55 protein-coding genes, 3 tRNA genes and 1 pseudogene (1 of these 59 running past the window's edge) are annotated in these 55421 nt (G+C 58.1%); 30 read left to right on the top strand and 29 right to left on the bottom strand.

Features of this window, described 5'->3' with window-relative positions; translation table 11 throughout:
* The 4 genes from ACR0J4_RS00295 to grxD all read left to right on the top strand — a co-directional run.
* Nucleotides 1-653, top strand: partial view of a mechanosensitive ion channel family protein gene (locus tag ACR0J4_RS00295; protein ID WP_170641459.1) — the 3' end only. The gene continues 1609 nt to the left of window position 1, outside the view; 653 of the gene's 2262 nt are visible here — the last part of the coding sequence; the start codon falls outside the window, past its left edge; its stop codon occupies nucleotides 651-653.
* Nucleotides 654-842: 189 nt separating this feature from the next.
* Nucleotides 843-3002 carry a phosphoribosylformylglycinamidine synthase subunit PurL gene (gene purL / locus ACR0J4_RS00290; protein ID WP_170641457.1) on the top strand — a complete coding sequence of 720 codons (2160 nt, stop codon included), beginning with the start codon at nucleotides 843-845 and terminating at the stop codon, nucleotides 3000-3002.
* 138 nt (nucleotides 3003-3140) lie between these two features.
* Nucleotides 3141-3377, top strand: a complete 237-nt coding sequence (locus ACR0J4_RS00285; protein ID WP_170373612.1) for a BolA/IbaG family iron-sulfur metabolism protein — start codon at nucleotides 3141-3143, stop codon at nucleotides 3375-3377.
* 249 nt (nucleotides 3378-3626) lie between these two features.
* Nucleotides 3627-3989, top strand: coding sequence for a Grx4 family monothiol glutaredoxin (gene grxD, locus ACR0J4_RS00280; RefSeq protein ID WP_170548961.1), 363 nt, complete (start codon nucleotides 3627-3629; stop codon nucleotides 3987-3989).
* Nucleotides 3990-3996: 7 nt separating this feature from the next.
* Here grxD and ACR0J4_RS00275 read toward each other — a convergent pair whose 3' ends face one another.
* From ACR0J4_RS00275 to ACR0J4_RS00265, 3 genes are read right to left on the bottom strand one after another with little or no spacing between them, the layout of a single operon-like run.
* On the bottom strand, nucleotides 3997-4344 hold the full coding sequence (locus ACR0J4_RS00275; protein ID WP_170548964.1) for an MliC family protein: 348 nt from the start codon (nucleotides 4342-4344) through the stop codon (nucleotides 3997-3999).
* Nucleotides 4341-4733 (bottom strand): cell division protein ZapA, encoded by a 393-nt coding sequence (locus ACR0J4_RS00270; protein WP_170548966.1) that lies wholly within the window; start codon nucleotides 4731-4733, stop codon nucleotides 4341-4343. The genes ACR0J4_RS00275 and ACR0J4_RS00270 overlap by 4 nt, the downstream gene beginning before the upstream one ends.
* Nucleotides 4733-5584 (bottom strand): coiled-coil domain-containing protein, encoded by an 852-nt coding sequence (locus ACR0J4_RS00265; RefSeq protein ID WP_170641455.1) that lies wholly within the window; start codon nucleotides 5582-5584, stop codon nucleotides 4733-4735. Before ACR0J4_RS00265 ends, ACR0J4_RS00270 begins: the two co-directional genes overlap by 1 nt.
* 236 nt (nucleotides 5585-5820) lie before the next feature.
* Between ACR0J4_RS00265 and tkt the strand changes: the two genes are divergently transcribed.
* Nucleotides 5821-7842: a transketolase gene (gene tkt / locus ACR0J4_RS00260; RefSeq protein WP_170373607.1), complete on the top strand. Its 2022-nt coding sequence runs from the start codon at nucleotides 5821-5823 to the stop codon at nucleotides 7840-7842.
* Nucleotides 7843-7892: 50 nt separating this feature from the next.
* On the opposite strand, the gene ACR0J4_RS00255 is transcribed toward tkt, so the two are convergent.
* Together ACR0J4_RS00255 and ACR0J4_RS00250 are read right to left on the bottom strand one after the other, a co-directional pair.
* Complete coding sequence (locus tag ACR0J4_RS00255; RefSeq protein WP_170641453.1) at nucleotides 7893-8693, bottom strand: thioesterase family protein; 801 nt, start codon at nucleotides 8691-8693, stop codon at nucleotides 7893-7895.
* 77 nt (nucleotides 8694-8770) lie between these two features.
* Nucleotides 8771-9742 (bottom strand): DUF808 domain-containing protein, encoded by a 972-nt coding sequence (locus ACR0J4_RS00250; protein WP_170641451.1) that lies wholly within the window; start codon nucleotides 9740-9742, stop codon nucleotides 8771-8773.
* A 181-nt stretch (nucleotides 9743-9923) separates the two neighbouring features.
* Between ACR0J4_RS00250 and gap (ACR0J4_RS00245) the strand changes: the two genes are divergently transcribed.
* The 3 genes from gap (ACR0J4_RS00245) (at nucleotide 9924) to gap (ACR0J4_RS00235) (ending at nucleotide 12227) form a co-directional block, all read left to right on the top strand.
* Entirely contained in the window at nucleotides 9924-10925 is a 1002-nt protein-coding gene (gene gap, locus ACR0J4_RS00245; protein ID WP_170467120.1) for a type I glyceraldehyde-3-phosphate dehydrogenase, read from the top strand.
* 71 nt (nucleotides 10926-10996) lie between these two features.
* Nucleotides 10997-11140: a hypothetical protein gene (locus tag ACR0J4_RS00240; RefSeq protein WP_170458101.1), complete on the top strand. Its 144-nt coding sequence runs from the start codon at nucleotides 10997-10999 to the stop codon at nucleotides 11138-11140.
* A gap of 82 nt (nucleotides 11141-11222) precedes the next feature.
* Nucleotides 11223-12227 (top strand): type I glyceraldehyde-3-phosphate dehydrogenase, encoded by a 1005-nt coding sequence (gene gap / locus ACR0J4_RS00235; RefSeq protein ID WP_170548984.1) that lies wholly within the window; start codon nucleotides 11223-11225, stop codon nucleotides 12225-12227.
* Here the strand turns inward: gap (ACR0J4_RS00235) and coaD are convergent.
* The 3 genes from coaD to ACR0J4_RS00220 form a co-directional block, all read right to left on the bottom strand.
* Entirely contained in the window at nucleotides 12219-12710 is a 492-nt protein-coding gene (gene coaD / locus ACR0J4_RS00230; RefSeq protein ID WP_170548987.1) for a pantetheine-phosphate adenylyltransferase, read from the bottom strand. The two genes, gap (ACR0J4_RS00235) and coaD, sit on opposite strands and share 9 nt — an antisense overlap.
* 81 nt (nucleotides 12711-12791) lie before the next feature.
* Entirely contained in the window at nucleotides 12792-13229 is a 438-nt protein-coding gene (locus tag ACR0J4_RS00225) for a CBS domain-containing protein (protein WP_170548990.1), read from the bottom strand.
* 60 nt (nucleotides 13230-13289) lie between these two features.
* Nucleotides 13290-14192: a LysR family transcriptional regulator gene (locus ACR0J4_RS00220; RefSeq protein ID WP_170641449.1), complete on the bottom strand. Its 903-nt coding sequence runs from the start codon at nucleotides 14190-14192 to the stop codon at nucleotides 13290-13292.
* Nucleotides 14193-14295: 103 nt separating this feature from the next.
* On the opposite strand from ACR0J4_RS00220, the gene ACR0J4_RS00215 reads away from it, so the two are divergent.
* Both ACR0J4_RS00215 and ACR0J4_RS00210 read left to right on the top strand, forming a co-directional pair.
* Nucleotides 14296-15795, top strand: a complete 1500-nt coding sequence (locus ACR0J4_RS00215; protein WP_170641447.1) for a CoA-acylating methylmalonate-semialdehyde dehydrogenase — start codon at nucleotides 14296-14298, stop codon at nucleotides 15793-15795.
* 202 nt (nucleotides 15796-15997) lie between these two features.
* Nucleotides 15998-16582, top strand: a complete 585-nt coding sequence (locus tag ACR0J4_RS00210) for a L,D-transpeptidase (protein WP_170641445.1) — start codon at nucleotides 15998-16000, stop codon at nucleotides 16580-16582.
* Nucleotides 16583-16653: 71 nt separating this feature from the next.
* On the opposite strand, the gene ACR0J4_RS00205 is transcribed toward ACR0J4_RS00210, so the two are convergent.
* Entirely contained in the window at nucleotides 16654-17130 is a 477-nt protein-coding gene (locus ACR0J4_RS00205; RefSeq protein ID WP_170373597.1) for a fasciclin domain-containing protein, read from the bottom strand.
* 71 nt (nucleotides 17131-17201) lie between these two features.
* Complete coding sequence (locus ACR0J4_RS00200) at nucleotides 17202-18053, bottom strand: class I SAM-dependent methyltransferase (protein WP_170747364.1); 852 nt, start codon at nucleotides 18051-18053, stop codon at nucleotides 17202-17204.
* 139 nt (nucleotides 18054-18192) lie between these two features.
* Between ACR0J4_RS00200 and ACR0J4_RS00195 the strand changes: the two genes are divergently transcribed.
* The 4 genes from ACR0J4_RS00195 (at nucleotide 18193) to mmsB (ending at nucleotide 22481) form a co-directional block, all read left to right on the top strand.
* Entirely contained in the window at nucleotides 18193-19308 is a 1116-nt protein-coding gene (locus tag ACR0J4_RS00195; RefSeq protein WP_170548998.1) for a carboxylate-amine ligase, read from the top strand.
* Nucleotides 19309-19414: 106 nt separating this feature from the next.
* Entirely contained in the window at nucleotides 19415-20557 is a 1143-nt protein-coding gene (locus ACR0J4_RS00190; RefSeq protein ID WP_170641441.1) for an acyl-CoA dehydrogenase family protein, read from the top strand.
* A 7-nt stretch (nucleotides 20558-20564) separates the two neighbouring features.
* Entirely contained in the window at nucleotides 20565-21605 is a 1041-nt protein-coding gene (locus ACR0J4_RS00185) for an enoyl-CoA hydratase/isomerase family protein (protein ID WP_480668265.1), read from the top strand.
* Nucleotides 21606-21608: 3 nt separating this feature from the next.
* Entirely contained in the window at nucleotides 21609-22481 is an 873-nt protein-coding gene (mmsB, locus tag ACR0J4_RS00180; RefSeq protein WP_480668264.1) for a 3-hydroxyisobutyrate dehydrogenase, read from the top strand.
* A gap of 79 nt (nucleotides 22482-22560) precedes the next feature.
* Here the strand turns inward: mmsB and uvrA are convergent, their stop codons facing one another.
* The 3 genes from uvrA to ACR0J4_RS00165 form a co-directional block, all read right to left on the bottom strand.
* Nucleotides 22561-25419 (bottom strand): excinuclease ABC subunit UvrA, encoded by a 2859-nt coding sequence (gene uvrA, locus ACR0J4_RS00175; RefSeq protein WP_170641438.1) that lies wholly within the window; start codon nucleotides 25417-25419, stop codon nucleotides 22561-22563.
* A 175-nt stretch (nucleotides 25420-25594) separates the two neighbouring features.
* A tRNA-Asp gene (locus ACR0J4_RS00170) sits at nucleotides 25595-25671 on the bottom strand.
* A 45-nt stretch (nucleotides 25672-25716) separates the two neighbouring features.
* Nucleotides 25717-25793 (bottom strand) — tRNA-Asp (locus ACR0J4_RS00165).
* Between the two features lie 289 nt (nucleotides 25794-26082).
* Between ACR0J4_RS00165 and ACR0J4_RS00160 the strand changes: the two genes are divergently transcribed.
* The 3 genes from ACR0J4_RS00160 to ACR0J4_RS00150 all read left to right on the top strand — a co-directional run bounded on the left by ACR0J4_RS00160 (nucleotide 26083) and on the right by ACR0J4_RS00150 (nucleotide 28645).
* Nucleotides 26083-26802 carry a porin gene (locus ACR0J4_RS00160; protein ID WP_170641436.1) on the top strand — a complete coding sequence of 240 codons (720 nt, stop codon included), beginning with the start codon at nucleotides 26083-26085 and terminating at the stop codon, nucleotides 26800-26802.
* 91 nt (nucleotides 26803-26893) lie between these two features.
* Nucleotides 26894-26968, top strand: a tRNA-Val gene (locus tag ACR0J4_RS00155).
* A gap of 90 nt (nucleotides 26969-27058) precedes the next feature.
* Nucleotides 27059-28645, top strand: a complete 1587-nt coding sequence (locus tag ACR0J4_RS00150) for an APC family permease (protein WP_170641434.1) — start codon at nucleotides 27059-27061, stop codon at nucleotides 28643-28645.
* A gap of 41 nt (nucleotides 28646-28686) precedes the next feature.
* On the opposite strand, the gene lon is transcribed toward ACR0J4_RS00150, so the two are convergent.
* The 3 genes from lon to ACR0J4_RS00135 form a co-directional block, all read right to left on the bottom strand.
* On the bottom strand, nucleotides 28687-31095 hold the full coding sequence (lon, locus tag ACR0J4_RS00145; RefSeq protein ID WP_170641432.1) for an endopeptidase La: 2409 nt from the start codon (nucleotides 31093-31095) through the stop codon (nucleotides 28687-28689).
* 203 nt (nucleotides 31096-31298) lie between these two features.
* Entirely contained in the window at nucleotides 31299-32429 is a 1131-nt protein-coding gene (gene tgt, locus ACR0J4_RS00140) for a tRNA guanosine(34) transglycosylase Tgt (RefSeq protein ID WP_170641430.1), read from the bottom strand.
* Between the two features lie 63 nt (nucleotides 32430-32492).
* Complete coding sequence (locus ACR0J4_RS00135; RefSeq protein ID WP_170641428.1) at nucleotides 32493-33404, bottom strand: nucleoside hydrolase; 912 nt, start codon at nucleotides 33402-33404, stop codon at nucleotides 32493-32495.
* 175 nt (nucleotides 33405-33579) lie between these two features.
* Between ACR0J4_RS00135 and ACR0J4_RS00130 the strand changes: the two genes are divergently transcribed.
* From ACR0J4_RS00130 to ACR0J4_RS00120, 3 genes are all read left to right on the top strand, one after another.
* Nucleotides 33580-34470: an SPFH domain-containing protein gene (locus ACR0J4_RS00130; RefSeq protein WP_170641426.1), complete on the top strand. Its 891-nt coding sequence runs from the start codon at nucleotides 33580-33582 to the stop codon at nucleotides 34468-34470.
* On the top strand, nucleotides 34470-34748 hold the full coding sequence (locus tag ACR0J4_RS00125) for an NfeD family protein (RefSeq protein ID WP_170458086.1): 279 nt from the start codon (nucleotides 34470-34472) through the stop codon (nucleotides 34746-34748). Before ACR0J4_RS00130 ends, ACR0J4_RS00125 begins: the two co-directional genes overlap by 1 nt.
* Nucleotides 34749-34940: 192 nt before the next feature.
* Nucleotides 34941-35303 carry an SUF system Fe-S cluster assembly protein gene (locus ACR0J4_RS00120; RefSeq protein WP_170458085.1) on the top strand — a complete coding sequence of 121 codons (363 nt, stop codon included), beginning with the start codon at nucleotides 34941-34943 and terminating at the stop codon, nucleotides 35301-35303.
* A gap of 211 nt (nucleotides 35304-35514) precedes the next feature.
* On the opposite strand, the gene ACR0J4_RS00115 is transcribed toward ACR0J4_RS00120, so the two are convergent.
* The gene (locus ACR0J4_RS00115; RefSeq protein WP_480668263.1) at nucleotides 35515-35739 is read right to left on the bottom strand and encodes a hypothetical protein; all 225 of its coding nucleotides are present in this window, start codon (nucleotides 35737-35739) and stop codon (nucleotides 35515-35517) included.
* Between the two features lie 320 nt (nucleotides 35740-36059).
* Between ACR0J4_RS00115 and ACR0J4_RS00110 the strand changes: the two genes are divergently transcribed.
* A complete protein-coding gene (locus ACR0J4_RS00110; protein WP_170467154.1) occupies nucleotides 36060-36425 on the top strand; it encodes a HesB/IscA family protein in 366 nt (121 codons plus the stop codon).
* Here ACR0J4_RS00110 and ACR0J4_RS00105 read toward each other — a convergent pair.
* Nucleotides 36422-37333: an isopenicillin N synthase family oxygenase gene (locus ACR0J4_RS00105; RefSeq protein ID WP_170641424.1), complete on the bottom strand. Its 912-nt coding sequence runs from the start codon at nucleotides 37331-37333 to the stop codon at nucleotides 36422-36424. The genes ACR0J4_RS00110 and ACR0J4_RS00105 overlap by 4 nt on opposite strands.
* A 127-nt stretch (nucleotides 37334-37460) precedes the next feature.
* Between ACR0J4_RS00105 and tpiA the strand changes: the two genes are divergently transcribed.
* Nucleotides 37461-38210: a triose-phosphate isomerase gene (tpiA, locus tag ACR0J4_RS00100; RefSeq protein ID WP_170641976.1), complete on the top strand. Its 750-nt coding sequence runs from the start codon at nucleotides 37461-37463 to the stop codon at nucleotides 38208-38210.
* A gap of 6 nt (nucleotides 38211-38216) precedes the next feature.
* Here the strand turns inward: tpiA and ACR0J4_RS00095 are convergent, their stop codons facing one another.
* The 7 genes from ACR0J4_RS00095 to ACR0J4_RS00065 form a co-directional block, all read right to left on the bottom strand.
* Nucleotides 38217-38528, bottom strand: coding sequence for a DMT family transporter (locus ACR0J4_RS00095; RefSeq protein WP_170641422.1), 312 nt, complete (start codon nucleotides 38526-38528; stop codon nucleotides 38217-38219).
* A gap of 154 nt (nucleotides 38529-38682) precedes the next feature.
* Entirely contained in the window at nucleotides 38683-40059 is a 1377-nt protein-coding gene (locus ACR0J4_RS00090) for a TRAP transporter large permease (RefSeq protein ID WP_170549035.1), read from the bottom strand.
* Complete coding sequence (locus ACR0J4_RS00085; RefSeq protein WP_170641420.1) at nucleotides 40059-40736, bottom strand: TRAP transporter small permease; 678 nt, start codon at nucleotides 40734-40736, stop codon at nucleotides 40059-40061. Before ACR0J4_RS00085 ends, ACR0J4_RS00090 begins: the two co-directional genes overlap by 1 nt.
* A gap of 115 nt (nucleotides 40737-40851) precedes the next feature.
* Nucleotides 40852-41853, bottom strand: coding sequence for a DctP family TRAP transporter solute-binding subunit (locus tag ACR0J4_RS00080; RefSeq protein ID WP_170641417.1), 1002 nt, complete (start codon nucleotides 41851-41853; stop codon nucleotides 40852-40854).
* 355 nt (nucleotides 41854-42208) lie between these two features.
* Nucleotides 42209-43438 carry a sigma-54-dependent transcriptional regulator gene (locus ACR0J4_RS00075; protein WP_170549040.1) on the bottom strand — a complete coding sequence of 410 codons (1230 nt, stop codon included), beginning with the start codon at nucleotides 43436-43438 and terminating at the stop codon, nucleotides 42209-42211.
* Nucleotides 43435-45168: an ATP-binding protein gene (locus tag ACR0J4_RS00070; RefSeq protein WP_170641415.1), complete on the bottom strand. Its 1734-nt coding sequence runs from the start codon at nucleotides 45166-45168 to the stop codon at nucleotides 43435-43437. Before ACR0J4_RS00070 ends, ACR0J4_RS00075 begins: the two co-directional genes overlap by 4 nt.
* 267 nt (nucleotides 45169-45435) lie before the next feature.
* Entirely contained in the window at nucleotides 45436-45915 is a 480-nt protein-coding gene (locus tag ACR0J4_RS00065) for an Lrp/AsnC family transcriptional regulator (RefSeq protein WP_170373577.1), read from the bottom strand.
* Between the two features lie 141 nt (nucleotides 45916-46056).
* On the opposite strand from ACR0J4_RS00065, the gene cobA reads away from it, so the two are divergent.
* The 7 genes from cobA (at nucleotide 46057) to infC (ending at nucleotide 51696) form a co-directional block, all read left to right on the top strand.
* Nucleotides 46057-46833: a uroporphyrinogen-III C-methyltransferase gene (gene cobA / locus ACR0J4_RS00060; RefSeq protein ID WP_170641413.1), complete on the top strand. Its 777-nt coding sequence runs from the start codon at nucleotides 46057-46059 to the stop codon at nucleotides 46831-46833.
* The gene (locus ACR0J4_RS00055; RefSeq protein ID WP_170373575.1) at nucleotides 46833-47147 is read left to right on the top strand and encodes a DUF2849 domain-containing protein; all 315 of its coding nucleotides are present in this window, start codon (nucleotides 46833-46835) and stop codon (nucleotides 47145-47147) included. The genes cobA and ACR0J4_RS00055 overlap by 1 nt, the downstream gene beginning before the upstream one ends.
* 65 nt (nucleotides 47148-47212) lie before the next feature.
* Nucleotides 47213-48877, top strand: a complete 1665-nt coding sequence (locus ACR0J4_RS00050; RefSeq protein WP_170641411.1) for a nitrite/sulfite reductase — start codon at nucleotides 47213-47215, stop codon at nucleotides 48875-48877.
* Nucleotides 48867-49628 carry a phosphoadenylyl-sulfate reductase gene (locus tag ACR0J4_RS00045; RefSeq protein WP_170641409.1) on the top strand — a complete coding sequence of 254 codons (762 nt, stop codon included), beginning with the start codon at nucleotides 48867-48869 and terminating at the stop codon, nucleotides 49626-49628. The genes ACR0J4_RS00050 and ACR0J4_RS00045 overlap by 11 nt, the downstream gene beginning before the upstream one ends.
* Nucleotides 49625-50032 carry a DUF934 domain-containing protein gene (locus tag ACR0J4_RS00040; RefSeq protein ID WP_170641407.1) on the top strand — a complete coding sequence of 136 codons (408 nt, stop codon included), beginning with the start codon at nucleotides 49625-49627 and terminating at the stop codon, nucleotides 50030-50032. The genes ACR0J4_RS00045 and ACR0J4_RS00040 overlap by 4 nt, the downstream gene beginning before the upstream one ends.
* 105 nt (nucleotides 50033-50137) lie before the next feature.
* Nucleotides 50138-50989 carry a ferredoxin--NADP reductase gene (locus ACR0J4_RS00035; protein ID WP_170487349.1) on the top strand — a complete coding sequence of 284 codons (852 nt, stop codon included), beginning with the start codon at nucleotides 50138-50140 and terminating at the stop codon, nucleotides 50987-50989.
* Between the two features lie 116 nt (nucleotides 50990-51105).
* On the top strand, nucleotides 51106-51696 hold the full coding sequence (infC, locus tag ACR0J4_RS00030) for a translation initiation factor IF-3 (RefSeq protein ID WP_480668285.1): 591 nt from the start codon (nucleotides 51106-51108) through the stop codon (nucleotides 51694-51696).
* A gap of 54 nt (nucleotides 51697-51750) precedes the next feature.
* On the opposite strand, the gene ACR0J4_RS00025 is transcribed toward infC, so the two are convergent.
* The 3 genes from ACR0J4_RS00025 to ACR0J4_RS00015 form a co-directional block, all read right to left on the bottom strand.
* Nucleotides 51751-52083 (bottom strand): hypothetical protein, encoded by a 333-nt coding sequence (locus ACR0J4_RS00025; RefSeq protein WP_170641405.1) that lies wholly within the window; start codon nucleotides 52081-52083, stop codon nucleotides 51751-51753.
* Nucleotides 52084-52212: 129 nt separating this feature from the next.
* On the bottom strand, nucleotides 52213-53529 hold the full coding sequence (locus tag ACR0J4_RS00020) for an aspartate aminotransferase family protein (RefSeq protein WP_170641402.1): 1317 nt from the start codon (nucleotides 53527-53529) through the stop codon (nucleotides 52213-52215).
* A complete protein-coding gene (locus tag ACR0J4_RS00015) occupies nucleotides 53526-54278 on the bottom strand; it encodes a beta-keto acid cleavage family enzyme (RefSeq protein ID WP_170641400.1) in 753 nt (250 codons plus the stop codon). Before ACR0J4_RS00015 ends, ACR0J4_RS00020 begins: the two co-directional genes overlap by 4 nt.
* Before the next feature lie 89 nt (nucleotides 54279-54367).
* Between ACR0J4_RS00015 and ACR0J4_RS00010 the strand changes: the two genes are divergently transcribed.
* Entirely contained in the window at nucleotides 54368-55267 is a 900-nt protein-coding gene (locus tag ACR0J4_RS00010) for a MurR/RpiR family transcriptional regulator (protein WP_170549069.1), read from the top strand.
* 51 nt (nucleotides 55268-55318) lie between these two features.
* On the opposite strand, the pseudogene ACR0J4_RS00005 reads toward ACR0J4_RS00010, so the two are convergent.
* Nucleotides 55319-55421 (bottom strand): annotated as a pseudogene (locus ACR0J4_RS00005) (FAD binding domain-containing protein); the annotation flags it as partial.

Here is a 55421-nt window from a genome sequence, read left to right as displayed (position 1 = left end):
GTGCTGGTATCCTGGGTCTGGCCATCGGTTTCGGCGCGCAAAAGCTGGTATCCGACATCGTTGGCGGGATTTTCTTCCTGATCGACGATGCCTTCCGCGTGGGCGAGTATGTCGATGTGGGTGGCACCACTGGAACGGTCGAAAAGATTTCGATCCGCTCCATGCAGCTGCGTCACCATCGCGGTCCGGTTCACACCATCCCCTATGGCGAGATTCAGAAGCTGACCAATTACAGCCGCGACTGGGTCATCATGAAGCTGAAGTTCACCGTGCCTTTCGACACCGATCCCAACAAGGTAAAGAAGATCTTCAAGAAGATTGGCGCCGAGATGATGGAGGACGAGACCCACAAGGACGGATTCCTGCAGCCCTTCAAATCTCAGGGCGTGTTCGACTTTGACGATGTCGGCATGATCATCCGGGGCAAGTTCATGGCCAAACCCGGCAAGCAGTTCACGCTGCGCAAAGAGATCTTCAACCGCGTCAAGGCAGCCTTCAAGGAGAACGGCATCGACTTCGCCCGCCGCGAAGTGCGTGTGGCGATCCCCGGTCTGGATGATGCGGAACACCTGAATGACGAACAGAAAGCAGCCGTTGGGGCCGCCGCTGGAGCGGTCGCGCAGCAAGCGCAGCAACAGGACCAACAGAAGTAAATTAAACCCGGCACGCGGCTGTCTCTGTCGCGTGCCGGTACCCCATTTGAGGCTCTGTCCGATCCGCGCAATTTGCACCCATGTCAGGTTTGCAACAGGACAACGCGCGGAAAGTGCCTTTTCTCTTCCCCCCGGCGGTCCCTTCCCCTAAAAGGCGCCAAACATTGCCATCTCAGGGACCGAAACAGGATGCAAGAGCCAGCCATCACACCTGATCTGATTGCCGCCCACGGGTTGAAGCCCGAGGAATACGACATGATCCTCGAGATCATCGGGCGTGAGCCGACGTTTACCGAGCTAGGCATTTTCTCGGCCATGTGGAACGAACATTGCTCGTATAAATCCTCCAAGAAATGGCTGCGCACCCTGCCTACGTCTGGTCCTCAGGTCATTTGCGGACCGGGTGAGAACGCGGGCGTCGTCGACATCGGTGACGGGCAAGCCGTTGTTTTCAAGATGGAAAGCCACAACCACCCGTCTTACATCGAACCCTATCAGGGTGCAGCAACCGGCGTTGGCGGCATTCTGCGCGACGTCTTCACCATGGGCGCGCGCCCGATTGCCTCGATGAACGCTCTGTCATTTGGAGAGCCCGGCCACCACAAGACCCGCCAGCTGGTCAACGGCGTGATCGAAGGTATCGGCGGCTATGGCAACTGCTTTGGCGTGCCCTGCGTCGGTGGCGAGGTCCGCTTCCACCCAGCCTATAACGGCAACTGCCTTGTGAACGCATTTGCTGCAGGTTTGGCTGATAGCGACAAAATCTTCTACTCGGCGGCCTCTGGCGTCGGCATGCCCGTCGTTTACCTCGGCGCCAAAACCGGACGTGACGGCGTTGGTGGTGCGACCATGGCCTCGGCCGAGTTCGACGATACAATCGAAGAGAAACGCCCCACCGTTCAGGTCGGCGATCCCTTCACCGAAAAGCGCCTCATGGAGGCGACGCTGGAGCTGATGAAAACCGGCGCCGTGATCTCGATCCAGGATATGGGCGCGGCAGGCCTGACCTGCTCGGCCGTTGAGATGGGCGACAAGGGTGGTCTGGGGGTCCGTCTGGACCTCGAAAACGTCCCGCAGCGCGAAGAGAACATGACAGCCTATGAGATGATGCTGTCCGAGTCTCAGGAACGTATGCTGATGGTACTGAAGCCCGAGCTTGAGGCCGAAGCCCGCGCCGTATTCGAAAAGTGGGATCTCGACTTTGCCATCGTCGGTGAAACTATCGCCGAAGACCGTTTCCTGATCATGCACAATGGCGAGGTGAAGGCTGATCTGGTCCTGTCGAAACTCTCCTCGACCGCGCCGGAATATGACCGCCCATGGGTCTCGACGCCTGAGGCTGAAGAACTAGCCGACGTCCCGCAAATCGACCCGATTGATGGTCTGCGCGCCCTGCTCTCTTCGCCCAACTACGCGGGCAAGCAGTGGGTGTATGAGCAGTATGACACCATGGTTATGGCCGACAGCGCCCGCACCCCGGGGCTGGGTGCCGGTATGGTGCGTGTTCACGGCACCGACAAGGTGCTGGCCTTCACGTCGGACGTGACGCCGCGCTATGTCCGCGCCAACCCGGTCGAAGGCGGCAAACAAGCGGTGGCCGAGGCCTATCGCAACCTGACCGCTGTCGGGGCCAAACCGCTGGCCACAACTGACAACCTGAACTTCGGCAACCCCGAAAAGCCCGAGATCATGGGCCAGTTCGTCGGCGCCATCCAAGGCATCGGAGCCGCCGCAGGCGCGCTGGACGTACCCATCGTGTCCGGCAACGTCTCGCTTTACAACGAAACCGACGGTCAGGCGATCCTGCCGACCCCGACCATTGGCGCCGTTGGCCTGCTCAACCACACCGATGAGATCATCGGAAACGAGGTGCGTGAAGGCCACGTTGCCCTGGTGATCGGCGAAACCAAAGGCCATCTGGGCCAATCTGCCCTTCTGGCCGAAGTGTTCAACCGCGAAGAAGGCGATGCGCCCCACGTGGATCTTGAGGCTGAGAAGCGCAACGGCGATTTCATCCGCGCTAACCGCGAGATGATCAAGGCCTGCACCGACCTGAGCGACGGCGGCCTCGCGCTTGCCGCGTTTGAACTGGCCGAAGCAGCGGGCGTTGGCGTTCACCTCGACGATGCCTCGACCGAGCTTCTGTTCGGCGAAGACCAAGCCCGCTATCTGGTCGCGTGCAACTTTGATCAGGCCGAGGCATTGATGATCGCAGCCGGTCAGGCTGGCGTTCCCCTGACCTCAGTCGGTCGCTTTACCGGCGAAACTGTGAAGATCGGCAGTTCCGAAGCCCCTCTGACCGAATTGGCCGAGGTTTTCCGCCAGAGCTTTGCCACCGCTGTCGCCTGACCTCGCTTCTGGTTCTGCAAACGAATAGTCCCGCGCCTTGATCGGTGCGGGATTTGCATATCTGAAAGACCTTCCACATCTTGCACGCGCCTTCCCATCGCTCTACATCTTGGGAAAGACCTTCAGGAGTAAGCCTAGATGCCAATGAGCGCCCACGAGATTGAAACCCTGCTGCGCGAGAGCTTTCCCAACGCGGAAATTCAGGTTGGCGGCAGCGATGGCGTGCACATGTCCGCCATGGTCGTGGACGAAAGCTTTCGCGGCAAGAACCGCGTCCAGCAACAGCGCGCTGTTTATGCGGCCTTGAAAGGTAAAATGGACGGCCCGGACGGTGACCTGCACGCGCTGGCGCTGACCACCAAAGTGCCGGAGTAGGATGGAACATGCGATTGTAGTCTCAATTGCGGTTTCCGTCTTTGTTCTACTCATCGCGCTGTTGGCGCGGAACAACTCAAAGACTGGGCGCAAGACAAGGCTAGGATCGCCGCCCGGACAGGGAAAACACCTCCTGCATTCCTCCTATCAAACACATGACGGTGCAATCAGCTCGGCAGAGACCCATATCCCCAAGGATCCGCAAGATTACGCCAAAGCTATGATGCCGAAGAGCAAAGGAAACGCGAAATGACCGATGTGAAAACCCAGATCGACGAAACCGTCAAAGCCAACGACGTGGTGCTGTATATGAAAGGCACCAAAGAGATGCCTCAGTGCGGTTTCTCATCCCGTGTGGCAGGTGTGCTGAACTACATGGGCGTCGACTACGCTGATGTGAATGTTTTGGCAGACGAAGCAGTGCGTCAAGGCATCAAAGACTATTCGGACTGGCCGACCGTACCGCAGCTCTATGTCAAAGGCGAGTTTGTCGGCGGCTGCGATATCATCACTGAAATGACCCTGTCGGGTGAATTGGACACGTTGTTTGACGAAAACGGTGTCGGCTACAACAAGGAAGCAGCCGACAAAATCCGTGAGGCAAACGCCTGATCCGGCCTTAGCGGCTGGAGCAATCCTGAAAAATGACCTGCTCACTGGCGGCGTTTGTCGCCAGGAAGCTCACCGTGGCATTCCACCCTTTTGACCTCAGGATATAGGTTCCATTCGTATCAACGGATTCGTACCGAATGCCCGAACCGCTCTCGACCTGACGCATCGCGACCAGAGAATTGTCGACCATGGTCGCCGCGGCGCCCGAGCCGTCCGATGCGTTGAAATAGGTCACTGGCAGCGGAATGCCGTTCTCGCAGTTGAACGTCACCGTCAGTATGTCTATCTCGGCCATCGCCTTGGATGCACACACAAGGGCCACGGCCCCGCAGATCAAGCGGCATGCTCGTTTCATTTTGCTTTTTCCTCGATATCTGATGCCAGGGCTTCGGCCCGTGCGGCCAATTCGGCCAGTGTATCCGCAACCGAAGGCGGCACGACAGCGACCTCGATCCGTTCGGGTTCAGGTGCCGGCGCGCTGCGTAGCGTTTGAAGCTCGGCCTCGGTTTCGGCCAGCTTCGCCTCAAGCGCTTTGACTTTGTCATCAGTCGCGGCTGTTTTATCCGCCAACATTAGACCGGCCATCAACAACATGCGGGATTCGGGCATACGCCCAATCTGATCCGAAAGCACCTGCGCTTCGTCATCCAGCATTTTCGCGGCGGCCTGCAGAAAACTTTCTTCCCCGTCCTGACAAGACACGTCAAACCCGCGCCCGCCGATATGAATGGTCACTTCGGGCATTACTCAACCTCACCTTCTGCCAGTTTCGCCTGCGATAGCAGAGGCTCAAGGCGAGCCAGAACAGCCCGTGCCTCGGCCGCATCGGTCGCTTGCGCCGCGCGCGTTGCTTCCAACTCCGCCACAGTCGCCTGATTCAACAGCTCCGCGTCCTGAACTCCCTCTTGCGCCGCAGCGCGCAGGGCATCAACCGAGTTGCGTAGTTGCTCATTCGCCTGCCGCATCCTCTGCAGATCGTCATCCAGACGTGACATGGCAGCCCCGTGGCTAGCGCGCTCGGCCCTCAACATCTCCAGCTCTGCGTTCAGCTCGGCCACCCGTTCGCTATCGGCCAATTCGGCCTGCAAACGGCTGTTTTCGGCCTCGATGTCTCCAGCCCGCAAAATAGCAGCCCGCATCTCTTCGATCTCAGCCCGCAGAGCGGCAGGGTCTTCCTGACCTTCCAGATCGGCCCGCAATTGCGCGTTCTCGGCTTTCAGAGCGTCCAGTTCCTCGGTGTTTTCCAGTGCTGCCTTCGCCTCGGCCAATTCGGCCCGCGCAGCCTCGACCGCAGAAAGCTTGGTTGCGGCTTCGGCCAACTCAGCCCGCAGTGCGTCGACATCGGCCGTAGGCTCTGGAGCAGCACGCAGCGCCTCCATATCGGCGCGCATACCGTCAACTTCCTGCTCGTGGCGTTCCTTCAACGAAGTCAAGCGCTCTTGCAGCTGCGCGTTGGCAACACGCTCATCATCCAGCGCTGCTTGCAAGCCATGATCTGCATCGCCCGCCGGCGCGCTTTGCAGGGCTGTCACGCCCGTGCCAATACGCTCCATCGCAGCAAGAATGCGTTGCTGTAACTCTTCAATCTGGCTCATGCCCCTGTCACCTCTTAACCAAGGTTCATTCTGTTGCCGAACCGTCCGAATCAAGAATCGGTTCCGCTTGGGCCCAGTCTAGCGGAATGTGAGGGAAAATACCCACTGTTTGGTTTCAAAGGCTTGGACAGCTCTCTTCAAGCGGTGCGACCTTGTTTCGCCCGGTTCTGCTTGCACTTTGAGGGCTGAATGCTATTGAGCGCGCAATCTGCTTCAAACCCAAAGGAACAACGCCCGTGGACCTGACTGCGCTGCGCAATGCAAACCCCGAACACTGGGACAAAGCTGCGGCCATCCGCACCCTGACCCTTGACGCCGTCGCTGCCGCCAATTCCGGCCATTCCGGTATGCCAATGGGCATGGCCGATGTTGCGACCGTCCTGTTCGAAAAGCACCTGAAATTCGACGCCTCGGCTCCGAACTGGCCGGACCGCGACCGGTTCATTCTGTCGGCGGGTCACGGATCGATGCTGATCTATTCGCTGCTTTATCTCACCGGCCACGCGGATGTGACGCTGGACGAGATCAAGAACTTCCGTCAGCTGGGCGCGAAAACTGCGGGTCACCCGGAGAACTTCCTGGTCGACGGGATCGAGACCACAACTGGCCCACTGGGTCAGGGTATCTCAAACGCTGTGGGCTTTGCCATGGCCGAGGAAATCCAACGCGCGCATTACGGCAAGAAGATCGTTGATCACTACACCTACGTGATCGCAGGCGACGGCTGCCTGATGGAGGGCGTCAGCCAAGAGGCGATCACCCTCGCCGGTCGTCATGAGCTGGGCAAACTGATCGTCTTCTGGGATGACAACAACATCACCATCGACGGCACCGTGGATATCGCCGACCGTACCGATCAGGTGCGCCGTTTTGCGGCCTCGGGCTGGCATGTTATCGAGATCGACGGCCATGATCCCCAAGCGATCGACGCGGCTATCACGCAGGCGAAAAAGTCGAAAAAACCTTCGATGATTGCCTGCAAAAGCCACATCGCTCTGGGTCACGCCGCGCAGGATACCTCGAAAGGTCATGGCGCGCTGACAGACCAGGAGCAGCTGAAGGCCGCCAAAGAAGGCTATGGCTGGCCGCATGACGCGTTCGAAATCCCTGCCAATGTGAAATCGGCTTGGGAAGCCATCGGCGCCCGTGGTGCCGCCGAGCGTGCAGAATGGGAAGAGCGTTTCGCGCAAATCTCGGAACGCAAACAGGCCGAGTTCAACCGCGCCTATGCGTTTGAGGCCCCCAAGAAACTGGCCGGTGCGATCCGTTCGTTCAAGAAACAGATGTCGGAAGATCAGCCCAAGCTGGCCACCCGCGCCTCGTCCGAAAAGGTTCTGAACGTTGTGAACCCGATCATGACCGAGACCGTCGGCGGCTCGGCTGACCTGACCGGTTCGAACAACACCAAATCGGCTGATATGGGTGTGTTCCTGCCCGAAAACCGCAAGGGTCGCTACATCCACTACGGTATCCGTGAGCACGGCATGGCTGCTGCGATGAACGGTATGGCGCTGCATGGCGGTATTCGCCCCTATGGCGGCACCTTCATGGCCTTCACCGACTATGCGCGCCCGTCCATGCGTCTGGCTGCGCTGATGAAAATCCCGTCGGTCTTCGTGATGACCCACGACTCGATCGGTCTGGGTGAAGACGGCCCGACCCACCAGCCCGTCGAGCATCTGGCAATCAGCCGCGCGACGCCGAACACCTATGTGTTCCGCCCCGCCGACACCGTCGAGACCGCTGAAGCCTGGGAACTGGCGCTGACCTTCAAGGACAGCCCCTCGGTCCTGTCGCTGACCCGTCAGGGCGTGCCGACCGTGCGCAAGGATCACAAAGCCAAGAACTTGACCGCACAGGGTGGTTACGTTCTGGCGGAAGCCGAGAGCAAGCGTCAGGCGATCCTGATCGCCACGGGTTCTGAGGTTTCGCTGGCGATGGAAGCCAAAGCGATGCTTGAAGCCGAAGGCATCGGCACCCGCGTCGTCTCCATGCCGTGTATGGAGCTTTTCGCCGAACAAGACGAAGCTTACCGCAAACGCGTTCTGCCCGCCGGTGCTGTCCGCGTCGGTATCGAAGCTGCCGTTCGCGCCGGTGGCTGGGACCGCTGGTTGCTGGGTGAGCGTGGTCGCGAAGCCAAGGCAGGTTTCATCGGCATGTCGAGCTTTGGTGCCTCTGCTCCGGCTGGTGAGCTGTACAAGCATTTCGGCATTACCGCCGAAGCGACCGTAGCCAAGGTCAAAGAACTTCTGGGCTAATCCAGCCTGCCACAAAATGAAAAGCCCCGGTCCACGCCGGGGCTTTTTTCTTACACGAAGATGATCACGGATTGCATTCCATCCACGATCAAATCGCCTTCTGTGTTCCAAACGCGCATGACCTGCGAACTATAGCCATCGCGGCCTGCGGTCAGTTGGTGCTCCAGTAAGAACCAACCGTCGCGTGTTTGAATATCCTCGGACAACACGTTGAAAATCCAGTTCATTGACGAATTTGGTCCGGGTTTCTTTAGCGTGGGGTAGATAGCTGGCGGTGGGAGGTCAGCGATTGCAATCAACCCCTCCGTCCTGTTCCACATCCGAGGATCGTTGTGTCGGGCCCAAAGGCGCAGATACCCGCGATCTGCCCCCATGAAAGGCAATTCACCCTCGACCTTTCTGACGTCAAAGTTTGTAAGGAAAGGTATCGGCGGTCGCGGCAAATCTGGGGGGAAATAATACTCCGTCATCTCGGGCGCATCTGCGGGCTTCGCCGGGCAATCGAACGCGACATGGCTGTCTTGCGCGCGGCCAAAGGAAAATGTCGCTTGCGCCGCAACAATGCCACCGATTTCGGCACGAGCGCTGATGGTCTTCACATTGCGCCCCTCGCGCAAGATTTCCGTTTTGACTAGCGGCGGATCACTGATCGGCGCCGTGAAATTTACCAGAGCTGACCTGAGGGGCGGTAAATCTTTGTGCCGATTGTAAACCGTTGACAGCATTAGGGCCGACGAAAACCCACCGAATGTTGTGCGGCCTTGCTTCCAGTTTTGCGGTATTGGGTAGCTGAGGCAATCGCCTTGCGCCTCAGCGGCGCTGAGGACATCGAACAGGGATGGCTCGGACATGGGAATTCCACTTAGCTATTGGCACGTCGAGGATAATCTGACCGCAGACGGAGGCCAGCAGGACCTAACGTCTCCGCCTAGTGTTCTTTGGATGAACCTGAAAACGCCCCCATCACGGGCCCAATGACTTTGGTTGCCAGGGGGATCAACACCATCCCCCAGGCCAGACCAAAGATGCCGTCCATGGACGCCTTGGCGATCCACTCCGCTGCGGCCTCCCATTGCGCCGAAACAGAATGCCCAACCGCATAGGCCCAGTCATGGATATGGTGCCCAAGCCAGCCAAAGCCCAGAACCTCCATCCCGTGGATGACGATTGATCCGCCAACCCACAGCATGGCCGCCGTTCCGACGATCGAGAGGGTTTTCATTACCGTGGGCATGGCCTTGACCAATCCGCGCCCCAGTCCTCGGCCCACCGGCGTGGGGGCGTTTCCGGCCAGATACAGCCCGACATCGTCCATCTTCACGATCAAGGCGACCGAGCCATAGACGGCCACCGTCACCCCAAGCCCGACAACAGCCAAGGTCGCCGCCTGCATCCACACATTCGGAGCCTCAATCGCGGCCAGCGCAATGGTCATGATCTCAGCCGACAGGATGAAATCCGTCTTGATCGCGCCCTTGACCTTCTGTTCTTCAAGGTGGCCCGGATCGCGTACATCCATGTCCTTTTCGATGGCGTGGCTGCCATGCGGGAACAGAACGTGGAATATCTTCTCGGCCCCTTCGAAACACAGATATGACCCGCCCAGCATCAACAAAGGCGTGATCAGCCAAGGCGCGAAATTCGCAAGCAACAGGGCGACTGGTAGCAGCAGGATGAGTTTGTTGAAAACCGACCCGCGGGCTATGCGCCAAATGATCGGCAACTCACGCGCGGGCGCGAACCCTTGAACGTATTTTGGCGTCACCGCAGCGTCGTCGATAATCACCCCGGCCGTTTTGGCCCCCGCCTTACCAGCGGCCGCCACCACATCATCCACCGAGGCCGCAGCCACCTTGGCGATCCCCGCCACATCATCCAAAAGGGCCAACAGTCCGCTCATCGCTTGTCCTTTCGTGTCACCTGCCGCAAACGGACCCTACCCGATCCAACAGCTAGCGCAAGCGTTAGCGCAATCTGCCCAGGTTTGCGCTAACACCTTAAAAATATGCCGCTTTTGCCCTTTTGAGATTCCAGTTTCAAGGCTATATGGCCACAAACGCAAGCGCATTTGGAGACGTCACATGACCATCAAGGTCGGTATCAATGGTTTTGGCCGCATTGGCCGCTGTACCCTGTCGCACATTGCCGCCTCAGGCCGCAACGACATCGAAGTGATCAAAGTCAACGCCACCGGCCCGCTCGAAACATCGGCGCATCTGCTGAAATATGACAGCATTCACGGCCGTTTCCCGCGCGAAGTATCGATCGAAGGCGACACCATGGATCTGGGCCGAGGCCCGATGCAGATGTTCTCGACCTACGACATGAACGAACTGGATTGGGAAGGCTGCGACGTCGTTCTGGAATGCACCGGTAAGTTCAACGACGGCACCAAGGCAAAAACCCACTTGGATCGCGGCGCGCGAAAGGTTCTGCTGTCGGCCCCCGGCAAGAATGTCGACAAGACCATCGTGTTCGGCGTGAACCACAACACCCTGACCGCGAATGACAACATGGTCTCGAACGGCTCCTGCACCACCAACTGCCTTGCTCCGCTTGCCAAGGTTCTGGACGAAGGTGTTGGCATCGAACACGGTATCATGACCACTATCCATGCCTATACTGGCGACCAGCCGACACTGGACCGTCGTCATAGCGACCTGTACCGTGCCCGCGCGGCGGCGATGTCGATGATCCCGACCTCGACCGGTGCAGCGGCTGCCTTGGGCGAGGTTCTGCCCAACTTGAAAGGTCGTCTGGACGGCTCGGCGATCCGCGTCCCTACTCCGAATGTTTCGGCCGTAGACCTGAGCTTCCGCGCTTCGCGCGACGTGACAGTCGAAGAGGTCAACGCAATCGTTGAAGAGGCTGCTAAAGGCCCGATGCAGCGCGTTCTGGGTTACGAGCCTGCGCCGCTGGTCTCGACCGATTTCAACCACACCGAGGAGAGCTCGATCTTCGCCCCGGACCAGACCCGCGTGGTCGACAACCGCATGGTCCGCGTGTTGGCGTGGTATGACAATGAATGGGGCTTTTCGGTTCGTATGGCCGACGTCGCCGTCGCCATGGGGCGCCTTAACTGATTTCCCCATGATCGCTTGAACAGCTTCGCCCGCTCAGGTTATCTGGGCGGGCGTTTTTGTTCGGGGCCCTCATGACAAATCAAATCGCCATCTGGCTGGCGCTGTTGATCCTTGGCGCAATCATGTTGGACTATGCCCTGTTTGGAACTGAACACTTTCTGTTCCTCGGCAAGAAACTTTACGACTTTCTCGACTGGCTCGCCTTCTGGCGCTGAACAAGGTTTTACTTGACTTTCTCGTCGATCTCGCTTTGTTAGCGCTAACTCATTTCGAGCAGAGACTCTGACGGAGCAGGACATGACACTTAAACTGGCCATTAACGGATTTGGACGTATCGGGCGCGGCGTTTTGCGCGCGGTTATGGAGTCGGGACGGACCGACGTTGAAATCGTTGCGATCAACGATCTGGCCAAGCCGGAAATGAACGCCCACATGTTCGAATTCGACAGTGTACATGGCCGCTACTCCAAGCCCGTCTCGCTGTCCGAGGCCGGTCTCGACGTCGGCGCGGGTCCGATCCGTCTGACCAGCGAACGCGATCCCGAAGCGTTGGACTGGTCAGATGTCGATGTCGTACTGGAATGCACTGGCGTATTCCGGACCCGGGAAGCGGCTGAGCGTCACCTGAAGAACGGCTCCAAGAAGGTTCTGATCTCCGCTCCGGCCCGTGGAGATGGCGGCGTCAAGACGATCGTATTCGGGGTCAACGATTCCGAACTGACCGCCGAGGACACGATCGTTTCGAATGCCTCATGCACCACCAACTGCCTGTCGCCTGTTGCTGCGGCGCTGGATGCCGGATTGGGGATCGTGCATGGCAACATGACCACCGTTCACGCCTATACCGCAAGCCAGCCAGTGCATGACACCGCGGGCAAAGACCCCTACCTGTCGCGCGCGGCGGCTCTGTCGATGATCCCTACAACCACTGGTGCTGCCGCTGCTGTTGGTTTGGTTCTACCTCAGCTGGCGGGCAAACTGACCGGTCAGGCGATCCGCGTACCGACCCCGAATGTCTCGGTGGTTGATCTGGTGGCCGAAGTCTCTCGCCCAACGACCGAGGACGAGGTCAACGCCCTGTTTGTTGAGGCCGCTGCCAAAATCCCTGGCGTGCTGGCCGCAGAAAATCGACCGCTGATCTCGATCGATTTCAACCACGATGCCCATAGCTCGACCGTGTCGCTGGCGGAGACCAAGGTCACGGATGGCACGCTGGTGCGCGTGCTGGCATGGTATGACAACGAATGGGGTTTCTCGAACCGGATGCTGGACACAGCCGCCGCGATGGGCGCGTTATCCTAACCGCTCTTTAAGGGCCACATTCACGCGGGGCGTGACGAATTTCGACACGTCCCCGCCCAATCGCGCGATCTCTTTCACCAGTTTCGAAGCAATGGCCTGATGCCGCGCTTCGGCCATCAGGAACACGGTCTCGATGGAATCGTCCAGAGCCCGGTTCATGCCAACCATCTGGAATTCATACTCAAAATCGGCAACGGCCCGCAGACCACGAACGATGACCTGCGCGCCCACATCCCGCGCACAGTCGATCAGCAGGTTCTCGAACGGATGCGCCACGATCTGGGTCCCGGTCTGTTCTGACAGATGCGCGCATTCCGCCTCAATCATGGCAACGCGTTCTTCCAGTGAAAACAGAGGCCCCTTGTCTCGGTTGATGGCCACGCCAATGACCAGTTTGTCCACCAGCGCCGAGGCTCGACGGATGATGTCGATATGCCCCAAGGTGATCGGGTCAAAAGTTCCGGGATAAAGGCCAACCCGCATCACGCTCTCCTGCGTTCAAAAACTGGGCGATAGCAAACACAATCATGCTGCAGGTGCAAGAGGGCGTTATGCCCTGCCCCCTCAATGCCCCATGATCATGCCCTGCAGAGCGTCTTTTTCCATTGCAAGCTCGGTCAGTTGCGCCTTGACCACGTCCCCGAGGGTGACGATGCCGACAAGCCTGCCATCCTCGACAATCGGCATGTGACGGAACCGGCCTTCGGTCATGCGTGCCAGAATATCTTCGACCGATTCCTGTCGTGTCGCAGTGATCAGGTCCTTGGTCATATAGCTATCGACCGATTGGTTCAGGCACCCGCTGCCGCTGGCCGCCAGTTCTCGGACGATGTCGCGTTCGGACAGGATACCGATGGCCGTGCTGCCTCCGTCCTCTGAGACAACAACTGTACCGATGCGTCTTTCCGCCAGTATCTTCGCCGCCTCGGACACAGTCGCGGATGGAGCGACGGTCACCACCTCATCGGTGGCTTTGGATGTCAGAATGGCTTGAACGAGCATAAAAAAACCTCCGGCAATAACGTACTGTTTTCCAAAGCGTTGCCGGAATGGTCATATGTGTCAAGTTCCGGCTTCCGCCTCAAGCCGCGCAACTTCGTCGCGAATCCCACGGGTCAATGCCTGCGCAAAGCGGTTGAGGCGTTCGTTTCGCTGATCGCCTTGATGCCGAACCAGATGAAAGCTGCGGGTCAGACTGACCTGATCGGTCAACAACCTGCGCACGTTCGGATGAAACGGAAGCGTGAAGTCATGCGCAACGCAGATCCCCGCCCCAAGCGCCGCCTGACGCAGCTGAACCGGTACCGAGTTAGATGCAAGCGCCACCCGGTCGATGCCCAGATCGTTGAGGTAGTCCAGCTCGCGATCAAATATCATATCAGGGATATAGCCGATCAAACGGTGGGCTTTGAGATCCTCGACCGTCTGGATCGGGGCGTGTCGGTCCAGATAGTCCTGCGCCGCAACCAGATGCAGTTTGTAGTCGCTAACCTTTTGCACCAGCAGTTTGCCTGCGGTCGGAGAGCTGACCGTGACAGCCATATCCGCCTCACGCCGCGACAGGTTAATGATCCTTGGCAAAGCAAGAATTTGAATGTCCAAATCCGGATTCGCGTCGCTGATCTTCGCGCAGACTTGAGGCAAAAGGTAGTTTGCCGAACCATCCGGAGCACCGATCCGAATCTGACCACTCAGCGACTCGGTCGACCCAACAACTGCGCCAGCGGCAGCGCGCATCGCCTCCTCGGCTTGCAGGCCGTGATCCAACAGGCGTTCCCCGGCGGTTGTCAGAATGTATCCTTGTTGCGACTTGGTGAACAGCTGTGCGTCCAGGCTGCCCTCTAACCGGGCGATCCTTCGGCCAACCGTAGCGGGGTCGATCTTGAGGATCCGCCCCGCTGACGACAGGCTTTCCTCACGCGCGACGGCAAGAAAAACGCGCATATCATCCCAATTTGGCGTCATACCGTCCCTCTTGCATTTTTGCAAAGCTCTTTTGAGACATTGCCTCTGTTCAGGTTATTTCTGCAAGCCTATTCTGCGCGCAAACATATCGGAGGAGTTTGCAATGCAAGATCTGACTCATTTCATCAATGGCGAGAACGTGGCCGGAACTTCAGGCCGGTTCGATGACGTTTTCAACCCGGCAACGGGTGAAGTTCAGTACAAATGCCCAATGGCCAGCGCGGCCGAAACCACCGCCGCGATCGAGGCCGCCGCGGCCGCGCAACCCGCGTGGGGCGCGACCAACCCGCAGAAGCGCGCGCGCGTCATGATGGCCATGGTCGGCCTGATGAACCGCGACATGGACAAACTGGCCGAAGCGCTGAGCCGCGAGCACGGCAAGACTATCCCCGACGCTAAGGGCGACCTGCAGCGTGGTCTTGAGGTGATCGAATACTGCATCGGCGCACCGCAAATGCTGAAAGGTGAGTTCACCGACAGCGCAGGTCCGGGTATCGACATGTACTCGATGCGCCAGCCTTTGGGTGTTGTCGGTTCGATCATGCCGTTCAACTTCCCGGCAATGATGCCTCTTTGGCACGTTGGTCCGGCGCTGGCCTGCGGCAACGCCGTGGTTCTGAAGCCGTCCGAGCGTGACCCCTCAGTTCCGCTGATGCTTGCCGAGCTGTTCATTGAGGCCGGTCTGCCCAAGGGCGTCTTCCAGGTCATCAATGGCGACAAAGAGGCCGTGGACACAATCCTCGACAGCGAAATCATTCAGGGCGTCAGCTTTGTCGGCTCGACCCCGATCGCGCAATACATCTACAGCCGCGCAACGGCCAACGGCAAACGCGCGCAGTGCTTTGGTGGTGCCAAGAACCACATGATCGTCATGCCAGACGCGGATCTGGACCAAGCCGCAGACGCGCTGGTCGGTGCGGGCTTCGGTGCGGCGGGCGAACGCTGCATGGCCATCTCGGTTGCCGTTCCTGTGGGCGAAGAAACAGCGGACCGTCTGATCGAGAAGCTGATCCCGCGCGTCGAAAAGCTGAAAGTCGGCCCCTACACGGCCGGAGACGACGTCGATATGGGCCCCGTTGTGACCGGAGCTGCAAAAGAGCGCATCCTCGGCCTGATCAACTCGGGCGTTGAGCAAGGCGCGAAGCTGGTCGTCGACAACCGCGATTTCAGCTTGCAGGGCTATGAGGACGGTTTCTTTGTCGGCCCGCACCTGTTCGACCACGTGACGCCTGACATGGATATCTACAAGCAGGAAATCTTCGGCCCGGTCCTGTCGACCGTTCGCGCAGGCTCCTATGAAGAGGCGATTGGCTTGGCAATGGACCACGAATACGGCAACGGCACCGCGATCTTCACGCGCGATGGTGACACTGCACGTGACTTCGCGAGCCGGATCAACATCGGCATGGTCGGCATCAACGTCCCGATCCCGGTTCCGCTGGCCTACCACACCTTTGGTGGCTGGAAGAAATCCATGTTCGGTGACCTGAACCAGCACGGCCCGGACAGCTTCAAGTTCTACACCCGCACCAAGACTGTCACGGCCCGCTGGCCGTCGGGCATCAAGGAAGGTGGCGAGTTCAACTTCAAAGCGATGGACTGATCCAAAGCCAATTCTGTTCAAACCCGGCCGCCCTGGCCGGGTTTTTTATTGGCAGGGTTTCGCCAGAACCCCCCGAAACCCGGATTCTCACGATAAATTCAAGCTGTAAAGGCTGGCCATTTGTGAGTCTGGCAAATATTTTCGGCGCAACTATATATTCGAGCAGATTGAACCTCCGGAGGTCGCCTTGTCCAAATCCAATATGACTCGCCGTTCGGCCCTTTTGGGGGCTGCATCCGTTCTGGCCACCCCTGCCCTTGTCCGCGCGCAAAGTTCCGATGCGTTCCCGCAAAGCGAAGACGCGATCAGCACGCAACTGCCGGTACGCCGAAATGTCTCGTCGTTCTCGCAGCAGAACTGGCAAGACCATTTTGATCAGTTGGGTGCGGGCTGCCTGCTGGCCGACATCACCAGCCGCGCGGTTCACTATTGGGGACCGGACGGGACGTATAAGCTGTACCCAAGTTCGGTTCCGATGAGTGAAGAGCTGACGAGGCGCGGCTACACCAAGGTCGTCCGCAAGGCCGAATACCCAACATGGACACCGACCGCCTCAATGCGGGAACGCGATCCGTCTCTGCCCGTGCGGATGGAGGGTGGTGACCCCGGCAACCCGCTGGGCACGCGCGCGATGTATCTGGGCTGGCCAGCTTATCTGGTCCATGGAACCCACGACACACGCAAGATCGGACGGCAGAGTTCATCCGGCTGTATCGGCCTTTACAACCAACATGTGGAAGAGCTGTACCCGCTTGTCCAAATCGGAACGCAGGTGCGTTTGGTCTGAGGGCTAAAACTCAGAAACAGCGAAGCCCCGGCCAACAGGACCGGGGCTTTTTGTTTGGCGGGAAGCCAACGTTATTCAGGCAGAATAACCTCATCGACCACATGGATAACGCCATTGCTGGCTTCGATGTCGGCCTGCACCACATCAGCGCCATTCACGCGGACGCCATTTTTAGCGTTGACGCTCAGGCGATCGCCCTGAACGGTCAGAACCTTCGCGCGCTTGCCAGCGATATCACCCGACATCACTTTGGCAGGTACAACGTGGTAGGTCAGAATCTCAACCAGTTTGTCCTTGTTTTCCGGCAGCAGCAGGCTTTCCACCGTGCCTTCGGGCAGAGCAGCAAACGCCTCATCCGTCGGTGCAAAAACGGTGAACGGGCCGTTGCCCTTCAGAGTGTCGACCAGACCGGCGGCCTGAACGGCTGCGACCAGTGTGGTGAACGATCCCGCAGATACGGCGGTGTCAACGATGTCAGCAGCCTGAGCCTTGATCGGCATGGCAAGTGCGACGGCGGCGGCAGCGCCCATCAATGTGCGACGAAACATGGCTGTCTTCTCCTCTCCAGCTTGTTATGGAAAGGTTTACGGCGCATGTTTCACACCGGATCACTTTAGGGTCACTGTTCTTTGATCTGAACCCAGATACTCTGCGCCCGGCCATCGTTCAAAAACGGTAGCGCGTCACACGCATCGCGGCGGTCCTGTTGCAGATAATACCCCGGCCAAAGCATTGAAAACGCACCAGATTGCAGAAGGGCGTGCAACATGTACTGCTCACCCCAACCTGGACAGTCGTAGAAAAAACGCTTGGGATATTCGTAAGGTAAAAAAACATCATGCACGTGAATGACAACGCCCGGTTTTAGCGTCGGAATGATGCGGCAGAAGAGATGCGCGACGTCATTGCTCATCCTAACAACATGGCTGGAATCGATGAACAGAACGTCCCCCGCCTCAAGCTGTTCGAACAGCGCCGGATCTACCTCCTCCAGCCGTTTTTGTTCGAACGTATCGACCACATGAGCGATATCCGCCCGCGGGTACGGGTCGATGGCTGTGATCTGCGTGTCCAACCCTCCGTCAAGGATGGCTTGCCGCGTCACGCGAGTTGAGTTACCGCAACCGACCTCGACCACGCGTTTCGGTTTGAACCTGCGGATCATCAGATACAGAGCGTCGGCATCGGGGCTGTCATAATAGCCGTTGCCCAGCCGGTAACCGGTCTGGTTCCGGGCCGGGTCCTTGAGGGCCTCCAGCGCATCCTTGTGTTGGCCGTATGCGGCGACCAGTTCTGCGATGTCGAAACCTTCCATCCCCGGTGACAGCGCGTAAGCCGGGCGCTCCAGCCCGCCTGCCCGCTCGAACGCCTCCAGCCGGGCGCGTTCGTCCTGTTCGGTCACCTTGTCGACCAGCTTCACCCCCAGCTCATCAAGGGCTGCGTTGATCTGCGGGAATTTTCTGGGTTTCACGAGGCCTGCTCCGTTATCGCATTGCTGCCCGTTCCTTAGCGCTGCTTGCGGTCGCTCCGCAAGCGGCGCAGCGGCAAACCCTTGGCAAAACGTTGATTTACGTATTCACTGATTGCATTGAAAAATGGCAGGTAGGCCCATGCAACAAGATTTCACGATCGGCATTGAAGAAGAATACCTGCTGGTCGACCGCGACAGCCTGCATCTGGCCGAGGCCCCCGCCGCATTGATGGAAGCTTGCCAGGCGGATTTCGAAGGGCAGGTCAGCCCAGAATTCCTGCAATGCCAGATCGAAGTTGGTACCCGCCCACACACGACCGTCAAAAGCGCGCGAGAAGATCTCAGGCGTCTGCGCTCCTGTGTATCCAAACGGGCCGCCGAGTATAACCTCAGTCCAATCGCCGTGTCCTGCCATCCGTTCGCCGATTGGAAGAAACAGCACCACACACGGAAAGAGCGTTACGACGCTCTGCAACACGCTTTGGGCGGCGTTGCACGGCGGATGCTGATTTGCGGGATGCATGTGCATGTGGGGGTTGAGGACCCGGCCCTACGCGCAGACCTGATGCCGCAACTCAGTTACTTCCTACCCCATCTGCTGGCGCTTTCGGCGTCCTCCCCTTTCTGGAATGGAGAGGATACGGGGCTTTCCTCCTACCGCCTGACCGTGTTCGACAACCTGCCGCGCACGGGATTGCCGCCGGTCTACAACAGTTGGAGCGAGTACGAACGCACAACCGGCGTCCTGGTCGAGCTTGGCGTGATCGAGGACACCACGAAAATATGGTGGGATCTGCGCCCCTCACATCGATTCCCGACGCTGGAAACACGCATCATGGACGTCCAGCCGCGGCTTGAGCACACCTTATCTCTGGCCGCGCTCGTGCAGGCCCTGACCCGTATGCTGTGTCGCCTGAAGGCCCGCAATCTGCGCTGGCGACAGTATGACCGCTTCCTGATTGGTGAAAACCGCTGGCGCGCGCAACGCTATGGGGTCGGCGAAGGGCTGATTGATTTCGGGGATCGGTCGATCAAACCCATGGCCGAGCTGATCGGCGAACTCATGGGGATGCTGGCCGAAGATGCCGAGGCGTTAGGGACCATGACCGAACTCGCCCGCCTGCGTCAGATCGCCGAGACAGGCACCTCCGCCACTCGCCAACGGCGCGTCCATGCCGATGCTGTCGCCAAAGGCGAAGACCCCGGCCAGGCCGTTGTTCGCCATCTGATCGAAGAGTTTCACGCGGACCTATAGTGAGCCCTACACACAAACAGCTCTCAGGATTGCTCATCCTGAAATAGTTCTGTAACGATTGCGAAATAAACAATCGTTCAATTCTTTGCCTGTGGGAGGGTGCGCAATGGATTTCGGGCTGACCGAGGAACAAACAGCCATTTTCGATATGGCCTATGGATTTGGGCAGGACAACATCGCCCCATTCGCCCGCCAGTGGGAGGCAGAAGGCACAATCCCCAAAGAGCTTTGGCCCCGTATCGGAGAGCTTGGCTTTGGCGCGCTCTACGTCTCGGAAGACAGCGGCGGGGCCGACCTCAGCCGTTTGGACGCCACCCTCGTGTTCGAGGCGCTGTCCATGGCCTGCCCCTCGGTCGCGGCGTTCCTGTCGATCCACAATATGTGCGCCAAGATGCTGGACAGTTTCGCCAGTGAGGACCTGAAATCACGGGTCATGCCCGATGTACTGAGCCTGAATACATTGCTGAGCTATTGCCTGACCGAACCCGGCTCCGGCTCGGACGCCGCCGCACTGAAGACGCGGGCTGAGCGCACGAACGAGGGCTACACGCTGAACGGCACTAAGGCCTTTATCTCGGGCGGCGGGTATTCGGATGCCTATGTCTGCATGGTCCGCACGGGCGCGGACGGCCCTAAGGGAATCTCAACCGTCTATGTCGAAGACGGCGCGCCGGGTCTGAGCTTTGGAGCGCTGGAACAGAAGATGGGCTGGAAAAGCCAACCCACAGCGCAGGTCCAGTTCGACGATTGCAACATCCCAGCGGGCAATCTGGTCGGCATCGAAGGGGACGGTTTCAAATACGCCATGATGGGCCTTGATGGCGGGCGTCTGAACATCGCCTCCTGCTCGCTTGGGGCTGCGCAGACCGGGTTGAACATGACCCTTCAATATATGTCTGAACGGAAGGCATTCGGCCAATCCATCGACCAATTTCAGGCCTTGCAATTCCGCCTGGCCGATATGGAGATCGAATTACAGGCCGCACGCACCTTCCTGCGACAGGCCGCCTGGAAACTGGATCAAGGCGCGCCGGATGCGTCGAAATTCTGCGCAATGGCCAAGAAATTCGTGACCGAGACCGGCTCAAATGTCGTGGATCAATGCCTGCAACTGCATGGCGGCTATGGCTATCTTGCCGATTATGGCATCGAAAAACTTGTGCGCGACCTGCGGGTGCATCAAATACTCGAAGGCACAAACGAAATCATGCGCGTGATCGTGGCGCGCCACCTGCTGGCCGGAACCTGAGGGGATCATGCCTGACATCGACATTCGCACGACCGGTCGCGCCGGGCGCATCACCCTGACCCGCCCAAAGGCGTTAAACGCCCTGAGCTATGAGATGTGCCTGGCTATCGACACCGCGCTGCGCAACTGGCGCGAAGACGACGAGGTCGACCTGATCATCCTCGACGCCGAGGGTGACAAAGCCTTTTGCGCAGGCGGCGACATTGCCAAACTCTATGAAACCGGTCTCGCGGGGGATTTCTCACACGGGCAAACGTTCTGGCGCGATGAATACCGCCTGAATGCACTAATCTTTGCATACCCCAAACCCATCATCAGCTTTCTGCAGGGTTTCACCATGGGCGGCGGTGTCGGCATCGGCTGCCACGGAACCCATCGCGTGGTCGGAGAGACGTCGAAAATCTCGATGCCTGAATGCGCGATCGGGCTGGTTCCGGATGTCGGCGGCTCGTTGATGTTGGCCTTGGCGCCAGGGCGGTTGGGCGAATATCTGGGCGTTACTGCCTTCCGGATGGGACCCGCGGATGCCATCTACGCCGGTTTCGCCGATCACTTCATCCCTCAGGCCACGTGGCCGGATCTGATCGAACTGCTCGAGGCGTCGGGCAATGCCGAGCTTGTCACCGACCACGCCCAACCCGCGCCCGACGGGAAACTGCGGCAAATGCAACCCGAGATCGACCAGTATTTTGCAGGCGAGACACTCGAGGATATCCTCATCAGCCTACGCTCCGAGGATACTGATTTCCCGTTGAAAGCGCTGGACATGATGGGCCTGCATGCCCCGCTCTCCATGGCCTGCACGGTTGAGATGATCCACCGACTGCGTGGCCCGTCCCTGACCATGCATCGCGCATTGGATATGGAGTATCGCTTCACCTATCGCGCGCAGGAACACGGAGATCTCATCGAAGGTATTCGCGCGCTGATCATAGATAGGGATCGTAGCCCAAGTTGGCAGTACCCGGATATGAAAGTACCCGCTGTCGCGGTCTCGAAAATGCTTCAACCGCTTGGCGCGAACGCACTGACTTTTCAGGAGGATTAAGAGATGCGAATCGGTTTTATCGGCTTGGGCAATATGGGCGCGCCGATGGCGGCCAACCTTGCGAAGGCCGGGCATCAGGTGACAGGTTTCGACACGGCGGGTGTAAGCGTTGATGGCGTGACGCAAGCGCAATCCGCGACAGAGGCCGTCTCAGGCGCCGATGCCGTCATCACCATGCTGCCGAATGGCGACATCCTGCGCGCGGTCGCAAACCAGATCATCCCGGCCATGCAACAAAGCGCGGTGTTGATAGACTGTTCGACTGTCGATGTAGACAGCGCCCGAGCCGTGGCAGAGCAAGCCATCGCAGCCCAGCTTCTGTCCGTGGACGCGCCAGTCTCCGGTGGGATCGGAGGGGCCTCAGCCGCCACCCTGACCTTCATGGCTGGCGGAACATCGGACGCCTTTGCCAAAGCCGCCCCCCTGTTCGACATCATGGGTCAAAAAGCCGTGCATTGCGGTGAGGCCGGTGCTGGACAGGCCGCAAAAATCTGCAACAACATGATCCTCGGCGTCACCATGATCGCAACCTGCGAAGCATTCGCCCTAGCCGACAAACTGGGTCTGGACCGGCAAAAGATGTTCGACGTGGTCAGCACATCCTCCGGCTATAGCTGGACCATGAACGCCTATTGCCCCGCTCCTGGAGTCGGCCCCACCAGCCCTGCGGACAATGACTATCAGCCGGGCTTCGCCGCCGAATTGATGCTGAAAGACCTGCGCCTCAGCCAGCAAGCCGCCGAAAGCGCCGATGCGGACACCCCAATGGGCCAAGCCGCAACCGAGCTCTACCAGCAGTTCGTTGAAGCCGAAGGTGGTTTGGGCCAGGACTTCTCAGCCATGCTGCCCAGATTTGAAAAACGCAGCCGAGAATAAGGCACAAGGATCCTTTATTCATCTGGCCAAAAATATCCCGGAGCGCGAGGCAGAGCCTCGCAAAAAACCGAGTCGCAGCCTATTCAGCCGCGACACGTGTACCTGAAAGCATTGGCTTGAGGTAACGCCCGGTGTGACTCCGCTCGACCTCCGCCACTTCTTCCGGTGTTCCGGTGGCAACGATCTCGCCACCGCCATCGCCACCTTCCGGGCCGATATCAACAATGTGGTCCGCAGTTTTCACGACGTCCAGATTGTGTTCGATCACGACAACCGTGTTCCCCTGATCAACCAGTTCATGCAGAACTTCCAACAACTTACGTACGTCTTCGAAATGCAGACCCGTCGTCGGCTCGTCCAGAATATACAGCGTCCGCCCGGTTGAGCGTTTCGAAAGCTCCTTGGACAATTTGACCCGCTGCGCCTCACCTCCGGACAGCGTGGTCGCCTGCTGGCCCACCTTGATATAGCCCAGCCCAACCCGCGCCAGAGCATCCATCTTATCGCGGATCGAGGGCACGGCCTTGAAGAACTCCTGCGCGTCTTCGACCGTCATATCAAGCACATCGGCGATGGACTTGCCTTTGAATTTGATCTCCAGCGTCTCTCGATTGTACCGCGCGCCTTTGCAGGTCTCGCAAGTGACGTACACATCGGGTAGGAAGTGCATCTCGATCTTGATGACACCGTCGCCCTGACACGCCTCACATCGACCGCCCTTGACGTTGAAACTGAACCGTCCCGGCTTATAGCCGCGCGCTTTGGCCTCAGGCAATCCCGCGAACCAGTCACGGATCGGCGTGAACGCACCCGTGTAAGTCGCTGGGTTAGAACGCGGAGTCCTCCCGATGGGGCGTTGGTCGATGTCGATGACCTTGTCTAGATGCTCCAACCCTTTGATAGTTTCGCAGGGCGCAGGCGTTTGACGCGCTCCGTTCAACCGCATTGAGGCCGTTTTGAACAGCGTTTCAATCGTCAGCGTCGACTTGCCCCCACCCGACACGCCGGTCACACAGACGAATTTCCCCAGAGGGAACTCGGCGGTCACGTTCTTGAGGTTGTTTCCCGTCGCTTTCACTACGGTCAGCTTTTTCTTGTTGCCCTTGCGCCGTTCCGTCGGCACCGCAATTTCTCGCGTACCAGCCAGAAATTGCCCCGTGACCGAGGCCGCATCGGCCGTGATCTCGGCTGGCGTTCCTTTGCTGACGACCTGCCCACCGTGGACACCCGCTCCGGGGCCGATGTCGAACACATAGTCGGCCTCACGGATCGCTTCCTCATCGTGTTCGACGACGATCACTGTATTGCCCTGATCTCGTAGGTTTTTCAGCGTGCCCAGCAAGCGATCATTGTCCCGTTGGTGCAAGCCGATTGACGGCTCGTCCAGAACATAGAGAACTCCGGTCAGACCCGATCCGATTTGGCTGGCAAGCCTGATACGCTGGCTTTCACCACCAGACAGAGTACCGCTTGAGCGCGACAGCGTAAGGTATTCCAAACCCACGTTATTCAGGAACCCGAGGCGTTCACGAATCTCTTTCAGAATCGCACGCGCGATCTCGTTTTTTTGAACGCTTAGATGGTTCGGCGCGTCCTCGACCCAGGCCAGAGCCTCACGGATCGACATCTCGACCACCTGCCCCACATGGTGGCCAGCGATCTTCACGGCCAAGGCTTCGGCGCGAAGACGGTAGCCTTCGCAAGTGCCGCAAGGACGGTTGTTCTGATAGCGCTCGAACTCTTCCCGAATCCAGGCGCTGTCGGTCTCACGGTAGCGGCGCTCCATATTCGGAATGACGCCTTCGAAGTTGCGAGTCACCTGATAGACACGCCCGCCCTCATCATAGCGGAATTGGATTTCCTCATCCCCAGAGCCGCGCAGAAACACCTGCTGCACCTTCTTGGGCAGGTCTTTCCATGGAGTATTCTTGTCGAAATCATAGTGGCGCGCGATGGCTTCGATGGTTTGCAGGAAATACGGAGACTTCCCCTTTCGCCACGGCGCAAGGGCCCCGTCATACAGCTTCAGTGTCTGATCCGGCACGACAAGGCGTTCGTCAAAGAACAGCTCAACCCCCAGGCCATCGCAATCCGGGCAGGCCCCGAACGGGGCGTTGAACGAAAAGAGGCGCGGTTCGATTTCCGGAATCGTAAACCCGCTGACCGGGCAGGCAAAGTTCTCACTGAAAGTAATCCGTTCGGGATCCCCTTCGCGCGGTGCGGTTTCCAGAATTGCGATGCCATCAGCCAAATCCAGAGCGGTGCGCAAACTGTCGGCCAGCCGCGTCTCCATCCCTTCGCGCACGACGAGACGATCCACAACCACGTCGATATCGTGGCGGAATTTCTTGTCCAGCGTCGGCGGTTCATCCAGTTCGTAGAACTCACCATCCACCTTGACGCGCTGGAATCCCTGTTTGCGCAGTTCAAGAAACTCTTTCTTATATTCACCCTTCCGGTCGCGCACGATGGGGGCCAGCAGGTAGCCGCGCGTCCCCTCTTCCATCGTCATAATACGGTCGACCATGTCCTGCACTTGCTGCGCTTCGATCGGCAGACCAGTCGCGGGGCTGTAAGGTGTTCCCGCGCGAGCAAACAGGAGACGCAGGTAGTCATAGATCTCGGTCACCGTCCCAACGGTCGAGCGCGGGTTCTTGGACGTGGTCTTTTGTTCGATCGAAATCGCCGGAGACAAACCACTGATATGGTCCACATCTGGCTTTTCCATCATATCCAGGAACTGCCGCGCATAGGCTGAGAGGCTTTCGACGTAACGGCGCTGACCTTCGGCATAGATCGTGTCGAAAGCCAACGAGGATTTGCCCGAGCCAGACAGACCGGTGATCACCACCAGCTGGTCGCGCGGGATATCCACGTCAATGCTCTTGAGGTTATGCTCGCGCGCGCCGCGCACCTCGATATTCTTCAGCTCAGCCATTCTGGCCCCCAACAAACACGTCCCTCAGAGATAGGCGAGCAGCGCTGAGTCTCCAACAGAAAAGTTAGAACAAAATGTGAACGAACCAAATATTGCCGACACATACTGACATCAGCCCGAAACAACGGCAGCCTAGCGCCAAGAACCTATGATTTACGGAATTTTCAAGGGAAAATGGCGCGGTTGACGGGGCTCGAACCCGCGACCCCCGGCGTGACAGGCCGGTACTCTAACCAACTGAGCTACAACCGCGCATCTATTTTCGTGGCCTTTAAACTGGACCAAGTCTGGCAGCGATGGCGCGGTTGACGGGGCTCGAACCCGCGACCCCCGGCGTGACAGGCCGGTACTCTAACCAACTGAGCTACAACCGCCCGCTGCCCGTTCGTTGCTGAACGTTGGGGTGTATTATGGCTACGTTCGGGCATCGTCAAGCGGCGTTTTGAAGTTTTTTGCCTGAAGCCTGATTTTTGTTTGCAGCCGCTCCTCGGCCATCCTTCGAGGCGCGGCGCGTGTGACCGCGCATTGGTGCCCCACCTGCAACAGCATATTGAAATCGCGCCAACCCCCTACTCATCCTTAACGATTAAAACTAACCAGACATTCATGCGCTTTAGTCTCATTTTGACCCGCGCCAACAAGAACACAAATCGGAGCAGCAACATGAAAAAAATCATTGCTACCAGTACATTGACCAGCCTTATACTGACCAGTGCGGCATATGCCGTCGAAGTGACCGGCGGATATGTGGACCTGGGCTATTCTACCTTCACAGACAGCGATCTTGGCGACGTCTACAACCTAAACGGCGCGGGCGAGCTGGCGTTTTCCCGTGTGTTTAGCCTGCAACTGGATGCGGGCGGCTACCGGTTCGAGGACGAGGACTATAACGGCACAAACGTCACCTTGCACGCCAACCTGCACACGCAAACCGCCTCTTTCGGCGCTTTCTACGGGCAAGACCATATCGAAGACGAGACGTTCCAATTCTATGGCGTTGAGGCTGGTTTCGGCGCAGGCCCCGCGCAGATCGAAGGGTACCTGGGCTTTCAAGACCTGAAAGAAGCCTCTGGCGCAGATGGCGCGATCCTGGGCATCTCGGCCGGAGGGGCCGTCAATGACAAATGGACTGTGATCGGCAAATACGACTACCTGAACGACATTGAAGGTTCTTTGGACGTCAGCGCATTTTCGATTGGCGCGACCTATAATGTTGGCACCAACGCACAGGTTTACGGCGAATTCGGCGCGGCCCACCTATCTATCGGCAGCGCCAGCAGCACCGAACCGTTCCTAGGCGCAGGTGTCCGTATCAATCTGGGCAACGAGCGCGGCACAACCTTCGGACGCCGTGGCGTTCTGGACAAGCTGCCCGGCCTCTAAAGAACATCAGACCCCGGCTTACAGACTGGCCGGGGTCCTGCCCCTATAAGTCTTGCAGCCGGGAATGAGCTGCGATAAGACGCCGGGCAATGGGTGATTAGCTCAGTGGTAGAGCGCTTCGTTCACATCGAAGATGTCAGGAGTTCAAATCTCTTATCACCCACCACCTCCAATTTTTCCCATCTGCAGACAACGCTTGTCAGGTCAAAAGCCGCCTGCGTATCCTTGATGCACGCAGTGTAAAGGGTTGACGCAGATGGCCAAATTGAAGCGTGACATTGGCCTACTGGGTCTGACCTTCATTTCCGTTGGCGGCATTATAGGCTCTGGATGGCTGTTCGGCCCGCTCTTGGCTGTGCAACATGCAGGACCAGCTGCGGTTCTGTCCTGGATCATTGGCGCGGTGGCCATGTTTGTTCTGGCCATCACATTCGCTGAAATCTCGGCCATGCTGCCAATTCCCGGCGGTATCGCCCGGGTTCCCCAATTCTCGCATGGCAACATCGTCGCGATGGCAATGGGTTGGACGGCCTGGATCGGCTACAACACCACTGCGCCCATCGAGGTTGAGGCAATGTTGAAATACTTAGCCCACTATGCGCCGTGGTTGCACGCTGCCGAGACCGGAGATCTGACGAGCGCAGGTGTGCTGGTCGCTCTGTCCTTCATGCTGCTGTTCGTTGTCGTCAACGCCTTGGGTGTCAAATTCTTCACACGTGTCAACGCCACACTAACTTGGGCGAAGATAGCGATTCCCGTCATTCTCTCAGCACTCTTGATTGCAAACAGGTTTGAGGTTCAGAACTTCAGCCAACCCGACGGGTTCGCGCCATACGGACTGCAAGGCATCATGGCTGCGGTGTCGACTGGGGGCGTGATCTTTTCATTCATCGGATTTCGCCACATAGTCGATATGGCAGGTGAGGTCCGCAACCCGAAATTCGCCATCCCAGCCGCGCTGGTCCTTTCAATCGTGATGTGTGCGGCCATTTATTTAGCCCTACAGATCGCATTCATCGGCGCCCTTGATCCAACTTCCCTTGCACAAGGCTGGTCCAGTCTCAACTTCGGCGGAGAAGGGCCGCTGGATGCTGTGATAATGTCGGTGGGCATTGTCTGGTTCTTAAGCGTATTGAATGTCGGCTCAGTCATCGGACCGTTCGGCAACGGGCTTGTTGCAACAGGATCAAATGCTCGGATCGCTATGGCCCTATCAAAGAACGGTTTTCTTCCTCATCGCATAATGCGCTTGTCTTCGTTTGGAGTACCCCTTTGGGCTCTTTTGCTGAATTTCGGGATCGGAGTTTTGTTCCTGCTTACTGTCCCGTTTACAACGGTCATCGCATTGAACGGGGCGGCCATTGTTTTGTCCTTCGCTGTAGGACCGATCGCTGTCGTGTGCCTCAGAAAGCTGATGCCAGATCACCCACGCTCGATCCGAATTCCCGCAGTGCGCTTCGTGGGCGCACTGGCCTTCGCCATCGCCACACTGATCGTTTATTGGAGCGGATGGGACACCGTCTGGCGCTTGGGCATCGCGTTGATCATCGGCATGATCTTGTTGCTGATGCGCTTTCACAATCATCTGGATGAGATGGATGTCGCCGAAGCGCGTTGGCTGATGCCCTATTTCGTCGGCATCGGCGTAATCTCAATACTTGGCCAGTTCGGAGAAGGAGCGTTGAATATCATCCCATTCGGCTGGGATATTCTGGTCTGCATTCTGTTCTCGACGGGGATCTTCATGATTGCCGTCCGTTCGTCCTTGGCGGACGAAAAGTTTCAGAAATACATCGAAGAAGAAGAAATTTTGGACCCTAAACAACCCGTTATCGGGCTATAGACAAAAAAGGCGGGGACCTGCCCCGCCTTTTTCATTGTGTCTTAGTGCGCCGTTGCAGACGGCCCAGAGCTTTCAGCCGCTTTTGCTGTCGCAGCCGCTGCTTCTTCTGCGGCTTCGTCCCATTCGATGGGCTCGGGCTCCTCGACCAACGCCTGTTTCAGCACTTCCGAGACGTGTTTGACCGGGATGATCTCCAACCCTTCCTTCACGTTGTCCGGAATGTCGGCCAGATCCTTTTCGTTTTCTTCCGGGATCAGAACCGTCTTAATGCCACCGCGCAGAGCCGCCAGCAGTTTTTCCTTCAAACCACCGATCGGCATCGCATTCCCACGCAGTGAGACCTCACCCGTCATGGCGATGTCCTTGCGTACCGGGATACCGGTCAGGACCGAGACTATCGAAGTCACCATTGCCAAACCAGCCGACGGGCCATCCTTGGGCGTTGCCCCATCCGGCACGTGCACGTGGATATCGATCTTGTCGAACTGAGGCGGCTTCACCCCAATCTGAGGCGAAATCGACCGCACATAGGATGAGGCTGCGTCGATGGATTCCTTCATCACATCGCCCAGCTTACCGGTGGTCTTCATCCGCCCTTTTCCGGGCAGTTTCAGTGCCTCGATATGCAGAAGGTCTCCACCAACCGAAGTCCATGCCAGACCGGTCACGACACCAACCTGATCATCCTGCTCGGCTAGCCCATAGCGGAACTTCGGCACTCCTAAGAAATCATCCAGATTTTCAGGCGTCACGGTGACCGAGTCAGCCTCTTTCTTGATGATCTTGGTCAGCGATTTCCGCGCCACTTTGGCGATTTCACGTTCGAGGTTCCGCACGCCCGCCTCTCGGGTATAGGTGCGAATGATCGACTGCAGCGCCTCATCGGTCAGTTCAAATTCCTTGGCTTTGAGGCCATGGTTCTTGACCTGTTTGCTGATCAGGTGCTGTTTGGCGATCTCGGATTTTTCCTCTTCGGTGTAACCGGCCAGCGGGATGATCTCCATCCGGTCCAGCAGAGGCCCAGGCATGTTGTAGCTGTTCGACGTGGTCAGGAACATCACGTTGGACAGGTCATATTCGACCTCAAGGTAGTGATCCATGAACGTGCTGTTCTGCTCTGGGTCCAACACCTCAAGCATCGCCGAAGCCGGGTCACCACGGAAATCCTGCCCCATCTTGTCGATTTCATCCAACAAGATCAGCGGGTTCGTGGTTTTCGCCTTTTTCAGCGCCTGAATGATCTTACCGGGCATTGAGCCAATGTAAGTCCGGCGGTGACCCCGAATTTCAGATTCGTCGCGCACACCACCCAGCGAGATGCGAATGAACTCACGCCCCGTGGCTTTGGCAACGGACTTACCCAGCGAGGTCTTACCCACACCCGGAGGACCAACAAGGCACAGGATCGGGCCTTTCAGCTTTTTCGAGCGCTGCTGAACCGCCAGATACTCAACGATCCGCTCTTTGACCTTCTCAAGCCCATAGTGATCGGCATCCAGAATGTCCTGCGCGCGGCCCAGGTCCTTTTTGACGCGGGATTTGGTGCCCCACGGCAGCGACAGGATCCAGTCCAGATAGTTGCGCACGACGGTGGCCTCAGCCGACATCGGGCTCATGTTGCGCAGCTTCTTCAGCTCGCCTTCAGCCTTTTCGCGCGCCTCTTTCGACAGCTTGGTCTCGTTGATCTTTTCTTCCAGCTCGGCGACTTCGTTCGAGCCGTCCTCGCCATCGCCAAGCTCCTTCTGAATGGCCTTCATCTGCTCATTCAGATAATACTCGCGCTGCGTCTTCTCCATCTGGGATTTTACGCGGGTCTTGATCTTTTTCTCGACCTGCAGAACCGACATTTCGCCCTGCATCAGGCCATAGACCTTCTCGAGCCGCTCGCTAACCGAGAGCGTCTCAAGCAGTTCCTGCTTTTGCTCGACTTCAATGCCCAGATGACCCGACACGAGGTCGGCCAATTTGGCAGGCTCGGCGGTTTCACCCACAGCAGCCAAGGCTTCCTCGGGGATGTTCTTCCGAACCTTGGCGTAGCGCTCGAACTCATCCGCAACGGTGCGCAGCAGCGCTTCGGTCGTAGTGACATCGCCGGGGATTTCGGTCAGATACTCGGCACGGGCTTCGAAAAACTGATCGTTTTCAAGGAATTCCGTAATCTGCACACGCGCCTGCCCTTCGACCAGCACCTTGACGGTGCCGTCGGGCAATTTCAGCAGTTGCAGCACATTGGCCAGAACACCGGCCTGATAGATACCATCCACATCCGGATCATCGACACTGGGGTCGATCTGGCTGGACAACAGAATTTGCTTATCATCCTGCATCACCTCTTCCAGCGCGCGGACCGATTTGTCTCGGCCCACGAAGAGCGGCACGATCATGTGTGGAAACACCACAATATCGCGCAGCGGCAGGACGGGGTATGAGGAATTCAGAGGCTCTTGCATGCTCTATCCTTATCATTGGCAAGACGGCTCTGGTCCCTGCTTGAGGCAACCGCTGGCCGTCTCCTGTCTTGGATGGTTTAAGGTGGGGCTGTTACCGCCCTATTTCAACCTCACCACCGTGTCTCAATGCGCAGCATGACCAAAGGTTCTGCTGACCGCAAGGCGCGCCGGGAAGATATCCACCGAAATTGTGCCGGTGCCTGCTAAATCGGCTCAATATCGCCCTGCACGCGTTGCGCATGGAATTTGGCTTGCCAGGCCTCAAACGTTCCAGCCGCAATCGCGTCACGCATACCCTGCATGATTTCCTGGAAGTAGTGCAGGTTATGCCAGGTCAACAGCATGCCCGAGATCATCTCGTTCGAACGGAAGACATGGTGCAGGTAGGCGCGCGAGTAGTTCGAACAGGCAGGGCATGTGCACTCTTCATCCAACGGACGTGGATCATCGGCGTGGCGCGCGTTCTTGATGTTCACCACGCCGTGGCGTGTAAAAACTTGACCGGTGCGTCCGGACCGGGACGGCAAAACGCAATCCATCATGTCTACACCGCGCGCCACGGCGCCTACGATATCATCCGGTTTCCCCACGCCCATCAGGTAGCGCGGCTTGTCGGTGGGCAGGAAATCGGGGGCAAAATCAAGGCAGTCAAACATCGCCTCCTGCCCCTCACCAACGGCTAGACCGCCGATAGCGTAGCCTTCGAACCCGATCGCTTTCAGTGCCTCGGCGCTTTCTTCGCGCAGGTCCTGTTCCAACCCGCCTTGCATGATCCCAAACAGCGCGTGGCCGGGGCGATCCCCAAACGCATCGCGCGACCGCTGCGCCCAACGCATCGACAGCTGCATCGACTCGGCTATACGTTTCCGGTCCGCAGGCAGTGAAGGGCATTCATCGAAACACATCACGACGTCCGACCCCAGAAGGCGTTGAATCTCCATTGACCGTTCCGGTGTCAGCTCATGCTTGGAGCCGTCGATATGAGATTTGAAGGTCACGCCCTTTTCGGTCAGTTTGCGCAACCCTGCCAGAGACATGACCTGAAAACCGCCCGAGTCGGTCAGGATGGGACGTTCCCAATTCATGAACTTGTGCAGCCCTCCCAAACGGTCGATCCGTTCGGCCGTGGGGCGCAGCATCAGGTGGTAGGTATTGCCCAGCAGGATATCGGCCCCGGTGGCGCGCACACTTTCGGGCATCATCGCCTTGACCGTTGCTGCAGTGCCAACCGGCATGAACGCAGGCGTACGAACCTCGCCGCGTGGCGTGTTAATCACGCCGGTGCGGGCTTTGCCGTCGGTTGCTTTGAGGTCAAAGGAAAATTGCTGGGTCATGTCATCATCTCGGATCGCGGAACCGGGCAGGATTTGCCCGATCCGCCGGGTCTTTGCAACCCGTCAGGGCAGAGAGGCCACGCGGGCCGTAAACAGATCAACAACCCCTGCCCCGTCAACGTCCCGGCAGACCCAAACCGGGGGGCGCGTCTCATCCGGAACTGTGGCTCCGATTGCCTTGCCTTCGGTTGCCACCTTCAATCCGGTCTGAACGGAATCGAACATATGATCATGGGTACAGGCGATGACGGCGGTCGAGTCGTGCAGGCCGCAGCCCTCCAACCCTCCGATCTCTTTATAGAATTTCAGGTAGAACCGAGAGATATCGCGCAGAAATGCCCCCATATCGGGCGATCTCAGGGCCAAATCCTCGAAATCAGCGCTCTTGTAGAGCGTTTTCAGTGTCACATCCAAACCGACCAGAACAGTCTCAGGCGGTGCCGAGAACACCGCGTCGGCGGCTCGGGCATCGTGGTAGATATTCGCTTCGGCATGTTCCGTGATGTTGCCGGGGCAATAGACTGCGCCGCCCATGATCACCAGACGTTTGAGGTTGGAGGCGAATTCGGGATCCAAAGCCATTGCGTCCGCAATATTGGTCAATGGACCGACCGCGCACACGACAAGCTCACCCGGATGTTGGCGTGCCATTTCGACCAGAAACGCGGCCGCGCTCAGGTCGTGGTTTTGCCCGATCTCAGGGATTTCAGTCAGATCACCAAAGCCTTCCGGCCCATGCACATGCTCGGATGGGCTATGGTCGTCCTCGCCATGAGCAAAGGGGGCACCCTGCGCCACAGGGACAGCTAGTCCAAGTTTATCAACCAGATAGCGCGCATTGCGGCTGGATTGATGGACATGGGTGTTTCCGAAAACGGTAGTTAGCCCGATCAGGTCAATCTCGGGTGCGGCCGCAGCGTAGGCAATCGCCATTGCATCATCGATGCCGGGGTCTGTGTCGATTATCAGTTTCATCCTCACCCGATAGCGCAAGCATTCACAGATGCAAAGCGGTCACTGACTTTAGGTTCAGCCGTAAATTTCGGGTATTCTGGATTTGCAACCACCCCGGTTCCCGCCATACCAGAGTTGAAATCGGGCGACTCAATCCCCAAATGTATACTATAGTACACAATAAAAGAGGACAGTTATGACAGAAGAGCAGATCATCGGATTGCTTTCGTCGAATATCATTTACCTGTTGGCCGCCATTCTGGTGGTGGTCGTCATTTTCAAAGGTATCAAAATCGTTCCCCAATCTGAGAAATACGTGGTGGAACGGTTCGGACGGCTGCACTCGGTCCTTGGACCGGGGATTAACTTTATCGTTCCGTTTCTGGATGTTGCACGTCACAAGATTTCCATTCTTGAGCGCCAGCTGCCCAATGCAACGCAGGACGCGATTACCAAGGATAACGTGTTGGTGCAGATCGACACCTCGGTCTTCTATCGCATTCTCGAGCCGGAAAAGACCGTCTACCGTATCCGTGACGTAGACGGCGCGATTGCGACCACAGTCGCAGGTATCGTACGGGCTGAAATTGGTAAAATGGACCTGGATGAAGTCCAATCGAACCGCGCGCAGTTGATTGCGCAGATTCAGGCCAGCGTCGAAACCGCTGTCGATGATTGGGGTATCGAAGTGACTCGAGCAGAAATTCTTGACGTGAACCTCGATCAGGCCACCCGCGATGCGATGCTGCAGCAGTTGAACGCGGAACGCGCGCGTCGCGCTCAGGTCACTGAGGCAGAAGGTCAGAAACGCGCGGTTGAGCTGCAGGCGGACGCCGAACTCTACGCGGCCGAGCAAACCGCAAAGGCCCGCCGCATTGAGGCCGAAGCCGAAGCCTACGCAACCGGCGTTGTTGCCAAAGCCATTCAGGACAACGGCATCGAGGCGGCGCAGTACCAGGTCGCTCTGAAACAGGTGGAATCGCTGAATGCTTTGGGCAATGGTACAGGTAAGCAGACGATTGTCGTGCCGGCCAATGCGCTCGAGGCCTTTGGCGATGCGTTCAAGATGCTCAAAGGGGGCAAATGATGGCTGACCCGTTTTGGATGACGTGGTGGATCTGGATGGCGGGCGCCTTAGCGCTCGGCATTCTCGAGATCGTCCTGCCCGGGTTCATCTTCCTCGGATTCGCCATCGGGGCAGCAGGTACTGGCCTGCTGCTTCTGATCCCGGGTCTTGCGCCCTCTCTGCCGGTTCTGATGCTGATCTTCGCGGTTTTGTCGCTGGTTGCGTGGCTGGCCCTGCGGAAAACCTTCGCGCACCCGCATGGGCAGGTGAAAACGTTTGAACATGATATCAACGACTAAAGCGTTTCGGGTTAACCTGAAAAACCAAGGGACACGAATGTCCCGAGAACGCTGAAAGCGTGGCAGGGTATTCGTGTCACGGGTTAACCCGAAACGCTGCAAGGATAGGCAGCGCCCAAGAGTCACTGCACGACTGGACGCTGCCAGACCTGTTCCCTATATAAACACTCAGGCAACTGACCCGAGGCAAAGATGACTCACCCGAGTGAACAGTTAGAAGGCACACCTTTGATTGCGCCATCGAGCATAGAACACCCCCTGTATGACCAGGTGGTCGAAGCGTGCCGGACGGTCTTTGACCCGGAAATCCCAGTCAATATCTACGACCTGGGCCTGATCTACACGATCGACATCAAGGACGATAACGCCGTCAAGGTGATCATGACTCTGACCGCCCCGGGCTGCCCCGTCGCCGGTGACATGCCGGGCTGGATCATGGAAGCCATCGAACCCGTTGCTGGCGTGAAAGAAGTTGACGTCGAACTGACCTGGGAACCGCCCTGGGGGATGGAGATGATGTCAGACGAAGCGCGGCTTGAATTGGGCTTTATGTAGCATCAGCACCCAGCTAAGCCTTTGTCACAAAAGGTTAACCCCTCTGTTACCAAAGTGTAGAGCTACTGTCACAGTACTGCGGGACACATGCGGCGCACGTGTTTGCACTCCCAAACGCACTTGCACATGGGCCTGACTGGAAGACACCGCCCCCCATGGTACCGGCCCCGAAATCGGACCGCCCTTGCCCGAGGGCGGTCTTTTCTAAACCCTAGCTTACCCCGCACTTGGCCTTGATTTCATCGGATCGCGCATCGAGCTGCTTGATGTAGTCGCCGGACAGCATCTTCAATCGCTTGTTCTCGGTCCCCGTCACCAAACCCAGCAATGCGCCTGCAGGAGTGATAGCGGCAACGCTTTCCAATTGCTTGTCCTCAGCATGTTTCTTCTCAGCCGCAATCGCGCGCAGATCACCTTCGGCTGTTGCGCAATTCACTGGGTGTCGTGTCTGACTTTCGTCGGCAAAGGAAGGACCTGACACAACCAAAAGGCTTCCCCCAACAAAGAAAGCCCCAAGAAATACTTTCACTTTATGCTCTAACCCATTCATTTCACATAAATCTCCCCAAAACGGTCTCTGATCCCAACCGCGTGACTATGATCACCCAAAAACAGGCTAAGCCAATCCTCAATGCGAAAGCAACACGGACGCGCACGCGCATTCAGTATCAAATTTCACTTTCTAAGGGCGCTCTGACTTGAGCCTGCTGAAAGACGACCCTAAATTACATCTATCGCGCGACGACGGAGACTCAGATGTTCGGCATCCCCGGCAAACAAGCCGTGACCATGACGCCCAAAGCGGCAGAGCAGATCACCCGCCTGATGAAATCCGGCGGCCATGCCGGTCTGCGCATCGGCGTGAAAAAAGGTGGTTGCGCCGGCATGGAATATACCATGGACTACGTCGATGAAGCCGATCCCCATGACGAGGTCGTGGAGCAAGACGGCGCGCGCGTGATGATTGCCCCAATGGCGCAGATGTTCCTGTTCGGCACCGAGATCGACTACGAGGTTTCGCTGTTGGAATCCGGGTTCAAGTTCAAGAACCCCAATGTGGTCGACGCCTGCGGGTGTGGCGAATCCATCAAATTCGACGAAACCCTCGCCCAGCAATCCTAACTTGCATTCAAGTGAACGTAGGTCTCGTTGTACCGCCGGGTCAGGTGCTCTCCGGCAGTGATCACCTGATCTGACGTCGGAGGGGCCACATTCGTGTGGTAGGACGGGTTGAAGAACAGCGGGACCGAGATCCTCTCATTCGTGCCGCCAACCACCCGATGCTCGGTCGCTTTGACGCGCCCAGCGGTCCAGAATTCCAGCATTTCACCAAAGTTGATGATGAACACGCCCGGTTCGGCTTCGACTTTTTCCCAGCTGCCATCGGGCATCCGCACCTCAAGCCCCGCCGTGCCATCGGTCGCCAAAAGGGTAACGCAGCCATAGTCGGTATGCGCGCCGATTCCGAAATCCTTCTCTCCGGCCCAATCTGGGCGCTGCGGGTAGTAGTTGCCGCGCAGCAAAGCCATGGGCGTGTCAAAAGCGTCGTCAAAACTGTCCGAGCCGCGCCCCAGAGCAACCGCAATTGCGCGCAGAACACGCATCGCGACATCGCAGGCGTCGGTGTAGTAGAACTGAATAGCTTCTCGGAACCCCTCGGGCTTCGTGGGCCAAAGGTTAGGGGCATAGACGCTGAGATTCTCAGCGCGATAAGGGTTTTCCGGCGGCAGCTCAAAGCCGCAATCGAACACTTCCTTGAAATCGGGATTTGCGTTTGGATCGACCTGTTCGGATTTCGGCGCGCCCCAACCCCGGTTCGAGCCAGTTGACGCCATATCGACCGACTTCTTCGCCTGCACAGGCAAATGGAAAAAGGCGCGGTAGGCCTCGATGACGTCCTGAACCCGCTCAGCGCCAAGCCCGGTGTTGCCGACGGTCAGAAACCCCACTTGCCCGACGGCCCGCAGCAATCTGGCAAGCTCATCAATGTCCTGATTGTCCAATTTTTCAAGGTTGAGTTTGTCGATCATGGCGCCCTCGGATTCGCTGCGCGGACCCTGCCTTTCCAACACCGGAACTGCAACCGGAATTGTAAGGCCGGACCAAGGGTGATATCGCATGGAAAAACCTAAAGATAGCGACAAGGGAGACGCGGAGATGCGGCGCAAACTGGCGGCTGGAAACTGGAAAATGAACGGAACCAGCGCGGCGCTGAGCGAGTTGGACGCGCTCGCCGCGAAGCACCCCTCGCCCAGCGTCGATGTGCTGATCTGTCCGCCTGCAACGCTGTTGCACCGGGCCGCGGAACGCACCCAAGGCACGGGCGTTGCCGTCGGTGGACAGGATTGCCACTCCGCACCCTCGGGCGCGCATACCGGCGATACCAGCGCCGAGATGCTGAAAGACGCCGGAGCTACGGCCGTGATCCTGGGCCATTCCGAACGGCGCGAGGACCATGGCGAGCAGAACGAAGATGTGCGCGCCAAGGCCAACGCCGTGATGGAGGCTGGCCTCCAGGCGATCATCTGCGTCGGCGAAAGCCTTGAGCAGCGCGAGGCCGCCAACACGCTGGACATCATCGGAGGTCAGATGTCGGGGTCGATCCCGGACCGCTCCACCGGTGAGAACCTGATTGTCGCCTATGAGCCGATCTGGGCCATCGGTACCGGCAAGGTTCCGACATTGGACGAGATCGGCGAGGTCCATGACTTCATCCGCGCCCGGCTTGAACGTCGCTTTGGCGAGGGAGTCGGGCGCTCGGTGCGTCTGCTCTATGGTGGTTCGGTTAAACCGTCCAACGCGGCCGAGATTTTCGGCGTATCCAATGTGGACGGCGCGCTGGTAGGTGGAGCCAGCCTGAAAGCGGCCGATTTCTCGGGCATCGTTGAAGCGCTGGAAACCGCCTGAGGGCCTTCAGGCCAGTTTCATCGTGATTAGGCCCGCGACAATCAGAACCGCTGCGCATATACGCGTGGCGGTCACGGCTTCACCCAGAAACATGGTGCCAACAAGAAACGCGCCCACCGCGCCAATTCCCGTCCAGATCACATAGGCCGTTCCCAGAGGCAGGGTCCGCATCGCAAGCGCCAGCAACGCGAAGGACCCGATCATCGACACGCCCATCACAGCCGTGGGCCACAGCCGCGTGAAACCGGCCGATTGCTTCATGGCAACGGCCCAAACAATTTCCAGTAGGCCGGCAAATAGAAGAAAAATCCAGGACATCAAGGACCCCTTTCGGATATTCGGGTCGTCCCGAATGATCACCCTTTGTGGGGAGGTCGTCCTCTGACGCTATAGCTAAGCATTCGCGACCCATCTTCAAGGCACGAAAAAACCGGGCGAGAAAACTCGCCCGGTTCACACTCGTTTATCACCCCTAGTTGGTTATGATTTCCGGCCCCATGAAGGTGTTGGGCAGGAAGGTGGATATCCACGGGATATACGTCACCATGATCAGGAAGACGAACAGCACAGCCAGGAACGGCAGCGCGGCCTTCACAACGCCCATCATCGGCATCCCGGCTACGCCCGAGGTCACGAACAGGTTCAGCCCGACCGGAGGTGTGATCATCCCGATCTCCATGTTGACGACCATGATGATGCCCAGATGGATCGGATCGATGCCCAACTCGATCGCAATTGGGAACACCAGAGGCGCCACGATCACCAGCAGGCCCGAAGGCTCCATGAACTGACCGCCGATCAGCAAAATCACGTTCACCACGATCAGGAAGGTCACCGGACCCAGCCCTGCGGACAGCATGGCGCTGGCGATATGTTGCGGCACTTGCTCATCCGTCAGCACGTGCTTGAGGATCAGCGCGTTGGCGATCACGAACAACAGCGTGACGGTTAGCTTGCCGGCCTCGAACAGCGTGTGCTTGGTATCAGGGTGGAAGAAAGCCGTGAGCAACGCATAGGGCTTTTTCAGCAGCGACAGGTTCTGCGTGCCTTCCTCGGTGCTGAGCGGCCCCATATCCTTGTAGACAAAGCTCGCGATAAAGAAGGCATAGACAGCCGCCACTGCAGCAGCCTCCGTCGGGGTGAAGATGCCCCCATAGATACCACCGAGGATGATCACGATCAGGAACAGGCCCCAACCGGCTTCACGGGCGGAGACAAAGATCTCACCCCAGCCCTTCCAATCGCCCTTGGGCAGGTTCTTGACCTTGGCCATGACGTAAATGGTGATCATCAACATCAAACCAGCCATCAGGCCAGGGATGACCCCCGCAAGGAACATACGCCCGACCGAGACCTCAACGGCGGCCGCATAGACAACCATCACAATCGACGGCGGGATCAGGATACCCAGCGTACCGGCGTTACAGATCACACCAGCGGCAAATTCCTTGGAATAGCCAACCTGACGCATCCCTGCGATGACGATTGAGCCGATGGCCACAACTGTTGCAGGAGAAGACCCCGAAAGCGCCGCGAAGAGCATACAGGCAAACACGCCCGCAATCGCCAGGCCACCCGGAAGGTGCCCCACACAGGCAATCGAGAATCGGATGATCCGCCGTGCCACCCCTCCGGTCGTCATGAAGGACGAGGCGAGGATAAAGAACGGGATCGCCAGAAGGGTAAAGTGCCCCTCGAACGCCTCAAACAGCGTGCCTGCAACCGAAGCTAGTGAGCTGTCTGAATAGATCAGCAGGAATAGGGTCGAGCTGAGGCCAAGTGCCACCGCAATCGGAACCCCGATCAGCAGCAGGCCGATGACCATGGAAAATAGAAGTACAACGTCCATTAGTCATGCTCTCCTTGCTGCGCACGAACCTCTTCGATCTCGTCCTCAACCTCGTGACTGGCGACCAGACGATCCGCTTCACCACGCCAGATCTGCACAGCGACCTGCGCAAAGCGGATCACCAGCAGCAACATCGACAGCGGTAGGATGAAGTAAGGAACAACTTTGGGCAGCTTTTCGTAATATTCGCCGTAGTTGATCAAGTCCTCGAGAAAGCGGAAAGGCGCGATCATCGGGATATCGTCAACTTCGTAAAAGCTCTGACTGCGCGCGTCAAAATTCAGACCCGTGGGAAACCAGCGCCCAGAGGTTGGCGGCAGATCAGCGAAGACAGCCCAATAATCATAGGACCCCTTCAGCAACAGCAGCGAAAACGCTAGACAACAGGCCGCCGAGATCAGCGCCAGAATTCGACGCGGCGCAGGGGCCAGCATGTTCAGGATCGCATCCACACCCAGATGGGCGTGTTTCTTGACGGCGTAAGACGCCCCCAAAAGCACCAGCCATCCAAACAGGAAGACCGTCAGCTCAAGCGCCCACAGGATATTCGAGTTGAAGAAGAACCGCGCGATCACGTTGGCAAAGGTCACGGCCGTCATCAGGCCAAGTAGCACCGCGATCAGGGTTTCTTCGATATGGTCGACCAGCCCAGCCGGGCCGGATTTCGCACCAGACATCTATCTGTCCCCACATTTTTTATGATGATGAGAGTGTTGGGGCGGGCCTTTGTTTGGCCCGCCCGGCCTGCGCGCAGATTACTCCCCAGTCCCCAGCGCGCGGCCTGAACCGGGGTCAGAACCCAGCGTTAATGGCCTGAGCGGCGTCGATCTTGTCCTGACCGACGTCATCCGCGAACTGGTCCCAAACCGGCTTCATTGTGTCGACCCAGGCCTGACGCTGTTCGGGCGTCAGCTGACGAATGATGCCACCCGCTTCGGTGATCGAGGCTTTGGCAGCTTCGTTCACGGCAAAGGCCTCTTTGTTACGGGTCTCGGTGACCTCAGCCAGAATGGTCAGGAATTGATCACGCACTTCGGGGTCGAGGCTGTCCAGCCAGTCCACCGAGGTCACGACCAGATAGTCGATGATACCGTGGTTGGTCTCGGTGATACCGTCCTGCACCTCGAAGAACTTCTTGCCGTAGATGTTGGACCAGGTGTTCTCCTGCCCATCGACAACACCCTGTTGCAGCGCGCCGTAGACTTCCGAGAACGCCATTTTCTGCGGGCTGCCACCGATAGCTTCCATCTGCGCAACCAGCACGTCCGAGGACTGTACGCGGAACTTCAGACCATCTGCATCAGCCGGAGTTTCCAGCGGCTTGTTCGCCGACATCTGCTTCATGCCATTGTGCCAGAACGCCAGCCCCTGCAAACCGCGACGCTGCATGCTGTCCTTCATTGCCTGACCGGCATCCGAGGCCTGGAAGGCATCCACTGCGTCAATGTTCTTGAACATGAACGGCAGGTCAAACAGGCGGAACTGCTTGGTGAACTTCTCGAACTTCGACAACGAAGGCGCGGCCAGCTGAACGTCGCCCTGAAGCATCGCCTCAAGAACCTTGTCATCATTGTAGAGCGTCGAGTTAGGATAGACCTCCATGCACATGACGCCCTGCATCTCGTCATTGACGCGCTGTTCCAGCAGCGAGGCAGCGATGCCCTTGGGGTGCTTGTCGGTGTTTGTCACGTGCGCGAACTTTACGACGATCTCACCGTCGTCACACGCAGCCATGCCCGCCGTCGCCGTTACCGTCAAAGCCAGCGCTGTGGCTGCTGTTGTTAGGAATTTCATCTGTTTTCCTCCCAGACTTCCTCGAATTGTCTCATCGGCCCCATCTCGGCACCGTATGGACGGCAGTGAACCGACTGCTTCACGACGAAACAACAATTTGTAACAGACTTTGCGGTGTCAAGATTTATCGTTTTACAACAGAGCATTACAACCTAAGTCTAAAACACGAAGTTCGGCCTCTAGCGCACATGTGCGAAATCCCGCACATCTCTCGACGGCGCTGTGCGGAATCCCGCACAGTTTTTCGAATCACCCCCGAATCGCTCTGGCACCACCCGCAGTTCGCCTTGGCGGACTGCTCGGCCCAACGGCTTTAACCGAATGCAAATGCGGGCAAAGCTGGCGGGAGTACCCCCTATCGCCGGTAGTCCTCGGGCCGAATCTGATAGCGCGCCAGTTTGTCGTAGAACGTCTTGCGCGGCAGCTTCAGCGCCTTCGCCGCGTCCGAGGCCTTTCCGTTGTGCCGCCCCAACGCAGCGATCAGCAACGAACGCTCTACCCGTGCCATCTGCTCGTTCAAGCCCAGATCCGTCGTCTCGGTAACCTCCTCGGGCATCCCTAAAACAAACCGCATGGCCGACGACATCAAAGAGCGCGCATTGCCCGGCCAATCGCTGGCCATCAACGCTGCAAGATGCTCAGGTGACACGTCCGGCTCAGCGATCCCCGCCTGCTCGGCGGCCTGGGCAACATAGTGACGAAAGAGGGTCGGGATATCCTCGGGGCGCTCCGCCAGAGACGGTATGCGCACCCGCATCACATCCAAACGGTAGTAGAGATCGGCGTTGAATCGGCCCTCGGCAGAGATCGCAGACAGGTCCGAGGTCGTGCCCGCAATAATCCGCGCCCCTGCACCGCGCTCAATCACGTCCAGCGCTTCATACTGAGTCGATTGCGGCATGGCCGATATCTCGTCCAGAAACAGGGACCCGCCCTTTGCATCTTCGCAGGCTTGGGTGAAGTCCTGAACACTCAACCCAGCCGCCGCGCGTTTGACGAAAGGTCCCTGCCCAACGGGCGACATCAGATGCACAACCTCGGCAACCTTGGAAATCCCGCTGCCCGCCGGACCGGTGACCAGAACCTCGGCGCCCGTCGGAGCAACACTGCGCACCCGCTCACGCAAGGTCTCGGCCTGAGGGGAGAGGCCGAACAAAAGCCGCGCCGCAGGGTCTCCGCGTTCCAGCTCTGATTTAAGCGCGCGTTGTTGGATGATATGCGCTCGGGCATCAAACGCCCGGTCCAGCACCGCCAGAAGGTCCGCCGCAGCACAGGGTTTCTCCAAAAAGTCGAACGCCCCCTGCCCCATGGCCTGAACCGCCATCGGAATGTCACCCTCACCCGTCAGCAAAACCACCGGCAACTCCGGGTCGATCTCTTGTGCGTAACTAAGCAGATGAAAGCCATCCCGCCCGGGCATCCGGATATCTGACAGGATTACACCCGGGAAATCAGATCGAATGTGGTCTTTGGCCGCCACAAAAGATCCCGCCGCAATCGGTTGATACTCCGCCAGTTCGAGGGTCTGGGCCAATGCCTCACGCACAGCAGCGTCGTCGTCCACCAGCAAAACGACCCGAGTCATGCCGCCTTTTCCTTCTCACAAGGCTCCAACTCGACCGTGAACTCTGCCCCTTCTTCCGTGTTGATCCCACGGATGTTGCCCCCGAAGCTCTGGACCAGACCGTAGGAGATCGAAAGCCCAAGCCCCATTCCTTCTGAAGAGCCAACGGCCTTGGTGGAATAAAATGGCTCGAACAGCTTTTCCGTGTTCTCGATCCCCGGCCCGATGTCCCGCACGGTAACTAAAAGCCTTTCGCCGGGATGAATCTCGATCTGAATACGGCGATCTTCCTGCTGGCTCATTGCATCGGCTGCGTTGTTGATCAGGTTCACAAAAACTTGCACTAAACGGACCTCGCCACCCCAGGCAAAGACAGGATGTTCGGGCGCGGTCCAGTCCAGCGAGACATTTTCGGAACGAAGCCGAGCCTCGGTCAACTCAACAGCAGCGTTCAGAACCTGCACCAGATCCACGCGCCCCATCGGTTCGCTTTCATTGCGAGCAAATGCGCGCAGGTTCTTGATGATCCGCGCCATGCGCGTCGCCATCTGGGAAATTCGACCCAGATTTTCTGCGGCTTTCTCGGATTTACCCCGCTCCATAAAGGCTGAGCCATTGTCGGCAAACTGCTGGATCGCCATCAAAGGCTGGTTCAATTCATGGCTGATCCCAGCGGACATCTGTCCCAAAGCGCTCAGCTTACCAGCCTGAACAAGATCGGCTTGCGCGCGTTTTAGGGCGGCTTCGGCCTCCTGCCGCTCTGTAATCTCGCGGCGCAGCGCAGCGTTTGCTTTCGTCAGATCTTTGGTGCGTTTTGCCACACGGGTCTCCAGCACTGCGTTTGCCTCTGTCAGCGTACGCCGCCGTTCGGTCGCCAGAAATAACAACGCACCAAAAGCCAAACAGAGGGCTGCGACTGTCGCGGCCTGCAAACCCGCCAGTCGCCGGGCCGGAGCAACATCCATCAAGACCTCACCAGTCATGCCGATGACCGGCAATTCCTTGACAAGATGCAAAGCTCTGCGCGGCAGATATGGACTCCAATCCAGCGTCCAGAGTTCATACGGCCCCAAGCTCCGCGCCTGAAAAGAAACCGTCTCACCATCCGGAGGGGTCAAGCCAATCTCTGCGCCCACGCGTTGCCAAAACAGCAACTCCAGCCGGTTCGAGATAAAGACCACGCCGGAGTAGTCGACAAAGAACACCGCTTCGGTGCTGCCACGCCAAGTTTGTTCGATATCCTCAACGTCAGCAATCACGATCAAAGCCCCGATCACCGCACCGCTCTCATCGAAATCGGGTGCAGCATAGGTGAATATGCGATTGCCGGGTCCCGGCAGAATACCATGTGCGCTACCCAATGCGCCTTGCATAGCGCGTATGAAAGCTGGATTGTCTTGGACCGAGCTTGCGACACCTTCATGCGCAGAAGCCAGAACCGTCCCGGACCGGTCGGCATAAATTACATCGACCGCCGCCGTTTTATCCGCGACCTCCAATAGCAAAGCCTGTGCGGTGGCCCGACCGGACAGCGTATTGAGATCTTCAAGCACGGGGTGGCTGGCCATCAGCACCGCCAGTTCCTGATAGACTTGCAACTGTGTCGTCAACCGATCCGCCGCCAGATCCAAATCCGCCTCGGCCTTTTCGCTGAGTTGAAACACAGCCTGCCGGTAGCCGTAGAACCATACAGCCGAAGACAAAACTCCGACCATCATTAGAAATCCGGCAATGACCAAAATGCGTTGCATGTCTTACGGTCTTGCATTGGCGGCGCCTTATGGCAAGTCTGCACAACTTCCAAAAAGCTTCGTGCCAGACTGCAACCCATCGCGAAGGCGATACAAATCTGCCTCCGGGCGGGCGAAAGATTCAGCAAAAATCGCGCGGGCGCGCGATGCCTCCGGCGGGGATATTTAGGGCCAGATGAAGCATGGGATCCTTTTTCATCTGGCTAAAATTTTCTCGGGGGAGTCGCCCCTTGAGGGGCGGCGGGGGCAGCGCCCCCCAATCTCTTCCTAGCTTTCCACTAAAGCGTTGAGAGGCAGCATCGTGGTCGACTTGATCTCTTCCATCGACAAAAGGGCAGTCACGTTGTGAACACGCACCTCTGAGATCAGCTGTTGGTAGAACTGATCATAGGCGCGGGCATTCTTGACCCTCACTTTCAGGATATAGTCGATGTCCCCTGCCAGCCGATGTGCCTCTTGGACTTCAGGTTGATCACGCAGGGCCTTCAGGAATTTGCGCTGCCATTCGGCCTCATGCTCTGAGGTCCGGATCAAGACGAAGAACGTGGCCTCGAAACCCAGCGCTTCGGCATCAAGCAAAACGGTCTGCTGACCGATGATGCCGGCCCCTTTCAACTTGCGGATTCGATTCCAAACAGGCGTCTTGGAACTGCCGACCTGCGCCGCTATTTCGTCCAGAGATTGGCTGGCATCGCGCTGCAGCTCAGCCAGAATTTTCCGATCTGTGTCGTCTATTCGCACCGACATTCCAATTTTCCTTACGTTTCGAAACCAGCGTTCCAAATTCTCGATTCTAAAGAACGTATATTCTTATTTAGCGCGGCATATGGCGCATTACCGGGAATATTTCCTATATATCAGGACAAGTCAAACCAACTGGAACAGAAGATGACGCAGTCGGAGTCACAAAAGAACCTGGGACACGTCGATTTTGTCGGCGCAGGACCCGGTGATCCGGATTTGCTCACGCTCAAGGCGCTCAAAGCCTTTGAGCGGGCGGATGTCGTGCTGCATGATCGCCTGATCAGCGCAGAGGTTCTGAAACTGGCTGGTCAGTCCGCCGTTCTGGTCGATGTGGGCAAGTCCGGTTTCGGCCCTTCGTGGAAACAGGAAGACATCAACGCGCTGCTTGTCTCGCACGCGCTCAAAGGCCAGCGTGTTGTACGTTTGAAATCGGGCGACCCGACCGTCTTCGGGCGTCTGGACGAAGAGACTGAGGCCGTCGCGGCCGCAGGTATCTCGTGGCAGATCGTTCCGGGTATCACTGCAGCCTCTGCCGCCGTGGCTGGGATCGGTCAAAGCCTTACGCGTCGCGGTCGCAACTCCTCGGTTCGGTTTCTGACCGGTCACGACATGAAAGGGTTTGCGGATCACGATTGGGCGGCCCTTGCGCGTGAGGGATCAGTTGCGGCGGTCTATATGGGCAAGAAATCAGCACGCTTCATTCAGGGGCGCCTGATCATGCACGGCGCCGACCGCCAGACGCCTGTGACGCTGATCGAGAACGCCTCGCGCCCTGACCAACGCATTCTGGAATCCAATCTGGACCGTTTACCCAAGGATCTGGCTGCTGCCCAGATGAACGGTCCAGCCCTCATGTTTTATGGTCTCGCTCCGCGCCAAGCGCCCCTGGCCCTGACTGAATTCAAAAAGGAGCATGCCTGATGGCCCGCGCTTTTACCCCCAAAGTCGTCACCGCCAACGATCTGCTCGAAGGTGACGTGATCTATCAGACAGAAGACGACCGCTGGTCGCGCGAACTGTCCGAGGCCGAACTGATCACCGATGAGGCACATGCGCAGGTCCGTTTGCTGGACGCAGCGCGTCAGGCGAACAAGATCGTCGGCGCGTATCTGGCCGATGCCGTGGCTGGTGAAAACGGCCCCGAACCCACCCATTTCCGAGAGGAGTTCCGCCGCACCGGACCCTCGAACTATGCCCACGGAAAGCAGGAAACACAGTCGCAGCCCCGGGCCTGACCTCCGGCCCCTTTCTCCCCATTAAGGCCCCTAGGTTTCGGGGCTGCATTTAAGGACAGCTACACATGTATCGCTACTCCGAGTTTGACACAGCATTCCTGGCCGAGCGTAACCGTCAGTTCCGCGCACAGGTCGAACGCCGCATCGACGGCTCGCTGACTGAAGATGAGTTCAAGCCGCTGCGCCTGATGAACGGCCTGTATCTGCAGCTGCACGCCTATATGCTGCGGGTTGCCATTCCCTACGGCACGCTCTCCAGCGCACAGATGCGCCAACTGGCACTTCTGGCCGAGAAATGGGACAAGGGCTATGGCCATTTCACCACCCGTCAGAACATCCAGTACAACTGGCCGAAACTGAAAGACGTGCCGGATATGCTGGACGCGCTGGCCGAAGTTGGCATGCACGCCATTCAGACCTCGGGCAACACGATCCGTAACGTGACAGCCGACCACTTTGCCGGTGCCGCCGCGGATGAAATCGCCGACCCACGCCCATATGCCGAACTGCTGCGCCAGTGGTCAACCGACCACCCGGAATTCCAGTTCATGCCACGTAAGTTCAAGATCGCCATCACGGGCTCGGAAAACGACCGGGCCGTGATCAAAGCGCACGATATCGGTCTGCAACTGGTCGAACGTGACGGCGTTCTGGGCGCCCGTGTCATCGTAGGCGGTGGTCTGGGCCGGACCCCGATGATCGGCAAGGAACTGTCCGAGTTCGTCGTTTTCGACGACCTGTTGGCTTACCTCGAAGCCACCGTTTCCGTGTGGAACCAGATCGGTCGCCGCGACAACAAGTACAAGGCACGCATCAAGATCACCGTGCACGAGCATGGCATCGACGCCATCCGTGCCAAGGTCAACGAGCGCTTCCTGAAGGTTCGCCCACAGTTCAAGGGTGCCGACATGGCCCTGCTGGAAGAGATCAAGGGCCATTTTGCGGCTCCTGCCTTCCACGAAGGTTCGGTTGCGTCCTTTGAGTCGGCCTACACCAATGATCCGGTCTTCCGGTCGTGGGTCGACACCAACATCGCGCCGCACAAGAACGCGGACCACGCTATCGTCACGATATCGATCAAGAAGCACGGTAAAACGCCGGGCGATGCGACAGCCGAGCAGATGCGCGTCATGGCCGATCTGGCCGAAGAGTTCGCCTATGACGAGCTGCGCATCAGTCATGAGCAGAACGTGATCCTGCCGCATGTCCACAAATCGGACCTGCCTGCGATCCACGCGAAGCTGAAAGAGTACGAGTTGGCCACCGCCAATATCGGTCTGATCAGCGACATCATCGCCTGCCCCGGCATGGATTATTGCGCGCTGGCCACGGCCCGCTCGATCCCGGTTGCGGAACAGATTGCGACCCGCTTTGACGAGTTGAAGCTGGAGCATGATATCGGCCACTTGAAGATCAAGATCTCGGGCTGCATCAACGCCTGTGGTCACCACCATGTCGGCCATATCGGCATTCTGGGTCTGGATCGCGCAGGCGTCGAAAACTACCAGATCACTCTGGGCGGCGACGGCACCGAGACCGCGGCCATCGGCGACCGCACAGGCCCGGGCTTTGCCTATGATGAGATCGTTCCGGCCGTCGAGCGCATCGTCGACACTTATCTGAACCAGCGGGAGAGCGCGGAAGAAACCTTCCTGGAAACCTACCGCCGCGTCGGTATGGCGCCCTTCAAGGCTGCACTCTACCCCGAGGCACAGGCTAATGCCGCTTGATCTGATCCAGACGGAACTGGGCAAAGACCGCGCTGAACTGACCGAAAAGGTCAACGCGCTCAACGCCCGGTTCCGCCATCACTCGGCGCATGACGTCATGCATGGAGCGATTGAGGAAATCGACGATCTGGCTCTGGTCTCAAGCTTTGGGGCCGAGTCGGTTGTTCTGTTGCACATGGCTGCCGTTGTCGACCAGATGACGCCGGTTCTGTTCGTTGAAACCATGATGTTGTTTGCAGAAACGCTTGAATATCAGCAAGACGTCAGCGAACGCCTCGGCCTGAAGAACGTCAAGATCATCCGCGCCGAGGATGAGGACATTCAGCGTGAGGACCCCTATGGCGCGCTGCGTCTGCGGGATACGGATGCGTGCTGCAACCTGCGCAAGACCTTCCCGCTGCAACAGGCCCTGACCGGCTATCGCGGTTGGATCACCGGTCGCAAGCGGTTTCAGGCGGGCACCCGCGCTGCGCTCGAGTTCTTTGAGGTCGAGGACGGCACCGGCCGGATCAAGGTCAACCCGCTGGCCCATTGGGCGCCCGAGGACGTGCGCGCCTATATGGACGAAAACAACCTGCCCCGCCATCCGCTGGTGGCCAAAGGCTATCCCTCGATCGGCTGTGCGCCCTGCACCTCGCCGGTCAAGGAAGGCGAAGACCCCCGCGCCGGACGTTGGCGCGACCAGAACAAAGAAGAATGCGGCATCCATTTCGTCGATGGCAAAATGGTGCGCGCTGGAGAGAAAACATGAACGTAATTGTATCGGATGAGGGGTTTTCCCCCGATGACTGGACCGACGGCTTTGTCACGCTTGAAGACGCGGCCAATGATGTTGTGGCGCTTGATGTGGCCTCGGACACCGACCCCGATGAGCTGGTCCAGCGCCTTGGCAACGCCCAGATGGTGCGGGTGGATTTCCCCTCCTCGGCGGATGGTCGCGGTTTCACCATTGCCCGCGTGCTGCGCCTGAAAGGCTATACGGGCCGTTTACGCGCCAAAGGGCAGGTTCTGGCCGATCAATACGCCATGGCCCGCCGCAGCGGCTTTGACGAGGTCGAGATCGACGACGCCCTTGCCTCGCGCCAGCCCGAAGATCAGTGGTTGGCCCGCGCCAACTGGGAAGAAAACAACTACCAAGCCCGCCTGCGGGGCTGACCCCACATCGCCAGCTTGTGGCACAAAAGGGGCATTTCGCCCCTTTTCCTGACTTGGATCAAAGATTAAACGGAGATGTCGGTTTAGCAGACCGATAGCGAAACGATGACAGAGATGAAGCCCGTGAGTGAAGCAACCGCCGTAAAGGCCCCCGTTCTGCCGGACGCCCAGACCGTGACTGAGGTCAAACACTGGACCGACAGCCTGTTCTCGTTCCGGGTGTCGCGCCCTGCGACGCTGCGTTTCCGATCGGGTGAGTTCGTGATGATCGGCCTGATGGGCGATCCTGATCCGAAAACCGGTCGGCAGAAACCGCTGCTGCGCGCCTATTCGATTGCGTCTCCGTCCTGGGACGAAGAGCTGGAGTTCTACTCGATCAAGGTACAGGACGGCCCGCTGACCTCGAAGCTGCAGCACATCCAGCCCGGCGATCAGATCATCCTGCGACCCAAGCCCGTGGGCACACTGGTGCATGACGCCCTGCTTCCAGGCAAACGCCTGTGGTTCTTCGCCACTGGCACCGGCTTTGCCCCCTTTGCCTCGCTGCTGCGCGAGCCTCAAACTTATGAGGACTACGATGAGGTGATCATCACCCACACCTGCCGCGAAGTGGCCGAGCTGGAATATGGCCGCCAGTTGATCGAAAACATCCGTCAGGACGAAATGCTGGCCGAGCTGATGGGCGAAGGCTTTGCCGACAAGATCCGGTACTACCCAACAACGACCCGGGAAGAGAGCCCAAAGATGGGCCGCATCACAAACCTGCTGAAAGACGGCACCGTGTTTGCCGATCTGGGGATCGAAGGCGGCATCAAACCGGAAACCGACCGTGCGATGGTCTGCGGTTCGCTGGCGTTCAACCTGGACATCAAGGAAATCCTCGAGGAATTCGGCCTGCGCGAAGGTGCAAACTCGGAGCCCAAAGAGTTCGTAATCGAAAAAGCATTTGTAGGCTGATCAACCTGTTTGGCCGGGTCCATCGGGTCCCGGCCAGCTGTTTCCTGTGTTCAATCGTGGGAAATTCCAGTCTTTAAGCCTTTATGCTGCTTGAAACACTGCGCGCACCCGTCTAAATTCCCACCTCGAAATTCTGCAATCATCAAAGGAATGAACCCATAGCTCGCAGACCCCACAACGCGCCGCCGCAGAGAGACACTGGCCCGCGCGTCAATGAAAAGATACGTGCCCCCGAAATCCGCCTGATTGGTGCCGAAGGTGAAAATGTCGGGGTGGTTCATCCCGCCAAAGCCATGCAACTTGCCGCCGATGCCGGCCTTGACCTCGTCGAGATCTCGCCCAATGCGAACCCGCCGGTCTGCAAGATCATGGACTTTGGCAAGTTCAAGTACGAACAGCAGAAACGCGAAAGCGAAGCCCGCAAGAAACAAAAGATCATCGAGGTGAAAGAGGTCAAATTCCGACCCAACACCGACACGCATGACTATGAAGTCAAAATGAAGAACGTCTATAAGTTCTTGGAAAAGGGCGACAAGGTTAAAGTCACCCTGCGCTTCCGTGGCCGTGAGATGGCGCACCAGAACCTGGGTCGCGAACTGCTGGAACGCGTTGCCGAAGACATCAAGGAACTGGGCAAGATTGAGAATATGCCCAAGATGGAAGGCCGTCAGATGATCATGATGATCGGCCCGCTGCCGCAGAAATAACTCTGCCCATCACCGCAAATGTCCAAGCCCCTTCGATCTCCGAAGGGGCTTTTTTCATCCTGTTTTCCGGTCGCGCATCCAATGGGCTGCATCCCGCACGTCGAATACCAACGAGATGACATCGACAATCAGCAGCAGCCACAGGAACCGAACATAGGCCGAGTTGAGCGTTTCTGCTGCGCTCAGAAGCCCCACCACCACAATCACCAAAGGAACCCAGCACAGGAGATGCGGAAGGGCCATCGCTCCGCTCATCCCGCGCGCGGCAATCATGATCGGCAGGTTCAACGCCATCCCCGTGATCGCAAGAGCGGCAATCAAAACCCCCTGCGGCTGGTCCAGAAAGAACAGCGGCATCAGGTTGACCGGAACCAAAATAACGGCCACCCAGAATTGCACCCAAAGGGGTAACTCTCTGAAACTTCGCCAAATATCCTGCACCATGACCGCACTCTCATTAAGTTCGCGCCAAAATTAGCGAAATTGCGTGGGGCGAAAAGAGCTGTCACGAAATTGTCAGATCACGGCGGCCATCGCCCGGCCAAGCTTGGCGACAAGCTCGTCGATCTGCTCCTCTTCGATGATGAAGGGCGGAGCCAGAAGGATGTGATCTCCGGCCTTGCCGCCGCGCGTTCCCGACATCGGATAGCAGATCAACCCTTCGACCATTGCAGCCTTTTTGATCTTTGCAGCCACTCCCAACGTCGGATCAAACGGAGTTTTGCTTTCGCGATCCGCGACCAGTTCAATCCCGCGAAACAGGCCGCGCCCCCGGATATCGCCCACATTGGCGTGCTGCCCAAAAGCCGCTTCCAGCGCGGATTGAAGTTTAGCCCCCATAGCACCGGCCCGGGCGGGGAGGTCTTGGCTGGTCAATTCACGAACCACCGCCGAGGCCGCTGCCGTCGCCACCGGATGGCCAATATAGGTATGACCATGCTGGAAAAAGCCCGAGCCGTGTTGTATCGCATCATAGATTTTATCCGTGCAGAGCATGGCTCCAATCGGTTGATAACCGGCCCCCAACCCTTTGGCAATGCACAGAATATCCGGTGCAACGCCATCGTGATCGCAAGCAAACAGATGCCCGGTTCGACCCATACCGCACATGACTTCATCGAGGATCAGCAGGACCCCATATTGGTCACAAATCTCGCGAATGCGCTTGAAATACCCCTCGACCGCCGGAACAGCACCGAGAGTCGCACCGACAACCGGTTCCGCCATGAACGCCATGACGGTCTCCGGTCCTAGGCGGAGGATCTCCTCCTCCAACTCATTCGCGACGCGTTGGCCGTAGTCAAAGCTGCTCTCACCCTCGGGCTTTTCCGCGTATTCATAACACGCCGAGATATGGGTCATCTCGATCAGCATCGGCGCGAACTGTGCCCGCCGCCATGCATTGCCGCCAGCAGACAGCGCACCCAGCGTATTGCCGTGATAGCTTTGACGCCGCGCGATCACATGGCGACGCTCAGGCTGACCGATCTCAAGGAAATACTGGCGCGCCAGCTTGATCGCCGCCTCGGTCGCCTCGGAGCCCCCGGACACGAAATACACCCGGTCCAGATCGCCCGGAGCATGCTGGATCAGCAGATCGGCCAGCTCTTCCGCCGGTTCCGAGGTCATGAAACCGCTATGGGCAAAAGCGATCTGTTCAACTTGCTGCTGAACAGCCTCGATCACCGCGTGGTTGGAATGCCCCAAACAAGACACGGCCGCATCGCCACAATCCAGATAGCGTTTGCCGTCGGCATCAATCAGGTAACACCCGTCACCGCCTGCCGCGATGGGCAACTCGGCCTTGGTGTGGCGCGGAAACACATGGCTCATTCTTGTTCTCCTTTGATCAACGACACGAGTGCTGCAACTGACGCTGCATTGTTCGGCCAAGTTCGCCCTGAGGAGTCCGTCAGGCTGTTTTCAAACCCCACTCGCACATCCCCGCCCTGCAGCGCGGCCTTCAGCAAACACTTGTGTTCCTTTGCCCCAAACGCGCAGAGCATCCACGGACCACCCTCCTGCGGAAACTGATCCAGATCTTCGGGCTCGGATTCCTGCCCTGTCGCATACCGGCCCAAAACAAACAGGCGATCCACCTGCCCGGCCCTCACAACACCTTCAGCCTGTAGTCGTGCCAACAAGGCCGCGTCCTCCGCATGATAGAGGATATGTTGAACGCGCGTCCCCTGATCATGGCACAGACCGTAGACCCGATCTGCCATCTCCGCGACCTCGCGCACAGAGATCGACGCCCATGTGGGGACCACCTGCCGCAAGCACTCGAATTGAGCCTCTGCGTCATAGACCCCCGCGGCTTCGGTCGTGATCTGCACCTCCAGACCGGGCAACTGCTGGCGCAACTCGCCCAGGGCTTCGCGATACAAACCCGCATCCAAAGAGTGCCGCCCCTCCGAATCACGGACATGCAGATGCAGCCCGTCCGCTCCGGCTGCGTGGCAGTCATGCGCGGTTTGAAGGGTTTCCCGCAAGCTCACCGGTAGCTGAGGATGATCCGCATGCCCGCGCCGCGCCCCATTGGGGGCAACAAGGACATATGGCTTTGGGGCGGTGGACGTCATTGAACTCTCCGTTCTGTATGGGTTCGATCTACGCTCATCCAGATCGTTTTCAATTGGAAATTTTCAAAACATATGTTTTCTTTTATCCCATGACCGATGCGCTCAGCCCTCTGATCTCTGCCCTCCGGCAAACAATCGACCAAATGCCGCCGCAACTACAGGCGGCAGCCAAATATGTGATAGACCATCCGGGCGACTTTGGCCTCGACCCGATCCGCACGACCGCGACAAAGATCGGTGTCAGCTCAAACGTTCTTGTCCGCCTCGCCCAACGGATGGGCTTTGATAGCTACAACGGCTTTCGCAAACCTTTTCGACATGCCCTGGTTACAGATGGCGAGACCCGCTTGGATCGGGATTGGTTGAGCGAGGAGCGAACAGACCCTTCATTCGACCCCGCTCAGGCTGAGTTTGCGCGCAATGAAATGAACGTCGTGGCAAGATCCCTACGTTTGATGGCTCCGGAGAAAACAAGCGCCGTGATCCAGTTTATCTTAAACGCTAACCGCTGCTTCATAACAGCAACGCGTGCAAGTTATGCGCTCGCTCACTACTTCCACTATGCAGGCCGCATGGCCCATCCAGGTTTGCAACTGGTCCCGCGTCACATGGGGTCCGCAACCGACGATCTGCTGGATGCGGGGTCAGATGATTGTCTGTTGGCCATAACCGTTCGACCCTATTCGTCCGAGACGATCCGAACCATGCGCTTCGCCGCGGACCGAGGTTTGAAGATCATCCTGATCTCGGACAGCGATATGATTGCACCCGGTATTCGCCCGGACCTGAGCCTGCAGATCAGCACGCGCTCTATGCACCACTTCTCTAGCTTTTCCGGCGCGATGGCCGTTCTGGAATGCCTGCTCAGCCACCTCTTTGCGGCTGGCGGAGAAAACGCCCTGCGCCGCGTGGAAGCCTATGAGAAAACACGCGAAGACACCGGGGCTTATTGGCAACCTGCAAAGCTTCCGAAGGTTAGAAAACCATAGCAAAAGCCCCGGGGTTTTGCCCCGGGGCTTTAGGGTTTGTTGTTTCTGTGTTTACGAGCCGTCTTGGACGGCGCGTTTAGTCATCACTCCCACCAAATGCGCGCGGTAGTCTTTGCTGCCATGCATGTCGGCGATCATGTTCATCGGGTTGACG

The sequence above is a fragment of the Ruegeria sp. B10 genome (assembly GCF_056539825.1).
The sequence above is the reverse complement of the archived record's forward strand: the minus strand, read 5'-3'. Positions and strand labels throughout refer to the sequence as shown.

What these genes read in the sequence shown, in the direction of transcription:
- purL (WP_170641457.1), top strand. Translation starts at nt 843, where the DNA reads ATGCAAGAGCCAGCCATCACACCTGATCTGATTGCCGCCCACGGGTTG.
- ACR0J4_RS00285 (WP_170373612.1), top strand. Translation starts at nt 3,141, where the DNA reads ATGCCAATGAGCGCCCACGAGATTGAAACCCTGCTGCGCGAGAGCTTT.
- grxD (WP_170548961.1), top strand. Translation starts at nt 3,627, where the DNA reads ATGACCGATGTGAAAACCCAGATCGACGAAACCGTCAAAGCCAACGAC.
- ACR0J4_RS00275 (WP_170548964.1), bottom strand. Translation starts at nt 4,344, where the DNA reads ATGAAACGAGCATGCCGCTTGATCTGCGGGGCCGTGGCCCTTGTGTGT.
- ACR0J4_RS00270 (WP_170548966.1), bottom strand. Translation starts at nt 4,733, where the DNA reads ATGCCCGAAGTGACCATTCATATCGGCGGGCGCGGGTTTGACGTGTCT.
- ACR0J4_RS00265 (WP_170641455.1), bottom strand. Translation starts at nt 5,584, where the DNA reads ATGAGCCAGATTGAAGAGTTACAGCAACGCATTCTTGCTGCGATGGAG.
- ACR0J4_RS00255 (WP_170641453.1), bottom strand. Translation starts at nt 8,693, where the DNA reads ATGTCCGAGCCATCCCTGTTCGATGTCCTCAGCGCCGCTGAGGCGCAA.
- ACR0J4_RS00250 (WP_170641451.1), bottom strand. Translation starts at nt 9,742, where the DNA reads ATGAGCGGACTGTTGGCCCTTTTGGATGATGTGGCGGGGATCGCCAAG.
- gap (WP_170467120.1), top strand. Translation starts at nt 9,924, where the DNA reads ATGACCATCAAGGTCGGTATCAATGGTTTTGGCCGCATTGGCCGCTGT.
- ACR0J4_RS00240 (WP_170458101.1), top strand. Translation starts at nt 10,997, where the DNA reads ATGACAAATCAAATCGCCATCTGGCTGGCGCTGTTGATCCTTGGCGCA.
- gap (WP_170548984.1), top strand. Translation starts at nt 11,223, where the DNA reads ATGACACTTAAACTGGCCATTAACGGATTTGGACGTATCGGGCGCGGC.
- coaD (WP_170548987.1), bottom strand. Translation starts at nt 12,710, where the DNA reads ATGCGGGTTGGCCTTTATCCCGGAACTTTTGACCCGATCACCTTGGGG.
- ACR0J4_RS00225 (WP_170548990.1), bottom strand. Translation starts at nt 13,229, where the DNA reads ATGCTCGTTCAAGCCATTCTGACATCCAAAGCCACCGATGAGGTGGTG.
- ACR0J4_RS00220 (WP_170641449.1), bottom strand. Translation starts at nt 14,192, where the DNA reads ATGACGCCAAATTGGGATGATATGCGCGTTTTTCTTGCCGTCGCGCGT.
- ACR0J4_RS00215 (WP_170641447.1), top strand. Translation starts at nt 14,296, where the DNA reads ATGCAAGATCTGACTCATTTCATCAATGGCGAGAACGTGGCCGGAACT.
- ACR0J4_RS00210 (WP_170641445.1), top strand. Translation starts at nt 15,998, where the DNA reads ATGACTCGCCGTTCGGCCCTTTTGGGGGCTGCATCCGTTCTGGCCACC.
- ACR0J4_RS00205 (WP_170373597.1), bottom strand. Translation starts at nt 17,130, where the DNA reads ATGTTTCGTCGCACATTGATGGGCGCTGCCGCCGCCGTCGCACTTGCC.
- ACR0J4_RS00195 (WP_170548998.1), top strand. Translation starts at nt 18,193, where the DNA reads ATGCAACAAGATTTCACGATCGGCATTGAAGAAGAATACCTGCTGGTC.
- ACR0J4_RS00190 (WP_170641441.1), top strand. Translation starts at nt 19,415, where the DNA reads ATGGATTTCGGGCTGACCGAGGAACAAACAGCCATTTTCGATATGGCC.
- ACR0J4_RS00185 (WP_480668265.1), top strand. Translation starts at nt 20,565, where the DNA reads ATGCCTGACATCGACATTCGCACGACCGGTCGCGCCGGGCGCATCACC.
- mmsB (WP_480668264.1), top strand. Translation starts at nt 21,609, where the DNA reads ATGCGAATCGGTTTTATCGGCTTGGGCAATATGGGCGCGCCGATGGCG.
- uvrA (WP_170641438.1), bottom strand. Translation starts at nt 25,419, where the DNA reads ATGGCTGAGCTGAAGAATATCGAGGTGCGCGGCGCGCGCGAGCATAAC.
- ACR0J4_RS00160 (WP_170641436.1), top strand. Translation starts at nt 26,083, where the DNA reads ATGAAAAAAATCATTGCTACCAGTACATTGACCAGCCTTATACTGACC.
- ACR0J4_RS00150 (WP_170641434.1), top strand. Translation starts at nt 27,059, where the DNA reads ATGGCCAAATTGAAGCGTGACATTGGCCTACTGGGTCTGACCTTCATT.
- lon (WP_170641432.1), bottom strand. Translation starts at nt 31,095, where the DNA reads ATGCAAGAGCCTCTGAATTCCTCATACCCCGTCCTGCCGCTGCGCGAT.
- tgt (WP_170641430.1), bottom strand. Translation starts at nt 32,429, where the DNA reads ATGACCCAGCAATTTTCCTTTGACCTCAAAGCAACCGACGGCAAAGCC.
- ACR0J4_RS00135 (WP_170641428.1), bottom strand. Translation starts at nt 33,404, where the DNA reads ATGAAACTGATAATCGACACAGACCCCGGCATCGATGATGCAATGGCG.
- ACR0J4_RS00130 (WP_170641426.1), top strand. Translation starts at nt 33,580, where the DNA reads ATGACAGAAGAGCAGATCATCGGATTGCTTTCGTCGAATATCATTTAC.
- ACR0J4_RS00125 (WP_170458086.1), top strand. Translation starts at nt 34,470, where the DNA reads ATGGCTGACCCGTTTTGGATGACGTGGTGGATCTGGATGGCGGGCGCC.
- ACR0J4_RS00120 (WP_170458085.1), top strand. Translation starts at nt 34,941, where the DNA reads ATGACTCACCCGAGTGAACAGTTAGAAGGCACACCTTTGATTGCGCCA.
- ACR0J4_RS00110 (WP_170467154.1), top strand. Translation starts at nt 36,060, where the DNA reads ATGTTCGGCATCCCCGGCAAACAAGCCGTGACCATGACGCCCAAAGCG.
- ACR0J4_RS00105 (WP_170641424.1), bottom strand. Translation starts at nt 37,333, where the DNA reads ATGATCGACAAACTCAACCTTGAAAAATTGGACAATCAGGACATTGAT.
- tpiA (WP_170641976.1), top strand. Translation starts at nt 37,461, where the DNA reads ATGCGGCGCAAACTGGCGGCTGGAAACTGGAAAATGAACGGAACCAGC.
- ACR0J4_RS00095 (WP_170641422.1), bottom strand. Translation starts at nt 38,528, where the DNA reads ATGTCCTGGATTTTTCTTCTATTTGCCGGCCTACTGGAAATTGTTTGG.
- ACR0J4_RS00090 (WP_170549035.1), bottom strand. Translation starts at nt 40,059, where the DNA reads ATGGACGTTGTACTTCTATTTTCCATGGTCATCGGCCTGCTGCTGATC.
- ACR0J4_RS00085 (WP_170641420.1), bottom strand. Translation starts at nt 40,736, where the DNA reads ATGTCTGGTGCGAAATCCGGCCCGGCTGGGCTGGTCGACCATATCGAA.
- ACR0J4_RS00080 (WP_170641417.1), bottom strand. Translation starts at nt 41,853, where the DNA reads ATGAAATTCCTAACAACAGCAGCCACAGCGCTGGCTTTGACGGTAACG.
- ACR0J4_RS00075 (WP_170549040.1), bottom strand. Translation starts at nt 43,438, where the DNA reads ATGACTCGGGTCGTTTTGCTGGTGGACGACGACGCTGCTGTGCGTGAG.
- ACR0J4_RS00070 (WP_170641415.1), bottom strand. Translation starts at nt 45,168, where the DNA reads ATGCAACGCATTTTGGTCATTGCCGGATTTCTAATGATGGTCGGAGTT.
- ACR0J4_RS00065 (WP_170373577.1), bottom strand. Translation starts at nt 45,915, where the DNA reads ATGTCGGTGCGAATAGACGACACAGATCGGAAAATTCTGGCTGAGCTG.
- cobA (WP_170641413.1), top strand. Translation starts at nt 46,057, where the DNA reads ATGACGCAGTCGGAGTCACAAAAGAACCTGGGACACGTCGATTTTGTC.
- ACR0J4_RS00055 (WP_170373575.1), top strand. Translation starts at nt 46,833, where the DNA reads ATGGCCCGCGCTTTTACCCCCAAAGTCGTCACCGCCAACGATCTGCTC.
- ACR0J4_RS00050 (WP_170641411.1), top strand. Translation starts at nt 47,213, where the DNA reads ATGTATCGCTACTCCGAGTTTGACACAGCATTCCTGGCCGAGCGTAAC.
- ACR0J4_RS00045 (WP_170641409.1), top strand. Translation starts at nt 48,867, where the DNA reads ATGCCGCTTGATCTGATCCAGACGGAACTGGGCAAAGACCGCGCTGAA.
- ACR0J4_RS00040 (WP_170641407.1), top strand. Translation starts at nt 49,625, where the DNA reads ATGAACGTAATTGTATCGGATGAGGGGTTTTCCCCCGATGACTGGACC.
- ACR0J4_RS00035 (WP_170487349.1), top strand. Translation starts at nt 50,138, where the DNA reads ATGACAGAGATGAAGCCCGTGAGTGAAGCAACCGCCGTAAAGGCCCCC.
- ACR0J4_RS00020 (WP_170641402.1), bottom strand. Translation starts at nt 53,529, where the DNA reads ATGAGCCATGTGTTTCCGCGCCACACCAAGGCCGAGTTGCCCATCGCG.
- ACR0J4_RS00015 (WP_170641400.1), bottom strand. Translation starts at nt 54,278, where the DNA reads ATGACGTCCACCGCCCCAAAGCCATATGTCCTTGTTGCCCCCAATGGG.
- ACR0J4_RS00010 (WP_170549069.1), top strand. Translation starts at nt 54,368, where the DNA reads ATGACCGATGCGCTCAGCCCTCTGATCTCTGCCCTCCGGCAAACAATC.